The following is a 55,489-nucleotide window of genomic DNA, read 5'->3' as shown; positions in this document are numbered from 1 at the left end:
CGCGGACATCTTGTCCCGTGGTCAGCAGAAGTTGGTGGTGTGCGCGCTGCGTATCGCCCAGGGGCATCTGGTTAGCCAGGCCCGACGCGGACAGTGTATTTATCTGGTGGATGACTTGCCGTCGGAACTCGACGAGCAACACCGCCGCGCGCTATGCCGCTTGTTGGAAGAATTACGCTGCCAGGTGTTTATCACCTGTGTAGACCACGAATTATTGAGGGAAGGCTGGCAGACGGAAACGCCAGTCGCTTTGTTCCACGTGGAACAAGGCCGTATCACCCAGACCCACGACCATCGGGAGTGAAGGCATGAGCGAAGAAAACACGTACGACTCGACCAGCATTAAAGTGCTTAAAGGTTTGGATGCCGTACGCAAACGTCCCGGTATGTACATTGGCGACACTGATGACGGTAGCGGTCTGCACCACATGGTGTTCGAGGTGGTCGACAACTCCATCGACGAAGCTCTGGCCGGTCACTGCGACGACATCAGCATCATCATCCACCCGGATGAGTCGATTACCGTGCGCGACAACGGTCGCGGCATTCCGGTAGACGTGCATAAAGAAGAAGGCGTTTCGGCGGCAGAGGTCATCATGACCGTGCTCCACGCCGGCGGTAAGTTCGATGACAACTCCTATAAAGTTTCCGGCGGTTTGCACGGTGTGGGCGTTTCGGTAGTGAACGCACTGTCCGAAGAGCTGATCCTGACCGTGCGCCGTAGCGGCAAGATCTGGGAACAGACCTACATCCACGGTGTTCCGAAAGAGCCGATGAAAATCGTCGGTGACAGCGAAACCACCGGTACACAGATCCACTTCAAGCCATCGGCTGAAACCTTCAAGAATATCCACTTCAGCTGGGACATCCTGGCCAAGCGGATTCGCGAACTGTCCTTCCTCAACTCCGGTGTCGGTATCGTCCTCAAGGACGAGCGCAGCGGCAAGGAAGAGCTGTTCAAGTACGAAGGCGGCCTGCGTGCGTTCGTTGAATACCTGAACACCAACAAGACTGCGGTCAACCAGGTGTTCCACTTCAACATCCAGCGTGAAGACGGCATCGGCGTGGAAATCGCCCTGCAGTGGAACGACAGCTTCAACGAGAACCTGTTGTGCTTTACCAACAACATTCCTCAGCGCGACGGTGGTACTCACCTGGTGGGGTTCCGTTCCGCACTGACGCGTAACTTGAACACCTACATCGAAGCCGAAGGCTTGGCCAAGAAGCACAAAGTTGCCACCACCGGTGACGATGCGCGTGAAGGCCTGACCGCTATTATCTCGGTGAAAGTGCCGGATCCGAAGTTCAGCTCCCAGACGAAAGACAAGCTGGTGTCTTCCGAGGTGAAGACCGCCGTGGAACAGGAGATGGGCAAGTACTTCTCCGACTTCCTGCTGGAGAACCCGAACGAAGCCAAGCTGGTCGTCGGCAAGATGATCGACGCTGCCCGTGCCCGTGAAGCCGCGCGTAAAGCCCGCGAGATGACTCGCCGTAAAGGCGCGCTGGATATCGCCGGCTTGCCAGGCAAACTGGCGGACTGCCAGGAGAAGGACCCTGCCCTCTCCGAACTGTACCTGGTGGAAGGTGACTCTGCTGGCGGTTCCGCCAAGCAGGGTCGTAACCGTCGCACCCAGGCCATCCTGCCGTTGAAGGGTAAGATCCTCAACGTCGAGAAGGCCCGTTTCGACAAGATGATTTCCTCCCAGGAAGTCGGCACCTTGATCACGGCGTTGGGCTGCGGTATTGGCCGTGACGAATACAACATCGACAAGCTGCGCTACCACAACATCATCATCATGACCGATGCTGACGTCGACGGTTCGCACATCCGTACCCTGCTGCTGACCTTCTTCTTCCGTCAGTTGCCGGAGCTGATCGAGCGTGGCTACATCTACATCGCTCAGCCGCCGTTGTACAAAGTGAAAAAGGGCAAGCAAGAGCAATACATCAAAGACGACGACGCCATGGAAGAGTACATGACGCAGTCGGCCCTTGAAGATGCCAGCTTGCACTTGAATGACGAAGCACCGGGCATTTCCGGTGAGTCGCTGGAACGTCTGGTAAACGACTTCCGCATGGTGATGAAGACCCTCAAGCGTCTGTCGCGCCTGTACCCTCAGGAGTTGACCGAGCACTTCATCTACCTGCCGGCCGTCAGCCTGGAACAGTTGGGTGATCATGCAGCGATGCAGGATTGGCTGGCTCAGTACGAAGTGCGCCTGCGTACTGTCGAGAAGTCTGGCCTGGTGTACAAAGCCAGCCTGCGTGAAGACCGTGAACGTAACGTGTGGTTGCCAGAGGTCGAACTGATCTCCCACGGCCTGTCGAACTACGTCACCTTCAACCGCGATTTCTTCGGCAGCAATGACTACAAGACCGTGGTTACCTTGGGCGCTCAATTGAGCACCCTGTTGGACGACGGCGCTTATATTCAGCGTGGCGAACGCAAGAAGCAGGTCAAGGAATTCAAGGAAGCCCTCGACTGGCTGATGGCGGAAAGCACCAAGCGCCACACCATCCAGCGATACAAAGGTCTGGGTGAAATGAACCCGGATCAGCTGTGGGAAACCACCATGGACCCAGCCCAGCGTCGTATGCTGCGCGTGACCATCGAAGACGCCATTGGCGCGGACCAGATCTTCAACACCCTGATGGGTGATGCGGTTGAGCCTCGTCGTGACTTCATCGAAAGCAATGCCCTGGCGGTTTCCAACCTGGACTTCTGATCCCGGTAAGCCTGCCAAACTAAAAAGGCCAACGCTTAGCGTTGGCCTTTTTTATTGGGTGAAAATCAGCGAATTTGAAAATGCTCCACGTGGAACATCAGCGTAATCAGCCTTGAGAAGCTGCCGTCACACTCTCCAATCGATACCCATACCCATAGATCTTCAGCAACTGCCAACCCCGATCCGCCGTCAGCCCCAGCTTGTTTCGTAACCGGTAGATATGCGTATCCAGCGGCCGTGACGACACCATTTCTTCATGGGTCCAGAACCGCTCGTAGAGGTACTCGCGAGACAGTGGTCGGGCCAAGTTAGCGAACAGACAGCTGGCCAGACGGTACTCACGTTCCGTGAGGTTGATCGGTTTGCCCGCGCGGGTAACCGTCAACTCAGCGTCATCAAAGGTCAGGTCATTGAAGCTCTGCACTTCATGGGTGGCAGACTTCTGCAGGCCATGCCGACGCAGAACCGCCGTGACCCGTGCTTTCAATTCATTAGGACGGAAAGGTTTGCTGACGTAATCATCGGCGCCACTGTTGAGCGCGGTGACGATGTCGCTCTCGGCATCACGGCTGGTGAGCATGATGACGGCAGGTGGCGACTCCATGTGTTCGCGGGTCCAGCGCAGCAACGCGATGCCGGTGATGTCCGGCAATTGCCAGTCGAGTATCAGCAGGTCGAAGGTTTCCCGGCGCAGTTGGCGTAACAGGTCTTCACCGCGTTCGAAGCAATGCAGGGACCAAGGCTGTTCGGCGGTGCTGGGGATTTGTCGCAGTGTCTGTTCCACCCGGCGCAGTTCGGCGGGTTCGTCATCCAGTATTGCGACACGCATGGGTGGGTCCTTTCATTTGAAGAGTGCGACAGCCGTCGGCCGGTTTTTGAATCTGAAGAATTGTGCGCAGATTCATCGACCCCTCGGATCTCTCTATACGCTGGGATCAATGAGCGGTTAACCCATTGAAAGTCCTCGATACCAATGTGGGAAAGATACCGGCTCCTGAACCTAAGGAAAAGGATCAGCCGACGCATGCGCTGCCGTAAACTCCTGTGCGCTGATGTCTGTTGCCCTCTGGAACCCTGACTTGTATGAGCGCCATGTTTCTTTCTCTTAATTGCCTGCGCTGCGCCCTTCCCTCTTTGTTGATCATGATGGTGGGCTCGGCGGGCGCTGCTACAAAGGTTCGTGCGCCATACATCGACGATGACTTCCTGTGCCGGGTCCAGCCTCTGCCTGCCGTAGTCCAGCATCTCACCGGCGAAGCCTGGAAGCTCAATACCCGGGGCAAGATGATTCCCCTGCTCGAAGGCATGTCTATTGATGAACAGGAAGGTGTGAAGACCTCGGCGTCGGCGTTCGTCAGCCTGTTGCTGGGTGATGGATCCCGCGTGGTGTTGCCCTCTGATTCCCAGGTGCGGCTCCACTTGGAGAAGAAGCTGTCGATTCCCCGAGTGGTACTCGAACAAGGCCAGGCCGAGGCGTATGTGATCAAGCGTGCCAGCGATCATGATCGCTTCCAGATCGTGACGCCTGTAGGGGTGCTGGGGGTGCGAGGTACGCACTTTCGGGTGCGCAATGACGCTGAGCGATCGCTGTTGGAGGTGTTGGACGGTCAAGTCGCCGCCAACCGGGATCGGACAGGCGAGATCAAAGTGGCTGCACGCCAAGGCCTGCTCTTCAAGAAACAGGGCGACCTCAATCCTGTAGAACTGCTGGCCGCACCGAAGCTGATCGGCCAAGACGGCCAGAAAGGCGACGCGCCGGTCTGGAGCTTATACCTTCGGCCATTGCCCGGCGCCCAGCGCTACCGTGCACAGGTCGCCACTGACAAAACCTTTATGAACATCAAGCAGGAAAACTTTTCCAGCACGCCGAAAATGAGCTTCACTGGGCTCAAAGCCTCGTTCTATCACGTGCGCTTGTCGGCTTACGACGAAAACGGCCTGGAGGGAGAAACCGGGGTCTATGACATCTTCTACTACCCGCCCACTGCCCAGGTACGTTGACCAATGATGCTCTGGGGCAAGGCCGAGAAACGTCAACCCACCCATGCCCAGCGCCTGTTCCACGGCCTGGTGCGTGAATGGTTGTGGATAGGTTTGCTGCTGCTGCCCATCACCGCCTATCTGTCGCTGAGCCCGGGCCTGGCCTTGAACAATCCGTTAGACGACAGCCTGCGTCGCCTCACACCACTACCTGTCGATCCCCGCATCCTGCTGGTGACGATCGATGATTCCAGCCTTAAGAAGCTAGGCCGATGGCCTTGGCCACGCAGCCTGCACGCCGACTTGATCGACCGCCTGAGCGCCGCGCAACCGTCGGCCATTCTGTTCGATGTGATCTTCAGTGAGCCCGGCGACCCCGCCAATGACAAACGCCTGGCTGAGTCGGTCTGCAACGCTGGCAATGTCTTGCTACCCCTGGTGCGTGAAGGTGCTGCGAACTACAGCCAACCGGACACGCAGATGATGCCGCTGCTCAAATGCGCCAAAGGGGTTGGCCACATCAATGTGGAAGCGGACAGCGATGGTGTGGTCCGCAGCCTCTACCTGCGTGAAGGCCCGCCCGATGCCACGGCACCGCAATTGGCCTGGCTGGCCTATGAGATGAGTGGCGGGTTGTCTGACATGCCGGGCGAGCCTCTGCAATCGCTCACTCAGCACTGGCATCGGGAGCACGCTATCCGTATCCCGTTCATTGCCCCTCATACGCATTTTCCCAGCGTGTCCTACGCGAGCGTATTGCGCGGTGAAGTGGCTCCCGAGCAACTGCGTGGTCGCCTGATCCTGGTGGGGTCGACAGCCTCCGGGATGGGCGATCGTTTCGTCACACCTGTGTCTTCGACGGTGGGCACCACGGCAGGTGTGGAGATCCAGGCCAACCTGCTCAATGGCTTGCTGCAAGGCCGCAGCATCGTTGATCTGCCAGGCTGGCTTGCGGCCTTGATGGCGACCTCATTGGTGGCATTGTTATTGGGCCTGCTGCTCTATCGTCCGCGCTATGCGTTGTGGATGACCCTGGGCTGCATGGGCGCCGCGTTACTCGGTTCCCTGGCCCTGTTGCGCCTAGGGCATTGGTGGTCGCCTGCGGCCTGTCTGATTGGTTTGCTGCTCAGCTACCTGATCTGGAACTGGCGCCGCCTCAGTGTGATCCTCGCCTATTTCGGCTGGGAACTGGCACGCCTGGACAACGAACCCAAAGTCCTGCCCGAACGCCGCCGTGCACCTGCCAGCAAAGGCGATGTGTTGCAGGCACGTATCTTTGCCCTGGAACAGGCCGTAAGCCGCACACGCGACACACGGCGCTTTATGGCCGATGGCCTGGAGTGCCTGCCGGTGGCGACCCTGATCACAGATCCCAAGGGCAATATCCTGCTGGCCAACCGCATTTCCCGGCAAGTGTTCGGCAATGATCTGGTTAACGAAAACTTGTTGGAGCAACTGGCGGATTTGGGCTACCCGCCGCTGCACAATGGCGTGCGCCCTGCCCTGTCGGCGCTGGAGCTTGTGGAGTTCCGGGACATCCACCAACGCAGCCTGCGCATGGAGCTTGCGCCCTTGCTGCCGGCTGAAGGCGATGTCGCCCTTGGTTGGCTGCTGAGCCTGACGGATCTGAGCAAGGAGCGCGAAGCCCAGCAACACCGCGAGACCATGTTGCGGTTCCTCTCTCACGACCTGCGCGCACCCCATTCAGCGATCCTTGCACTGCTGGATGTGCATAACGGCGAGTCCCCAGTCTTTGCCCAGATTGAACAACAAGTTCGCCGTGCCTTGGGCCTCACTGAATCCTTCGTGCAACTGGCGAAAGCCGAGGCTGACGGTTACCAGTTCCAGCCGACGCTGTTCGCCATGTTGGTCATGGATGCATTTGACCAAGTGGCGCTGATCGCCCAGCTCAAGGGGATTCATCTGGTTCACGACTTGGACGAGGCCGATGAAGGCATGGTGTCGGCTGACCAATCATTGCTAACCCGCGCGTTGTTCAACGTGCTGGAGAACGCCATCAAGTATTCGCCTTCCGGGACGACCGTGAGGTTGAGGCACAGCAGCGCAGAAGGCTGGTTGGAGTGCCGTATCAGCGACCAGGGTCCAGGGATTGCCGCACAGGACCTGCCGGAGCTGTTCAGCCAATACCGCCGCTTCGATTCGTCCCAAGGCAGCGAAGGCCTGGGGTTGGGACTGACCATGGTCAAGGCTGTGGTAGAGCGTCACGGGGGGCGTATTAGTTGCGAAAGCGTGGTGGGCAAAGGCACCACATTCAGCCTTCAACTGCCGCTGCTGGAAGACTGAAAAACGTACTTTTCTGCTGTGCATAAAAAACCGGTCACAAGGACCGGTTTTTTATGCGGAAAAAACTTATGCACCTTTTCCGTGATTTTATGAGCTTGAGAAATATGTAAGTAAAACAGTCTCTTAAAAGACAAAAAAGGCGATTCGCCAACAAACCGTACACAGGTTATCCACAGATGATCAGATGACCGGCGTGTCGACTACAACCGGCTCTGGTGGCAGCGACCCCATGGCCCGTTGCTGCGCTTCATTCCACGCCTGGGCGCGGTCATTCAGCGCGGCGATGGCACGAGGTCCTTCACCTTCGGCGTACATCGGTTCGCCGATCACCACAGTGATGGTGCCTGCGCGTTTAGCCCAGCCGGTCTTTGGCCAGAACTTGCCGGCGTTATGCGCAATCGGCAGCACCGGCAGATGTGCATTGACCGCCAAAGCCGTGCCGCCGCGTGAGAACTTGCCTACCGTGCCGTAGGGCACACGTGTGCCTTCGGGGAAGATCAGCACCCAAACACCGTCCTTGAGCAGCTCATCGCCTTTCTTGGCCACATGCTTGAGCGCGGCCTTGGGGTTGTCACGGTCGATGGCGATCGGGCGCAGCATGGCCATGGCCCAGCCGAAGAACGGCACGTACAACAGCTCGCGCTTGAGTACCTGGCTCAACGGCGAGAAGTACGCCGACAGGAAGAACGTCTCCCAGGTGCTCTGGTGGTTCGACAGAATCACGCAGGGCTGGTCCGGGACGTTTTCCGCGCCCTTGACCTCGAATCGGATGTTCAGGAACACCTTGGACAGCCACAACGCGCAGCGGCACCAATAGACGTTGATAAAGCGATAGCGCGCCTTGAATGGCAAAAAGGGCGCAATAAAAAAGCTCAGGGTGCACCAGAGGAACGAACTGGTGCCCAGCAGCAGGTAAAAGAAAAAGGTTCTGATGGCCTGCAAAATCGACATGGCGGCATTTACCGTTGCGGGACGCGGCCCGCCTGCTAAAAGCGCACTCCCGAGCAATCCTTGTTCAGGAAGTCGAGGGTGGCTAGTTGTTGATAAGTTCTGCGGCAACGGCCGCCAGATCGTCAAAAATCAAGGTGCCTACCGGCAGGTTTTTCGCCTGGGTCTTTTCGCCTTTCCCGGTCTTAACCAAAACTGGCTGAGAGTCGACGGCTTTGGCCGCCTCCAGGTCACCGAGGCTGTCCCCGACGAACCATATCCCAGCTAACGGCACCTTGTAATGTTCTGCAATGGTTTTCAACATGCCAGGCTTGGGTTTGCGACAATCGCAGCCCTCATCCGGCCCGTGGGGGCAGTACACCACCAACCCCACCTCACCGCCCTGCTCGGCCACCAACGTGCGCAAGCGCGCGTGCATGGCGTCCAGGGTGGCGATGTCGTAGTAACCACGGGCGATGCCGGACTGGTTGGTGGCGATGGCCACCGTCCAGCCGGCTTTGCTCAACTGCGCGATGGCCTCGATCGAGCCGGGCAGTGGAATCCATTCCGCCACCGACTTGATGTAAGCGTCGGAGTCGACATTGATCACCCCGTCCCGATCGAGAATCAGCAGTTTCAACATGGTCAGCTCAGCGTCGAAATGTCAGCAATGTTGACGAACAGACCGCGCAGGCGCGCCAGCATGGCGTAGCGGTTTTTGCGTACGCCGGCATCGTCGGCATTGATCATCACGGCTTCGAAGAACGCATCCACCGGGTCACGCAACGTGGCCAGGCGCGCGAGCGCTTCGGCGTAGTTGCGCTCGGCGATCAGCGGTTTCACGGCCGTCTCCGCTTTGGCGATGGCCGAGTTCAGCGAGAACTCCTTGGCATCGGCAAACAGGCCTGGGTCGACGTCAGCATTGCCCAGGCCTTCGGCCTTGCTCAGCAGGTTCGACACACGTTTGTTCACAGCGGCCAGGGCGTCGGCTTCCGGCAGTTTGCGGAAGGCCTGCACGGCTTGTACGCGCTGGTCGAAGTCCAGCGCCGAACCCGGTTGCAGGGCACGTACCGCCAGGTACACCGACACGTCCACACCTTCGTCTTCGTAACGCGCACGCAGGCGGTCGAACACGAACTCCAGCACTTGCTCGGCCAGGCCGGCTTGCTTGACCTTGGCACCGAACTGGCCGACGGCAAACACCACGGCCTGGGTCAGGTCGAGGTCCAGCTTCTTGTCGATCAGGATACGCAGCACGCCCAGGGCCGCACGGCGCAGGGCATACGGGTCTTTGCTGCCGGTTGGCAGCATGCCGATACCAAAGATACCCACAAGGGTATCCAGCTTGTCGGCGATGGCCACCGCAGCGCCGGTCAAGGTGCTTGGCAGTTCAGCACCGGCACCGCGCGGCATGTACTGCTCGTTCAGGGCCAGGGCCACATCGTCCGGCTCGCCGTCGTTGAGGGCGTAGTAGTAGCCAGCAACGCCTTGCATCTCCGGGAACTCGCCGACCATCTCGGTGGCCAGGTCGCACTTGGACAGCAGGCCTGCACGCGCAGCCCAGGCGGAATCGCCACCAATGCGTGGCGCAATGTAGGCGGCCAGCTTGGAAACGCGCACGGCCTTGTCGTAGACGCTGCCGAGTTTTTCCTGGAACACCACGTTCTGCAGGCGCAGGTTGAAGTCTTCCAGCTTCTGCTTCTTGTCTTGCTTGAAGAAGAACTCGGCGTCAGTCAGGCGCGGGCGAACGACTTTTTCGTTACCGGCGATGATCTGCTGCGGGTCCTTGCTTTCGATATTGGCCACGGTGATGAAGCGCGGCAGCAACTTGCCGTCCACGTCCAGCAGGCAGAAATACTTCTGGTTGTCCTGCATGGTGGTGATCAGCGCTTCTTGCGGCACGTCGAGGAAACGTTCTTCGAACGAGCACACCAGCGGCACCGGCCATTCAACCAGCGCGGTCACCTCGTCGAGCAGGCTTGGCGGCACGATGGCGGTGCCTTCCTGCAGGCGGGCCAGCTCTTCGGTACGCTTGCTGATCAGCTCGCGACGCTCGTTGGCGTCGGCCAGCACGTAAGCGGCACGCAGGTCGGCGGCGTAGTTGGCCGGCGAGGTGATGCGTACAGCTTCAGGGTGATGGAAGCGGTGACCACGGGAATCACGACCGGCTTTCTGGGCAAGGAGGGTGCAATCGATGACTTGGTCACCGAGCAGCATCACCAGCCACTGGGTCGGACGTACGAACTCTTCCTTGCGAGCGCCCCAGCGCATGCGCTTGGGGATTGGCAGGTCGTTCAGCGAGTCTTCAACGATGGTCGGCAACAGGCTGGCGGTCGGCTTGCCGGTGATGACCTGGCTGAAACGCAGTTTCGGGCCGCTCTGGTCGATCTCGCTCAGCTCCACGCCGCACTTCTTGGCAAAACCAAGGGCGGCTTGAGTTGGGTTGCCTTCGGCGTCGAAAGCCGCCTGGCGCGGTGGGCCGTCGAGGTTGATGCTGCGGTCCGGCTGCTGGGTTTCCAGCGCGGTCAGCAACACGGCCAGGCGACGTGGCGCGGCGTAGACTTTCTTCGCGGCGAATTTAAGACCCGCGGTCTGCAGGCCTTTTTCGATCCCGGCCAGGAACGCGTCGGCCAGGGTGTTCAGTGCCTTGGGTGGCAGCTCTTCGGTGCCCAGTTCAACCAGGAAATCTTGAGCACTCATTGTGCAGCCTCCAGCTTAGCCAACACTTCATCACGCAGGTCCGGGGTTGCCATCGGGAAGCCCAGCTTGGCGCGAGCCAGCAGGTAGGCTTGGGCGACGGAACGCGCCAGGGTGCGTACACGCAGGATGTATTGCTGGCGCGCGGTGACCGAGATGGCACGGCGGGCATCCAGCAGGTTGAAGGTATGGGAGGCCTTCAACACCATTTCATAGCTTGGCAACGGCAGCGGCTGGTCGAGCTCGATCAGGCGCTTGGCTTCGCTTTCATAGAAATCGAACAGTTCGAACAGTTTGTCGACGTTGGCGTGTTCGAAGTTGTAAGTGGATTGCTCCACCTCGTTCTGGTGGAACACGTCGCCGTAGGTCACTTTGCCGAACGGGCCGTCAGCCCACACCAGGTCGTAGACCGAGTCCACGCCTTGCAGGTACATGGCCAGGCGCTCAAGGCCGTAGGTGATTTCGCCGGTCACCGGGTAGCATTCGATGCCGCCCGCTTGCTGGAAGTAAGTGAACTGCGTCACTTCCATGCCGTTGAGCCAGACTTCCCAGCCCAGGCCCCAGGCGCCCAGGGTCGGCGATTCCCAGTTGTCTTCGACAAAACGGATATCGTGGACCAGTGGGTCCAGGCCCACGTGCTTGAGCGAGCCCAGGTACAGTTCCTGGAAGTTGTCCGGGTTCGGCTTCAATACCACCTGGAACTGGTAGTAGTGCTGCAGACGGTTCGGGTTTTCGCCGTAGCGGCCGTCAGTCGGGCGACGACTGGGCTGCACATAAGCGGCGTTCCAGGTTTCCGGGCCGATGGCCCGCAGGAATGTAGCGGTGTGGAAAGTGCCGGCGCCTACTTCCATATCGTAGGGCTGAAGTACCACACAACCTTGCTCGGCCCAGTATTGCTGGAGGGCGAGGATCAAGTCTTGGAAGGTACGCACGGCTGGCGTAGGCTGGCTCACGAAATTCACCTGTTACTTGGGCTGCGATTTAAAGAGCGGGAGTATACCCGATTCGGCCGCGCCACCATCCCCTGGAGCCTTATGCCACGCTGCTTTTGGTGTTCTGAAGATCCGCTGTACATGGCTTATCACGATCAGGAGTGGGGAACGCCGCTGCGCGATGCGCAGGGTTTGTTCGAGTTACTTTTACTCGAAGGGTTCCAGGCGGGCCTTTCCTGGATCACCGTTTTACGCAAACGCGAGCATTATCGAAAGGTCTTGTTTGGCTTTGATGCGCAGCGGTTGACGCGGTTGACTGATGACGAGATCGAAGCGCTGATGCAGGATCCAGGCATCGTGCGCAATCGCCTGAAGCTCAACGCCACCCGCCGCAATGCCACTGCCTGGCTGGCGCTGGAGGACCCGGTGGGGCTGCTCTGGTCCTTTGTTGGTGGCCATCCCAAGGTCAATCACTTCAAGGACCGCAGCGAAGTGCCAGCGATTACACCCGAGGCTGAAGCCATGAGCAAAGCCTTGAAAAAAGCCGGTTTCACCTTCGTCGGGCCGACCATTTGCTACGCGTTCATGCAGGCCTCAGGCATGGTCATGGACCACACTCAGGACTGCGACCGTTACGCGGACTTGGCCAACGCCGGTTAGAATGCCGGCTTTGCGCACCACACACGATCAGGAGTGACCTGTGGAAAAGTTGAAAGGCGCCTTGCTGGTAGGCGCTCTCCGGTTGTTTGCCCTGCTGCCCTGGCGCGCTGTCCAGGCCGTCGGCACGGCGATTGGCTGGATCATGTGGAAAACCCCCAACCGCTCCCGCGACACGGTGCGGATCAACCTGTCCAAATGCTTCCCGGACATGGACCCCGTCGAGCGTGAAGCTTTAGTCGGCCGCAGCCTGATGGACATCGGCAAGTCCCTGACCGAAAGCGCCTGCGCTTGGATCTGGCCGGCCCAGCGTTCCATCGACCTGGTGCGTGAAGTCGAAGGCCTGGAGGTGCTGCACGAAGCCCTGGCCTCGGGCAAAGGCGTGGTCGGCATCACCAGCCACTTGGGCAATTGGGAAGTGCTGAACCATTTCTATTGCAGCCAGTGCAAACCGATCATTTTCTACCGCCCGCCCAAGCTCAAGGCGGTGGATGAGTTGCTGCGCAAGCAGCGCGTGCAACTGGGCAACCGCGTGGCGGCGTCGACCAAGGAAGGCATCCTCAGCGTGATCAAGGAAGTGCGCAAAGGCGGCCAGGTGGGCATTCCGGCGGATCCTGAGCCGGCAGAATCCGCGGGGATCTTCGTGCCGTTCTTTGCCACCCAGGCGCTGACCAGCAAGTTCGTGCCGAACATGCTCGCCGGTCACAAGGCCGTCGGCGTATTCCTGCATGCCCTGCGGCTGCCGGACGGTTCGGGTTACAAAGTGATTCTGGAAGCGGCGCCTGAAGACATGTATAGCACCGACACTGCTACGTCCTGTGCGGCGATGAGCAAGGTGGTAGAGCGGTATGTCGGCGCTTATCCGAGCCAGTACATGTGGAGCATGAAGCGCTTCAAGAAGCGCCCGCCGGGCGAAGAGCGCTGGTATTGATGCCGGCTTGACACTTGTAGTGAGCGAGCTTGCCTCGCGCGGGGCAAGCCCGCTCACTACAAAAGCACGCGTTTACACGCGGTCGAGTTTCTTCAGGAACACCGCCATTTCTTTTTCGGCCTGTTTGTCGCCATGGGCCTGGGCCGCTTCGATGCCCTTCTCCCACGCCAGCCGCGCCGCCGCACGATCTTCCAGCCCCAACTGCGCCTTACCCAACAACTTCCACGCCGCCGAATACTTGGGGTCGAACTCCACGCATTTGTGCAGATGCTCGGCCGCCTTGGCGTTGTCCTTCAGGTCCAGATAACCCTTGCCCAAACCAAAACGCAGCAGGGAATTATCCACACCCTTGGCGAGCATTTTTTCCAGGGATTCGAGCATGCAGGCGTACTCCGTTGTGTCAGAAAAAGCTCAGGCCCACGTGGAACAGTTTCTCCACATCGCGGATATGTTTCTTGTCCACCAGGAACAGAATCACATGGTCCCCGGTTTCGATCACCGTATCGTCGTGGGCAATGATCACCTCTTCATCACGGATGATCGCGCCAATGGTGGTGCCCGGCGGCAAGCCGATATCGCGGATGGCCTTGCCGATCACTTTGCTCGACTTCGAGTCGCCATGGGCAATCGCCTCGATAGCCTCCGCCGCACCCCGGCGCAGGGAGTGTACGCTGACGATATCGCCACGACGCACGTGGGCCAGCAAGGTGCCGATGGTCGCCAACTGCGGGCTGATGGCGATGTCGATATCGCCACCCTGGATCAGGTCCACATAAGCCGGGTTGTTGATGATGGTCATCACCTTCTTCGCGCCCAGCCGCTTGGCCAGCAGCGATGACATGATGTTGGCTTCGTCATCGTTGGTCAGGGCCAGGAAGATATCCGCATCGGCGATGTTCTCTTCCATCAGCAGGTCGCGGTCCGAGGCACTGCCTTGCAGTACGACGGTGCTGTCGAGGGTGTCGGATAAATGCCGGCAACGTGCCGGACTCATCTCGATGATCTTCACCTGGTAGCGGCTTTCGATGGCTTCGGCCAAACGCTCGCCGATCTGCCCGCCGCCTGCGATGACGATGCGTTTATAGGTCTCGTCGAGGCGGCGCATTTCGCTCATGACGGCACGAATGTTCGCCTTGGCGGCGATGAAAAACACTTCGTCGTCGGCCTCGATCACCGTGTCGCCCTGGGGCAGGATCGGGCGGTCGCGTCGGAAAATCGCCGCGACGCGGGTTTCCACATTCGGCATGTGCTCGCGCAACTGGCGCAGTTGCTGGCCCACCAACGGGCCGCCGTAGTAGGCCTTTACGGCGACCAGTTGCGCCTTGCCGCCGGCGAAGTCGATCACCTGCAAGGCGCCCGGAATCTCGATCAGGCGCTTGATGTAGTGGGTCACCACCTGTTCAGGGCTGATCAGCACGTCGACCGGAATCGCGTCGTTGTCGAACAGCCCGGCGCGGGTCAGGTAGGCCGCCTCGCGTACACGGGCGATTTTGGTCGGGGTGTGGAACAGGGTATGGGCGACCTGGCAGGCGACCATGTTGGTTTCGTCGCTGTTGGTCACGGCCACCAGCATGTCGGCATCGTCGGCTCCGGCCTGGCGCAGCACCGTCGGGAACGATGCGCGGCCTTGCACGGTACGGATGTCGAGGCGGTCGCCCAGGTTGCGCAGACGCTCGCTGTCGGTGTCGACCACCGTGATGTCGTTGGCTTCGCTGGCCAAATGTTCGGCCAGCGTGCCGCCGACCTGCCCTGCCCCAAGGATGATGATTTTCATCCAGTCACTCCCTTAAAACCATTCAGCCGCGCGCGGCGGCGATCTTGATCAGTTTGGCGTAGTAGAAGCCATCGTGTCCGCCTTCTTGCGCGAGCAACTGGCGGCCGTGGGGCTGCTTGATACCGGCCGTGGTGGCGAGGTCCAGCTCCCGGGCGCCGCTGGTGCGGGCGAGGAAGGCTTCGATCACCTCGGTGTTTTCCGTCGGCAAGGTGGAACAGGTGGCGTAGAGCAGGATGCCGCCGACTTCCAGGGTCGGCCACATTGCGTCGAGCAGTTCGCCTTGCAGCAAGGCCAGGGCGGCGATGTCGTCGGGTTGGCGGGTGAGCTTGATGTCCGGGTGGCGGCGGATCACTCCGGTGGCCGAACACGGCGCATCGAGCAGGATGCGCTGGAAGGGTTTGCCGTCCCACCAGGTGGCGGTGTCACGGCCGTCGGCGGCGATCAGTTCGGCGCTGAGGCCCAGGCGCGCGAGGTTTTCGCGTACGCGCACCAGACGCTTGGCTTCCAGGTCGACAGCGACCACACCGGCCAGGTCCTTTTCGACTTCCAGAATGTGACAGGTCTTACCGCCTGGCGCGCAGCACGCGTCGAGCACGCGTTGACCGGGTGCCAGGTCGAGCAGGTCGGCAGCCAGTTGTGCGGCTTCATCCTGCACGCTGATCCAGCCTTCGGCAAAGCCCGGCAGGCTGCGCACGTCAGTGGCGGCTTCGAGCACGATGCCGTCGACGCTGTACACGCACGGCGTGGCGTTGATACCGGCCTCTGTGAGCAATTGCAGGTAGGCGTCACGGCTGTGATGGCGACGATTGACCCGCAGGATCATCGGCGGGTGCGCATTGTTCGCCGCGCAAATAGCTTCCCATTGCTCCGGCCAGAAGGCTTTCAGGGACTTTTGCAGCCAGCGGGGGTGGGCGGTGCGCACCACCGGGTCATGTTCCAGCTCGGCCAGCAGCGCTTCACTTTCGCGCTGGGCACGGCGCAGCACGGCGTTGAGCAGGGCCTTGGCCCAAGGTTTTTTCAGCTTGTCGGCGCAACCGACGGTTTCACCGATAGCGGCGTGGGCCGGTACGCGGGTGTAGAGCAGTTGATAGAGGCCCACCAGCAGCAGCGCTTCCACATCTGCATCGGCCGCCTTGAACGGCTTTTGCAGCAACTTGGTTGCCAACGCCGACAAGCGTGGCTGCCAGCGGGCCGTGCCAAAGGCCAGGTCCTGGGTGAAACCGCGATCGCGATCTTCGACCTTGTCCAGTTGGGTCGGCAACGAACTGTTCAGCGAAGCCTTGCCTTGGAGGACGGCAGCGAGAGCCTTGGCGGCGGCCAGACGTGGGTTCATTGCGCTGCCCCGAGGAGAGTACCCACGGCAAATTTCTCACGACGGCTGTTGAACAAATCGCTGAAATTAAGCGCCTTGCCACCGGGCAATTGCAGACGAGTCAGACACAACGCCTGTTCGCCGCAGGCGACCAGCAGGCCGTCCTTGCTGGCGCCGATGATCTCACCGTGAGCGCCTTTGCCCTCGGCCAAGGTGGCGGCCAACACTTTCAAGGCTTCGCCGTTGAGGGTGCTGTGGCAGATCGGCCACGGGTTGAACGCACGCACCAGACGCTCCAGCTCCACGGCCGGGCGGCTCCAGTCGATGCGCGCTTCGTCTTTGTTCAGCTTGTGGGCGTAAGTGGCCAGGCTGTCGTCCTGCACTTCACCTTCCAGGGTGCCGGCGGCCAGGCCGGCGATGGCCTGGATTACTGCGGGCGGGCCCAACTCGGCAAGGCGGTCGTGCAGGCTGCCGCCGGTGTCTTCGCCGGTGATCGGCGTAGTGACCTTGAGCAGCATCGGGCCGGTGTCCAGGCCGGCTTCCATGCGCATCACGGTCACGCCGCTTTCGCTGTCACCGGCTTCCACGGCGCGCTGGATCGGCGCCGCACCGCGCCAGCGAGGCAGCAACGAGGCATGGCTGTTGATGCAGCCCAGGCGTGGGATATCCAGCACCACTTGCGGCAGGATCAAGCCGTAGGCCACCACCACCAACAGGTCCGGCTTCAGCGCCGCCAGTTCGGCCTGGGCCTCGGCGTTGCGCAGGGTCGGCGGTTGCAGCACGGGGATGTTGTGCTCCAGCGCCAGCTGCTTGACCGGGCTCGGCATCAGTTTTTGCCCACGACCGGCCGGGCGATCCGGCTGGGTGTACACCGCGACGATGTCATAAGGGCTGGCAAGCAGGGCCTTGAGGTGTTCGGCGGCAAATTCAGGCGTGCCGGCAAAAACAATGCGCAGTGGCTCGGTCATGGGAGGTCTCGGTTAAAAGCAGTCACAAAAGAAAAAGGCTTGCCGCAGCAAGCCTTTGGAAGGGGGCATCAAGCTTGCTGGCGATGCTTTTTTTCCAGCTTCTTCTTGATCCGGTCGCGCTTGAGCGTGGACAGGTAATCGACAAACAGCTTGCCGTTGAGGTGGTCGCATTCGTGCTGGATGCACACTGCCAGCAGGCCTTCGGCAATCAGCTCGAACGGCTTGCCGTCGCGGTCCAGGGCCTTGATCTTCACGCGCAGCGGGCGCTCGACGTTCTCGTAGAACTCCGGCACGGAGAGGCAGCCTTCCTGGTATTCGCCCATCTCGTCGGTCAGCGGTTCGAACTCCGGGTTGATGTACACCATCGGTTCGCTGCGATCTTCCGACAGGTCCATGACCACGACGCGCTGATGCACGTTGACCTGGGTCGCGGCGAGGCCGATACCCGGGGCTTCATACATTGTTTCAAACATGTCATCGACCAACTGACGAACCTTGTCGTCCACTACGGCCACCGGTTTGGCGATCGTGCGCAGGCGCGAGTCGGGGAATTCGAGGATGTTCAAAATAGCCATAAGCGTAATTGCTGCACATGTGAGGTAGAGGCAAATCGGCGTTGGGATGGACCCACACGACCGGTGTGAAACCCTTAAAAGCCGCGAAGGCCAAGGCATTTCACGCGAACGCACATAATAAAGGAGATTCACCCCATGAGGAAATCGCTACTCGTCTTGCTGCTGTGGGCCCCGTTTTCCATGGCCCTGCTGCCCCCGCCCGTCCAGCGTCTGGAACAACCGACGCAACAGGCTATCCAGCGCTTCCTGTTGCATAACCGCATCCTTGATACACCCCAGGACCTGGACAATGCGCCGTACATCGTTGCTGCCGAGGCTGGTCGCGTGCTCGGCGCCAATGGCGAGCGGGTGTATGCCAGGGGCAACCTGGACCCTTCCCAACCCAATTACGGCATATTCCGACGCGGCAAGGTCCACACCGACCCTCAGACCCGAGAGCTGTTGGGCATCAACGCCGACGATATCGGTACCGCCCGTTTTGTCACGGCTGGCGACCTCACCACCCTGGCTGTGCAGCGTGTCACCCAGGAGGTACGCCCCGGTGACCGCTTGCTGCGTGCGCAAACACCCGTCGACCCGGCCGCTCTTGCTGTCACGCCAACGGCCGCCTTTATCGAAGGGCAGATCATCGATATTCCCAAGGGCGTGACCCAGATCGGCGTGCTGGATGCCGTAACGCTGAACAAAGGCCGTCGTGACGGCCTGGTCGAAGGCCAACTCCTCAGCGTGATCAAGACCGGCGCCACGGTGCGCGAGCGCCTGACCGGCGCGCCGACGAAACTGCCCGACGAGCGCGCCGGCACCCTGCTGGTGTTTCGCACCTACGAAAAGCTCAGTTACGGCCTGGTGCTCAATGCCTCACGACCGCTGGCGGTGATGGACCGTTTCGAGACTGCTCATCAAACACAATGAATAGCCTGCTAAATAAGTTACCAACAGAGTTATCCACAGCTTGTTACGGTCAAGGATGATCAGATGTTTCCGACAAATAGCCATGAAATTTCCCCATCAGAACTGGAAGCCCGACTACGCTTGCACAGGTTGCCGGAATTGGGTCAGAAACGTTTTCGCTTGTTGATCGAAGCGTTCGGCTCTGCCTCAAAAGCCATCAGTGCGCCTGCCAGCGCCTGGCGTTCACTCGGGCTGCCGGCCATCAGCGCCGATGCCCGGCGCAGTCATGAAATTCGCGATGCTGCCAGCGAGGCTTTGGCCTGGCTGGCCTGTCCGGCCCAGCATTTGCTGATGTGGGACCAGCCGGACTACCCTGCACTGCTTGCCCAGATTGATGATGCGCCGCCGCTGTTATTCGTCGCCGGTGACCCTGCAATCCTGGAAAAACCGCAACTGGCGATAGTCGGCAGCCGCCGTGCATCGCGTCCCGGCATGGACACGGCTGCGGCGTTTTCGCGCAGTTTGGCGAGCGCCGGTTTTGTCATCACCAGTGGCCTTGCGTTAGGCATTGACGGTGCAGCGCATCAGGCGGCATTGGATGTGGGCGGCCAGACAATCGGCGTGCTCGGCACCGGGCTGGAAAATTTTTATCCACAGCGCCACCGACGGCTGGCAGCGGCGATGATTGACCAAGGCAGCGCGGTGGTTTCCGAGTTCCCCCTGGATGCGCCGCCCCAGGCGGGTAACTTTCCCCGACGCAATCGAATCATCAGTGGCTTGTCCCTGGGCGTGCTGGTGGTGGAAGCCAGCATGGCCAGCGGTTCGCTGATCACGGCGAAACTGGCGGCCGAGCAGGGGCGCGAGGTGTATGCGATTCCGGGCTCCATCCATCATCCCGGCGCCAAGGGCTGTCATCAGTTGATCCGCGAGGGCGCGGTGCTGGTGGAGACCATCGAACACATCCTGGAAGGTTTGCGTGGTTGGCAGGCGTTGTCACGCCCTACCCCGATGCCGGTTGTCCATCCGTTGGTGGCACTGCTGCACGCGGCACCCCACACCAGTGAAGCCCTGGCGATTGCCAGTGGGCGGTCGTTGTCCCAGGTGCTGGCGAGCCTTACGGAGCTTGAGCTCGAAGGCCAGGTCATCTGCGAAAGCGGGCGCTGGCTTGCACGCTGCTAGGTTTTGTAAAGAAGATCGGTAAACTGCGCAGAGCTTTAGTCTGGAGAGTGAACAATGGTCAACCGGTGGCGTGTGCTGGAAACCGCACGAGAAATTCGCGCAGGCGCGGTGATTGCCTATCCAACCGAAGCGGTTTGGGGCCTGGGCTGCGATCCGTGGAACGAAGAAGCAGTAGACCGTTTGCTCGCCATCAAGAACCGTTCGGTGGACAAGGGCCTGATCCTGGTGGCGGACAATATCCGTCAGTTCGACTTTCTGTTCGAAGACTTCCCGCAGGACTGGATCGACCGCATGGCCAGCACTTGGCCAGGGCCGAACACCTGGCTGGTGCCCCATCAGGATTTGTTGCCGGAGTGGGTGACGGGTGTGCACGACACCGTTGCCCTACGGGTGACTGACCATCCGCTGGTGCGGGATTTGTGCTCGCTGGTAGGGCCGTTGATTTCTACTTCGGCCAACCCGCAAGGGCGCCCGGCGGCGCGCACGCGGATTCGCGTGGAGCAATACTTCCGTGGCCAGGTGGATCTGGTGTTGGGGGGCGCCTTGGGTGGGCGCAAGAACCCGAGCTTGATTCGTGATTTGGTGACTGGCGAGGTTGTGCGGCCTTCCTGAGACCGAGGTGCGGCCTTCGCGAGCAAGCCCGCTCCCACATTTTGATCGAGTTCCAACTGAAGGAGTGCGGTCAAAATGTGGGAGCGGGCTTGCTCGCGAAGAGGTCCTTAAAGTCGCCGAAAATCTATAGCCTTACGGCAACAAAATAGTCGACCCAGTCGTCCTGCGCCCCGACAACTCCGTCTGCGCCTTCGCCGCCTCCGCCAGCGCATACCGCTGGTTGATATCAATGCGCACCTTGCCGCTCTGGATCATCGAAAACAGGTCATCCGCCATCGCCTGCAGGTTTTGCGGGTTGTTGGCATAGGTCGCCAGGGTCGGCCGGGTGACGTACAGCGAGCCCTTGGCCGACAGAATCCCCAAGTTCACCCCATCCACCGCGCCGGACGCATTGCCGAAACTCACCACCAGCCCACGTGGCGCGACGCTGTCCAGCGAGGTCAGCCAGGTGTCCTTGCCGACGCCGTCGTACACCACCGGCACTTTTTTGCCGTCGGTCAATTCCAACACGCGCTGTGCGACGTCTTCCTTGCTGTAGTCGATGGTTTCCCAGGCACCGAGGGATTTGGCCAGGGCGGCTTTTTCCGGCGAACTCACAGTACCGATCAGCTTTACACCCAGAGCCTTGGCCCATTGGCAGGCCAGGGAGCCGACGCCACCGGCAGCGGCGTGGAACAGGATGGTTTCGCCGCCCTTCAGTTCATAGGTCTGGCGCAGCAGGTACTGCACGGTCAGGCCTTTGAGCATGGCGCCGGCGGCTTGTTCGAAGCTGATGTCATCCGGCAGGTGCACCAGGTTGGCGGCGGGCAGCACATGCAGTTGGCTGTAGGCGCCCAGCGGGCCGCTGCCGTAGGCTACACGGTCACCGACCTTGAACTGGGTGACTTCGCTGCCGACCGCGTCGACCACACCGGCGCCTTCCGCGCCCAACCCCGATGGCAATGCGGGCGGTGCGTACAGGCCACTGCGGAAATAGGTGTCGATGAAGTTCAGGCCAATCGCCTCGTTACGCACGCGAACCTGCTGCGGGCCGGGCTCTGCCGGCGTGTAGTCCACATACTCAAGCACTTCGGGGCCGCCATGGGCGCTGAACTGGATACGTTTGGCCATCTGCACTTCTCCTGGGTTCGAATCGCGTAGCCCCCTATCGGACTCCTAAGCTTGATCTTCGTCAACTGCGGCGCAACCGGGTGCAGTGGTATCCTGTGCGCCCATTTGCCGCCGACGCCCAATGGCCTCGCGTAGCTTTGCCCGATTCAAGGTGATGCCATGACTACCCGCACCGAGGCTGTAAAGGCCTACCTGCTTGACCTGCAAGACCGCATTTGCAGCGCCCTGGAAACCTTCGAGACGGACACTCGCTTTATCGAAGACGCCTGGACCCGGCCTGCCGGCGGCGGCGGACGCACCCGTGTGATCGAAAACGGTTCGGTGATCGAAAAAGGCGGCGTCAACTTTTCCCACGTGTTTGGCAGCGGTCTCCCACCATCTGCCAGCGCGCATCGTCCTGAATTGGCCGGTCGCGGCTTTGAAGCCCTGGGTGTGTCGTTGGTGATTCATCCGCACAACCCACACGTACCGACTTCCCACGCCAATGTGCGCTTTTTCATCGCTGAAAAAGAAGGCGAAGAGCCGGTGTGGTGGTTCGGCGGCGGTTTCGACCTCACGCCTTACTACGGCAATGAAGAAGACTGCATCCACTGGCACCGCGTGGCCGAGCAGGCCTGTGCGCCGTTCGGTCCAGACGTGTACTCGCGCTACAAAGCCTGGTGCGACACCTACTTCCACATCAAGCACCGCAACGAACCGCGCGGCATCGGCGGCCTGTTCTTCGATGACCTGAATGAGTGGGACTTCGACACCTGCTTCGCCTTCATCCGCGCCATCGGCGATGCCTACATCGACGCCTACCTGCCGATCGTGCAGCGCCGCAAGGCCACCGCCTACACCGAGCAGCAGCGCGAATTCCAGGAGTTCCGTCGTGGTCGCTACGTTGAATTCAACCTGGTCTACGACCGTGGCACCTTGTTTGGCCTGCAATCGGGCGGACGCACCGAGTCGATCCTGATGTCGCTGCCGCCGCAGGTGCGCTGGAGCTACGACTGGAAGGCCGAGGCCGGCAGCGAAGAAGCGCGCCTCACCGACTACTTCCTGCAAGACCGCGACTGGCTGGGCCTTACCGCGCCCAAGGCGGCCGTCTGATGGACCGCTATGTCGTGTTCGGCAACCCCATCGGCCACAGCAAGTCGCCGCTGATCCATCGCATGTTCGCCGAGCAGACCGGCGAGCAACTGGACTACAGCACCTTGCTGGCGCCGCTGGAGGATTTCACTGGCTGTGCCCGTGAGTTTTTTCTACAAGGTCGGGGTGCCAACGTCACCGTACCGTTCAAGGAGGATGCCTACCGCTTGGCCAACACCTTGACCGAACGCGCCCAGCGCGCGGGCGCTGTGAACACCCTGAGCAAACTGGCCGACGGCAGCCTGTTGGGCGACAACACCGACGGTGCGGGCTTGGTGCGTGATCTCACGGTTAACGCCGGGTTGAGCCTGCAAGGCAAACGCATCTTGTTGCTGGGCGCTGGTGGCGCGGTACGCGGCGCGTTGGAGCCGTTGCTGGCCGAACAGCCTGCTTCGCTGATCATCGCCAACCGCACGGTGGAAAAGGCCGAAATGCTGGCTGAGTTGTTCGACGACCTGGGCCCGGTGTCCGCCAGTGGTTTCGATTGGTTGCGTGAGCCGGTGGACGTGATCATCAACGCCACCTCCGCCAGCCTGTCAGGCGATGTACCGCCGATTGCGGGCAGCCTGATCGAACCGGGCAAGACCTTTTGCTACGACATGATGTACGCCAAGGAACCGACCGCGTTTTGCCGCTGGGCCACCGAACAAGGCGCAGCCGTGGCGATGGATGGCCTGGGCATGCTGGTGGAACAGGCGGCGGAAGCCTTCTTCCTGTGGCGCGGCGTGCGCCCGGACTCGGCGCCCGTACTGGCAGAGCTACGCCGCCAGTTGGCGCTGTAATCACTCCTGGAACTGGATGGGGCATTGGTCGGCCCCTTCCAGCTTTTTCAACTCTTCTACTACCTGCGGCCTGGCCCGACGCAATGTCAGGCTGCGCCCCAACCCGCGCAAGCGCCGCGCTTCCTGGTGCAGCATCTCCACCCCGGAATAGTCGATAAAGTTGATCTGCTGCGCCTCGATCACCACCCGTTCGCCCTGCAGGCTTTGCAGGCGTACTTGCAGGTAGTGGCTGGCGCCGAAAAAGATCGAGCCGCCCACCCGCAGCACATCTTCATCGCCATCGCGCCATTGCTGTACCCGTGGCTGCGAGGTGCGCTTGAGGTAGAAAAACAGCGACGCCAGCACCCCGGCGTAAATCGCTGTTTGCAACTCCAACAGCAAGGTGGCGACGCAGGTCAGGCTCATCACCACGAACTCGGCGCGACTGACGCGGAATAACGCGCGAATGCCGCGACGGTCCACCAAACCCCAACTGATCAGCAAGATGCTCGCGGCCATGCTCGGGATCGGAATATGGGCGATCAATGCCGCGCCAAACAGCGCAAACAGTGCCACCCATAACGCGGAAAACACGCCCGCCAACGGCGAACAGGCGCCCGCCTCGTAGCTGAGGCCGGAGCGTGTGAACGAACCGGCTGACAAATACCCGGAGAAAAATCCGCCAACGATGTTGGATAAACCCTGCGCTCGCACTTCCTGGTTGGCATCGAGCAATTGCTGCGAACGCGCCGACAGCGAGCGGGCAATCGACAAGCTGGTCACCAGCCCCAGCATGCCCACCGCCACGGCGCTCGGCAGCAGGCGCAGGATCACGTCCAGGTCCATGGGCAACGGGCTGAACGGCGGCAGTTTGCCGATAAACGAACTGACCAGCGCCACATGCCCGAACATCGCCGGCCACAGCCACGCCACCAGGCTGCCCAGCGCCAAGGCGATCAACAGGGTCGGCCAGCGCGGTACGAGGTATTTGAGCAGTGCCCCCACCAGCAAGGTACCGAGCCCGAGTATGAGTGAAGCGTGATCCCATTCGCCGCTATGGTGGATCAGTGCCAGCAGGCTATTGATCGCCGTGGCCTGGCTCGGTAAATCCAGCCCCAGCAGATTGGGCAGCTGCCCGAGCGCAATCACCACGGCGGCACCCAGGGTGAAACCGAGCACCACTGAATGAGAGACAAAATTCACCAGCGCGCCAAAGCGCAGCATGCCCAGCAGCCACTGGAAAACCCCGGCGAGGAAGGTGAGCAACAGGATCAGGGTGATGTAGTCCTGCGAGCCCGGCACGGCCAGCGGGCTGACGCTGGCGTAGAGCACAATGGAAATCGCCGCCGTGGGGCCGCAGATCAGATGCCAGGAGGAACCCCAGAGGCAGGCGATCAGCACCGGGATGATTGCGGCGTACAAGCCGTATTCGGGTGGGAGACCGGCGATCAGCGCGTAGGCAATTGACTGTGGCAAGGCGAGAACCGCGCCACTGAGGCCCACCATCGCATCCCGGCCGACGCTGGCGCGGGTCTGACGCGGGAGCCAGGCGAGGAAGGGGAAGAGTGTGTGGCGGTTGGGCCGGGGCATCGCGGACTCGGTTTGAAAGGTTTGACTGAGATTATCAGGCCCAACCGTTTAGATGATGTCGGGTACCTTGTGGCGAGCGGGCTTGCCCCGCGTTGGGCTGCGTAGCAGCCCACTGTTCGGTTGACACGATCTTACTGAAAAGACCGCGTTCCCAGGTTTTGGGGCTGCTGCGCAGCCCAACGCGGGGCAAGCCCGCTCGCCACAATAGGGCGCCTCCCAAGAAGGAGTGTTGGGCCTTTAGAGTTTGGCTTTTACAGCAGCCAGCGCATCCTTGCCATCTACGGTCTTCACGCCCTCCAGCCATTTATCCAATACCGCCGGGTTGGCCTTGATCCACGCCTTCGCCGCATCGGCATTGCTGACCTTGTTGTTGGCCACCTCGGCCATGATGCTGTTTTCCATGTCCTGGGTAAAACTCAGGTTGGTCAGCAGTTTTCCTACGTTCGGGCAGGCCTGCGCATACCCTTTGCGGGTCAAGGTATACACGCTGCCGGTGTCACCAAAATATTTCTCGCCGCCCTTGAGGTAGTGCATTTTCAACTGCACGTTCATCGGGTGCGGGGTCCAGCCGAGGAAGGTCACGAATTTCTGCTTCTTAACCGCCCGCGACACTTCGGCGAGCATCGCCTGTTCGCTGGACTCCACCAGCTTCCACTGGCCGAGCGCAAAGTCGTTCTTCTTGATGATTTCCTGCAACGAAATATTCGCCGGTGCGCCGGAGCCGATGCCGTAGATCTTTTTGTCGAACTTGTCGGCAAATTTGTTCAGGTCGGCAAAGTCATGCACCCCGGCGTCCCACACATAATCGGGCACGGCGAGGGTGAACTCGGTGCCGTCGAGGTTTTTCGCCAGTTGCACCACGTCGCCATTGGCCACGAACTTGTCATAGAAGCCCTGCTGGGCCGGCATCCAGTTGCCCAGGAACACATCCACCTGGCCGTCCTTGAGCCCGCCAAAGGTGATCGGCACCGCCAGGGTGTCGACCTTGGGTTTGTAGCCCATGCCCGTCAGCAGAAAACCGGTGATGGCATTGGTGGCCGCAATATCGCTCCAGCCCGGATCGGCCATCTTTACCGTTTCACAACTGGCGTCTGCGTAAACATTGGCGCTTCCCAGCGCCAGGAGCCCCAGCATCACAGTTAACTTTTGCATGGCCTTCCCTCAGTGTTATTGGTTTTGGCAGGGTTGTGGATAACGTGCCTTGCGCTCCAGGTCGTCGAGGTCGATATGGTTGCGCATGTATTGCTGACTGGCGTCCACCAGTGGCTGGTGATCCCAGCTCTTCAGCTTGCCCTGGGTCAGTGCTTCAAACACCAGACGGCGGCGGCGTTGGCTGGCGAGCACCTGTTGGTGGATCGCCGGGATGTCCCATTTGGCCCGCGCCTCGTCCAGGAAGGCTGCAAACAGTGCCCGGTGTTGCGGCGACTGGCTGAGGTCTTCCTGCTCCCGTGGGTCGTTGTGTACATCGAACAGTAGACAAGGGTCGTCTTCGCTGTAGATGAATTTGTAGGCGCCCCGCCGAATCATCATCAGCGGGCTGATGGTGCCTTCGGCCATGTACTCGCCAAACACTTCGTCATGCCCGCCCTGCCCTTGCAAGTGCGGGACCAGCGAGCGGCCGTCCAGCGGCAGGCGCGGGTCCAGCTCGCCGCCGGCCAGTTCCACCAGAGTCGGCAGCAGGTCGGCGGTGGACACGGCTTTGCTCACGCGGCCTGCCGCGAACTGTCCCGGCGCACTGACCAGCAGCGGCACGCGGGCGGCCATTTCAAACCAGTGCATTTTGTACCAAAGGCCGCGTTCGCCGAGCATGTCGCCGTGGTCGCCGGAGAAGATGATGATGGTGTCGTCGGCCAGGCCGGTGTCTTCCAGGGTTTGCAGCAGCTTGCCGACGTTGCTGTCGATATAGCTGCACGCGCCGAAGTAGGCACGCCGTGCATCGCGGATCTTATCCACAGGCAGCGGCTTGTCCCACAGGTCGTAGACCTTGAGCAAGCGCTGGGAATGCGGGTCGAGATCGCTTTGCGCGGGCGTTGTAGGCAACGGGATGTCGGCATCGTCGTACAGGTCCCAGAACGGTTTGGGAATGGTGTACGGGTCGTGAGGGTGAGTCATCGATACCGTCAGGCAGAACGGCTGGTCGCCGTCTTCGCGGATATGGTCGAACAGGTATTGCTGCGCCTTGAACACCACCTCTTCGTCGAAATCCAGCTGGTTGGTGCGCACGCACGGCCCGGCTTGCAGCACCGACGACATGTTGTGATACCAGGTGGGGCGCACGTCCGGCTCGTCCCAGTTCACCGCCCAGCCATAGTCGGCGGGGTAGATGTCGCTGGTCAGGCGTTCTTCGTAGCCATGCAACTGGTCGGGACCGCAGAAGTGCATCTTGCCCGACAAAGCGGTGCGATAGCCGAGGCGACGCAGGTAGTGGGCGTAGGTCGGCACATCGGCGGGGAAGTCGGCGGCGTTGTCGTAGGCGCCAATCTTGCTCGGCAACTGGCCGCTCACCAGGGTGAAACGCGATGGCGCGCACAACGGGCTGTTGCAATAGGCGGCATCGAACACCACACCCTGCTCGGCGAGGCGACTCAGGTTGGGCAACTTGATAGGCGAAGAACCGTAGAACGGAAGCAACGGGGCGGCCATTTGATCGGCCATGATGAAAAGAATGTTCTTGCGCTTCATGATCTATCGGCATTCCATAGGCGGTGTTTATGCCAATGAGCATGCAGCCCACGAAAAGTGGGGTAAAGCCCATGAAAAGCAATGTCTAGGATAAGCACAGCTTATGTATGAAGCCCTCGGTGACCTGTCCCTCGATTTGCTGCGCGCCTTCGAAGCCGCCGCACGCCATCGCAGTTTTACCGCCGCCGCGATGGAACTGGGCACCACCCAACCGGCCATCAGCCAGCAGATCAAGCGCCTGGAAGAACAGTTGGCGATTCGCCTGTTTGATCGCATCTACCGAGGTATCGAGCTGACTGACGCTGGCGCCCTGTTGTTCGAGCATGTGCAAGGCGGTTTGCAGGGCATCAACCAGGGCTTGAGCCTGATCACCCAACAGGACCAGCATGAAGTGCTGCAAGTCGCCACCGACTTCGCCTTCGCCGCCTATTGGCTGATGCCGCGCCTGCATCGCTTTCACCAGGCCAACCCTCATGTCGATGTGAGCCTGGTGACCAGCGAGCGCAACCACGCCACTTTGCGCAGCGATATCGACGTGGCGGTGTTGTTTGGCGACGGCCGTTTCAAGCAGGGCGACAGCCTGTGGCTGTTCAACGAGGAAGTGTTCCCGGTGTGCAGCCCGCAGTGGCTCAAGGAACAGGCGACACCGCTGACTGTGCAAAATTTGCACGATGTCCCCTTGCTGCACCTGCGCCAGGAAAACAACAGCCAGTGGTTCGACTGGAGCGGTGTGTTTCGCGAATTGGGCATCGCCAGCGCACCGACGCCCGGCCAATTGCGTTTCGACAATTACACCCTGTTGATCCAGGCGGCGATTGCCGGCCAGGGCGTGGCTATCGGCTGGCGGCACCTGGTGGATAACCTGCTGGAGCAGGGCTGGTTGTGCCGACCGGTGAGCGACACCGTCATCTCGCGCTTTGGCTATTACGTGGTGCAGCCCCAGCGCAAACGCCGAGGGCAGTTGGTCGAGCGCTTCGTCGACTGGCTGGTGGCAGAACAAGCCAGCAGCGCGCAGTCGCTGACCGGGCTGGCCCTGCCGTCCATTGCGGTCTAGCATCTGGCGCCTATTGGATCCGGAGTCCGCCATGCAATGTATCAAGGGCTACCACGCCCATATCTACTTCGACGCCAGCACCATCGAACAGGCGCGCACCCTGTGCGAAGACGCCGCCAAACTCTTCCCGCTGCGCATGGGGCGTGTGCACGAACGACCGGTGGGCCCGCACCCGGATTGGAGCTGCCAACTGGCGTTCGATCCCGAATACATCGGCGTGGTGCTGCCATGGTTGATGATCCATCGCAACGGGCTGGTGGTGTTCCTGCACCCCGAGACCGGCGATGACTTGAAGGACCACACCGACTATGCGGTGTGGATGGGGGCGATGCGGGAACTGAACTTGTCAGCCTTTTCCTGAATAAAATCCCTAAATATGGGATTGATATTTATATATTGAGACTTGCGCCCGCGTAGGTTTATATTCGCTGCATCCGCTCAGAACTCAGGTGAAGCGATGCAGGCGCAATTGATCGCGCTCGATTGGGGGACCAGCTCCCTTCGTGCTTACAAACTCGGCCCCGCAGGCACCGTGCTGGAACAGCGCTCGCTGGCGTGGGGCATCATGCATTTGCCCGCCGAACCCCGGGACATTGCCGGTGTGCGTTGCAGCAACGGCTTCGAGTTGGCGTTTGATGCGGCCTGCGGGGATTGGCTCGACGCCGAACCGGGTTTGCCGGTGATTGCCTGTGGCATGGTCGGCAGCGCCCAAGGCTGGAGCGAAGCGGCCTATCGCAATACCCCGGTCGACGTCGCCAGCCTCGGCCAGGCGCTGCACCAGGTGCACAGCCTGCGCGGCGTGGACGTGCACATCGTGCCAGGCGTGATTGAGCAGGTCGGCTTGCCCAACGTAATGCGCGGCGAAGAAACCCAAGTGCTGGGCGTGCTGCAAGGGCTGGGCGCCGATGGGTTGATCGGCCTGCCGGGCAGCCATTCCAAGTGGGTCGAGGTGGTCGACGGCTGCATCACGCACTTCGATACCTTCATGACCGGCGAGCTGTTTGCAGTGTTGAGCAAACACAGCATCCTCGGGCGTACCCAGCAACCCAGCGAGCGATTCCAGGCCGAAGCCTTCGACCGAGGCGTGCACGTGGCGCTTTCCGAAGACGGCCAGCGCGGCGTGCTGTCCACCTTGTTCAGTGCCCGCACCCTCGGGCTCACCGGCGAACTCGCGCCTGACCAGCAGCCCGATTACCTCTCCGGCTTGCTTATCGGCCATGAACTCGCCGGTCTGCCCGACAGCGCCAAACACAAGCCGATCATCCTGGTCGGCGCCGCGCCACTTTGCACCCGTTATCAACGCGCCCTCGCCCTTTGCGGCTTTGCCCACGTCAGCCTGGCGCAGGAAGCCACCGAGCGCGGCCTGTGGCAACTGGCCGTGGCGGCCGGGCTCACTCAACCTGTATTGGAGGCCTGACATGCTCAAGCAAGCACTCGCGCAAAACGGTTTGATCGCCATCCTGCGCGGCATCCGCCCGGACGAAGCCCAGGCTGTCGGCCAGGTGCTGTACCAGGCGGGGTTTCGGGTGATCGAAGTCCCGCTGAATTCGCCCGACCCTTACACCAGTATCCGCACCCTGCGCGACAGCTTGCCCGCCGATTGCCTGATCGGTGCCGGCACGGTGTTGACGCCGGAGCAGGTCGAGCACGTGAAGGCGGCCGGCGGCCAGGTGATCGTCATGCCCCACAGCGATGCCAAGGTGTTGCGTGCTGCGAAAGCCGCAGGCCTGTTTCTGTCGCCGGGCGTGGCCACGCCGACCGAAGCCTTCGCCGCACTGGCCGAAGGCGCCGACGTGTTGAAGCTGTTCCCCGCCGAGCAAATGGGCCCTTCGGTGATCAAGGCGTGGCTGGCTGTCTTGCCGGCCGGCACCTTGTTGTTGCCGGTAGGCGGTATCACCCCGGACAACATGCAGGTGTTTGTCGACGCCGGCGCCAAAGGCTTCGGGCTGGGTTCCGGGTTGTTCAAACCGGGTATGACCGTGGATCAGGTAGCGAGCCGCGCCCAGGCTTATGTCGCCGCCTGGAAAGCCCTCAGCTGAATCAAGTTTCGCGCCTACCGGCGCCGCATCTATAAGAGAGATAACAGATGAAAATCACGAAATTGACGACCTTTATCGTCCCGCCGCGCTGGTGCTTCCTCAAGGTCGAGACCGACCAGGGTGTGACCGGCTGGGGTGAGCCCGTGGTCGAGGGCCGCGCCCACACCGTGGCAGCGGCTGTCGAAGAACTGTCCGACTACCTGATCGGCAAAGACCCCCGCAATATCGAAGACATCTGGACCGTGCTCTATCGCGGCGGCTTCTACCGCGGCGGCGCGGTGCACATGAGCGCCCTCGCCGGCATCGACCAGGCGCTGTGGGACATCAAGGGCAAGGCCCTCGGTGTGTCGGTCAGCGATCTGCTCGGCGGCCAGGTGCGTGACAAGATCCGCGTGTATTCCTGGATCGGCGGCGATCGCCCGGCCGACACCGCCCGCGCTGCCAAAGAGGCGGTGGCCCGTGGTTTCACGGCGGTGAAGATGAACGGCACCGAAGAACTGCAGTTCGTCGACAGCTTCGAAAAAGTCGACCTGGCCCTGGCCAACGTCGCCGCCGTGCGTGACGCGGTGGGCCCCAACGTCGGCATCGGCGTCGACTTCCATGGCCGGGTGCACAAGCCCATGGCCAAGGTGCTGATGAAGGAACTCGACCCGTACAAGCTGATGTTCATCGAAGAGCCGGTGCTCAGCGAGAACTACGAAGCGCTCAAAGAGCTGGCGCCGCTGACCAGCACGCCGATTGCCCTGGGCGAGCGCCTGTTCTCGCGTTGGGATTTCAAGCGTGTGCTCAGCGAAGGCTATGTCGACATCATCCAGCCGGATGCGTCCCATGCCGGTGGCATCACCGAAACCCGCAAGATCGCCAACATGGCCGAAGCCTACGACGTGGCCCTGGCCCTGCACTGCCCGTTGGGCCCGATTGCCCTGGCGGCGTGCCTGCAATTGGACGCGGTCTGCTACAACGCGTTTATCCAGGAGCAAAGCCTGGGCATTCACTACAACGAGAGCAATGACCTGCTCGACTACGTGCGCGATCCGGGCGTATTCGACTATGACCAGGGCTTTGTGAAGATCCCCAACGGGCCGGGTCTGGGCATCGAGATCAACGAGGAATACGTGATCGAACGCGCGGCCATCGGCCATCGCTGGCGTAACCCTATATGGCGCCACGCCGACGGCAGCTTCGCCGAGTGGTAAGCACCCTGTAGGAGCCGGGCTGCCGGCTCCTGCAAGCCCTCAATAAACATAAGAAGAGGCAACCCCCCATGCACCCTGAATCCTTCACCGGGCAGGCTTCTTTAGTCACGCCTACCCGAAAGCGCTTCTTCATCATGGTGCTGCTGTTTATCACCGTGGTCATCAACTACCTCGACCGCAGCAACCTGTCCATCGCCGCCCCGGCCCTGACCAGTGAGTTGGGGATCGACCCGGTGCACGTCGGGCTGATTTTCTCCGCGTTCGGCTGGACCTACGCCGCCATGCAGATCCCCGGCGGCTGGCTGGTGGACCGCGTGCCGCCGCGCATCCTCTACACGGCGGCCCTGCTGTTGTGGTCCATCGCCACGGTCATGCTCGGCTTCGCCGCCAGCTTTATCGCGCTGTTCGTGTTGCGCATGGCGGTGGGCGCGTTGGAAGCGCCGGCCTACCCGATCAACAGCCGTGTGGTTACCACCTGGTTCCCCGAGCGTGAGCGCGCCACGGCGATTGGCGTTTATACCTCCGGGCAATTTGTCGGGCTGGCATTCCTCACGCCGGTACTGGCCTGGCTGCAACATGCCTTTGGCTGGCACATGGTGTTTGTCGCGACCGGTGGCGTGGGCATTGTCTGGGCGGTGATCTGGTACGCGGTGTACCGCGAACCGAAGGATTTCAAAGGCGCGAATGCCGCTGAAATCGACCTGATCCGTGAAGGTGGCGGCTTGGTAGATATGCAGGAAAAAGCCGCCAAGGCGCCGTTCAGTTGGGTCGACCTGGGCATCGTGTTGAGCAAGCGCAAACTCTGGGGGATCTACCTGGGGCAGTTCTGCCTCAACTCCACGCTGTGGTTCTTCCTGACCTGGTTCCCGACCTACCTGGTGAAATATCGCGGTATGGACTTCATCAAGTCCGGCCTGCTGGCGTCATTGCCATTCCTGGCGGCGTTTGTCGGCGTACTGTGTTCGGGGATCTTTTCCGACTGGCTGATTCGTCGCGGCGCGTCGGTGGGGTTCGCGCGCAAGTTGCCGATCATCGGCGGGCTGCTGATCTCCACGGCGATCATCGGTGCCAACTATGTGGATTCGACGGCGTGGGTGATTGCGTTCCTGGCGGTGGCGTTCTTTGGTAATGGGTTGGCGTCGATTACCTGGTCGCTGGTGTCGACCCTGGCACCGGCCCGCCTGTTGGGGCTGACCGGTGGGGTGTTCAACTTCATCGGCAACCTGTCGGCGATTGCCACGCCGATCGTGATTGGCTTTCTGGCCAGTGGCGATTCGTTTGCGCCAGCAATAACCTATATTGCGGTGCTGGCGTTGCTTGGGGCGCTCTCCTACATATTGTTGGTGGGCAAGGTCGAGCGGATCGAGTTAGATGAAAGCCCTAGTTGAGCACACCGTCCAGAATCTCATAAACGATGCCCGTACCCACGGCGATCAACACCACATCCGGCCCCGAACGGCGCCATTCATAGCCGGGATACACCGGCAGGCGCGCCAGGGCCCGGTTATCGAGACGTTCGCCGTAATAGCCGCGCGGCAGCGGCTGGCCCCGCACCAGGCGTACATTCGGCGGTGGCGGTGCGCCACGGGCGAACTGGCCGTGGTTGTCGTGGATGATCTGGCGGACCGGGCCGAAGTCTTGGGGCGGGCCGCCGCGACGGTTGTCCTGCGGGCCGCGATGGTCGTCGCCGCGTTGTTCGTGCTGGCCCTGCGGGCCGCCACGGTCAGGGCCGCCTTGGTCATAAGGCGCAGCCTGCACCAGGGCGCTGGCGCCAAGCACCAGCACGCCAAGGCCGGCAATCACGGTTTTGGGCATTTTCATCGGGTATTCCTCAGGGCACGCAAACAAAAAAGGGATTTCGAACGAGGTTCGAAATCCCTTGGTCTTGCTGTTTAGGCCGTGCCCGGGCGGGTTGATTCCTCTGTATCAGGAACTTTACCTACTGCTTACGGGGCCCTTACTTACGAGCGTTACGCACGCCTTCCGACAATGCCGCACACAGGCTCAGTACACCGTCGATGGCTTGCTGGTCATTCTTGGCGTTGGCGATGTGGTCGATCAGCGCCGAACCTACGACGACACCATCAGCCAAGCGGGCGATGGCCGCCGCTTGTTCCGGCGTGCGGATACCAAAACCGATGCTGATCGGCAGGTCGGTATGGCGACGCAGGCGGGTCACGGCTTCTTCGACGTGCTCCAGGGTCGCGGCGCCAGCACCGGTCACACCGGCCACCGACACGTAGTACACAAAGCCGGAGCTGCCATTCAGAACCGTCGGCAGGCGCACATCATCGGTGGTTGGCGTGGTCAGGCGGATGAAGTCGATACCCGCCGCCTGGGCCGGGTCACACAGTTCGCCGTTATGCTCGGGCGGCATGTCGACCACGATCAGGCCGTCCACGCCGGCTGCCTTGGCGTCGGCAATAAACTGCGGCACGCCGTATTTGTGGATCGGGTTGAAGTAGCCCATCAACACCAGCGGCGTGTCGTTGTTGTCCTGGCGGAACTCGCGGACCATCTGCAGGGTTTTCACCAGGTTCTGCTTGGCGTTCAACGCGCGGATGTTGGCCAGTTGAATGGCCGGGCCGTCGGCCATCGGGTCGGTGAAGGGCATGCCCAACTCGATCACGTCGGCGCCGGCGGCTGGCAAGCCTTTGAGGATCGCCAGCGAGGTGTCGTAGCCAGGGTCGCCGGCCGTGACGAAGGTCACCAGGGCGGCGCGATTCTGTTCTTTGAGCTGGGCGAAGCGGGTTTGCAGGCGGCTCATTAGTGTTTCTCCTGCTGAGACTGTTCCATGTGGTGCATCACGGTCTGCATGTCTTTGTCGCCACGGCCGGACAGATTGACCACCATCAGGTGATCCTTCGGCAGGGTCGGCGCGCGTTTGAACACTTCGGCCAGGGCGTGGGCGCTTTCCAGGGCAGGAATGATCCCTTCCAGGCGGCAGCATTTGTGGAAGGCATCTAGGGCTTCATCGTCGGTCACCGAGGTGTACTGGACGCGACCGATGTCGTGCAACCACGCGTGTTCCGGGCCGATGCCGGGGTAATCCAGCCCTGCGGAGATCGAGTGGGCGTCGATGATCTGGCCGTCGTCGTCCTGCAACAGGAAGGTGCGGTTGCCGTGCAGCACGCCCGGTACGCCACCGTTGAGGCTGGCGGCGTGCTTGCCGGTTTCGATGCCGTGGCCGGCCGCTTCAACGCCGATGATCTCGACGCTGGTGTCGTCCAGGAACGGGTGGAACAGGCCCATGGCATTGGAACCGCCGCCGATGCACGCCACCAGGCTGTCCGGCAGGCGGCCTTCCTGGGCTTGCAGCTGGTCGCGGGTTTCCTTGCCGATCACGGCCTGGAAGTCGCGCACCATTGCAGGGTAAGGGTGCGGGCCGGCCACGGTGCCGATCAGGTAGAAGGTGCTGTCGACGTTGGTCACCCAGTCACGCAGGGCTTCGTTCATCGCGTCTTTCAGGGTGCCGGTGCCAGCCACCACTGGGATCACTTCGGCGCCCAGCAGCTTCATGCGGAACACGTTGGCTTGCTGGCGCTCGATGTCAGTGGTGCCCATATAGATCACGCATTGCAGGCCGAAGCGCGCGGCCACGGTGGCAGTGGCCACGCCGTGCATGCCGGCGCCGGTCTCGGCGATGATGCGTTTTTTACCCATGCGCCGTGCCAGCAGGATCTGGCCGATGCAGTTGTTGATCTTGTGCGCGCCGGTGTGGTTCAGCTCTTCGCGCTTGAGGTAGATCTTGGCGCCGCCGCAGAATTCGGTCAGGCGTTCGGCGAAGTACAGCGGGCTTGGACGACCGACGTAGTCACGTTGGAAGTAGGCCAACTCCTCTTTGAATGCAGGATCTTCCTTGGCCGCTTCGTATTCGCGGGCCAGGTCGAGGATCAACGGCATTAAGGTTTCAGCGACGTAACGGCCGCCGAACGCGCCAAACAGGCCGTTGGCGTCTGGGCCGTTGCGTAGATCGGTCTGGGACTGAGTCATGGGACGCTCCAGGAAAGAAGGGGTGTGGGAAGCAATGAGGGCCACTCTACCCCTGACGTTCTACGCTGAAAACCGATAAGATCGCCGTAACCTGTCAGGAAAACTCACAGATGAGTCGAGACCTTCCGCCCCTCAATGCCCTGCGTGCCTTTGAAGCGACTGCGCGCTTGAACAGCGTCAGTCAGGCCGCTGAGCAATTGCATGTGACCCACGGTGCCGTTAGCCGCCAGTTGAAGGTGCTGGAGGAGCATTTGGGTATCAGCCTGTTCGTCAAGGAAGGTCGCGGCCTTAAACTCACAGATGCGGGCGTTCGGCTGCGGGATGCCAGCGCCGAGGCCTTCGAGCGGTTGAGGGATGTATGTGCCGAGTTAACCCAGGCCAGTGCCGACGCGCCTTTCGTGCTCGGCTGTTCGGGCAGCCTGCTGGCGCGCTGGTTGATCCCGCGCCTGGGCCGCTTGAACGCAGACTTGCCGGACCTGCGCCTGCACCTGTCGGCGGGTGATGGGGATCTGGACCCGCGCCGCCCAGGCTTGGACGCACTGTTGGTGTTCGCTGAGCCGCCATGGCCGGCGGATATGCAGGTGTATGAGCTGGCCAGTGAACGCATCGGCCCGGTGATGAGCCCGCGCTTTGCCGGCTATGAACGTTTGCGCGAGGCACCCGCCGAGGCCTTGTGTGGTGAAAAGCTGTTGCACACCACGTCACGCCCGCAAGCCTGGCCCAGTTGGGCGGCGCAGCACGGCATCGAGCCCGGCGCGTTGAAACATGGCCAGGGGTTTGAGCATTTGTATTATTTACTGGAGGCGGCAGTGGCAGGATTGGGTGTAGCCATCGCCCCGCAGCCGCTGGTGGCCGAGGACTTGCGTGCGGGTCGCCTGGTGGCGCCGTGGGGTTTCAGTGAAACCCCGGCGCACCTGGCGCTGTGGCTGCCCAAGCGCGCCGCCGATGGGCGCGCCGGGCAACTGGCGCAGTGGCTCAAGGCTGAGCTACGGCGCGAACCGGTTTAGTCGCCGCGTTTGCACAGCAGATAAGCCGCGAGCAGGCCCAGTGCACCGACGGCGACGCCGGCTGTGGTCCATGGGTGCTCTTGTGCGTAGTCCCGGGTTGCAACACCGGTTTCGCGGATTTTGACTTTGCTTTCTTCGTAGGCATCGCTGATCAAGTGGCGGGAGTGCTTGAGGGCATTCTCGGCATTGCTTTTCAGGGCCTTCAAGGTTTTGCGCGACTCGTCGGATGCATCGTCCTTGAGGCTTTCCAAAGACTTGAGCAGGCTCGAAATCTCGGCTTCCATGCTTTCCAGCGACGCTTTGCGTAAAGAAGTGTTGGCCATGTGGACTCTCCTGAAGTGATTGAGTGGCGTGTGTAGATACCGACTGCGGCCGTTTCAGAAAGTGCAGTAAATCTGAACTTTCGGGTACGAACAGTCGCCAGAAGCAGTACGAACATTGACTGCTACGCTTGCTTAACGACCCTTAGGAGAACTGCCATGAGTGATCATCACACCTACAAGAAAGTTGAACTGGTGGGCTCGTCTACCTCCAGCATCGAAGACGCCATCAACAATGCGCTGGCCGAGGCCAACAAGAGCATCAAGCATCTGGAATGGTTCGAGGTGACTGAAACCCGTGGTCACATCAAGGACGGCAAGGCCGCGCACTTCCAGGTCACCCTCAAGGTGGGGTTCCGAATTGCCAGTAGTTGATCGCATCGGTTGAACTTGCTGACTGGCCGATTGCCATAACCTGCGCTACAACCAATGGGTGCCGATGCCACAAGCGTCGGCACGCTCTTTTCGATCAGCGCAAGGAAAGTAACGGATGAAGAAGTTCCTGTTAGCGGTAGGTTTGTTGAGCATTGCAGGCACGGCCCTGGCGGCGGGCAAGCCTTGTGAAGAGCTCAAAAGCGAAATTGCAGCGAAAATCGACGCCAAGGGCGCTTCGGGTTATTCGCTGGAAGTGGTGGATAAAGGCGCTGCGCCGAGCGATCACACAGTGGTCGGCACCTGCGAGGGTGGCACCAAGGAAATTGCCTACAAGCGCGGTTAATCCCGTGTTGCAGACATAAAAAACCGACGCGCTGCGTCGGTTTTTTTCGTCTGAAGGTTTTAGCCCTTCATCACCTGCGCCAGCAGCTCGTAGGAATGAATCCGGTCGGCGTGTTCGTACAGGTCGCTGGTGAAAATCAGCTCGTCGGCGCCGGTCTGCTCGATCAACACCTCCAACTTGGCGCGGATCTTCGCCGGGCCGCCGACCATTGCCAGGCCCAGGAAGCTGCCGACCGCGTCTTTTTCATGGGGCAACCACAAGCCGTCCATGGTTTTTACGGGTGGACGCTGCACCAGGCTTTGCCCGCGCATCAGCGCAAGGATGCGTTGGTAGACGGAGGTAGCCAGGTAGTCCGCTTGCTCGTCGGTATCTGCCGCGACCAGGGGAATGCCGAGCATCACGTAGGGTTTATCCAGCACGGCTGACGGTTTGAAGTGATTGCGGTACACGCGAATCGCCTCATGCATCAGGCGGGGTGCGAAATGCGAGGCGAAGGCGTAGGGCAAACCGCGTTCGCCTGCCAGCTGTGCACTGAACAAGCTGGAGCCGAGCAGCCACACCGGTACGTTAGTGCCGGTGCCAGGCACGGCGATGATCCGTTGGTCGGGAGTGCGAGGGCCCAGGTAGGCCATCAGCTCAGCCACGTCTTCCGGGAATTCATCCGCGCTGCCGGAGCGCTCACGGCGCAGGGCACGGGCGGTCATCTGGTCGGAGCCGGGCGCGCGGCCCAGACCCAGGTCGATACGGCCGGGGTAGAGGCTTTCCAGGGTGCCGAACTGTTCGGCGATCACCAGCGGCGCGTGGTTGGGCAACATCACGCCGCCGGAACCGACGCGAATGGTCGAGGTACCACCGGCCAGGTAGCCCAGCAGCACCGAAGTGGCCGAACTGGCGATACCGTCCATATTGTGGTGCTCGGCCACCCAGAAACGGTTGTAGCCGAATTTTTCCACGTGCTGGGCCAGGTCCAGGGAATTGCGCAGCGACTGCGCGATGCTGCCATTGGCGCGTACGGGCACCAGGTCGAGGGTGGAAAATTTTACGTCGGACAGCGATTTCATAAGCCTGCTTCTCCAATGGGGGCGCAGGCTTCTTAGACGAACCAAAACCTGCCGCTTCATGTGCATGTCTATGCAATGAGGGCATATACCCGAGATTCAATAGCGACTCAGGAAATTTCCTACTTGATTGCTAGGTTTCTCTCACAAGATGAACTTTGCCAGTCCGACTATCCTCAGAACCCTTACTGACGCAAAACCACCGTTCGAGGAGACCGCTATGAGTATTGTGAAAAAAGCATCCGCGCATTGGGAAGGTGACCTGAAGACAGGCCTGGGGTCCATTTCCACGGAAACCGGCGTGCTACGTGAAGCGCCCTACGGCTTCAAGGCGCGTTTCGAGGGTGGCAAGGGCACCAACCCCGAAGAACTGATCGGAGCGGCCCACGCCGGCTGTTTCTCCATGGCCTTTTCCATGATTCTCGGCGATGCCGGGCTCAAGGCCGACAGCATCGACACCCAGGCTGAAGTAACCCTGGACCAGGTCGACGGTGGTTTTGCGATCACCGACGTGCACCTGATCCTCAAGGCCAAGATTCCGGGTGCAAGCCAGGCGCAGTTCGATGAATTGAGCAAGAAGGCCAAGGAAGGGTGCCCAGTGTCCAAGGTGCTGAATGCGAAAATCAGCCTGGATGCCACGCTGGTCGGCTAATCCCTCTACTTCAGGAGCGAGCAGGCTCGCTCCTGAAGCCTCAAATATGATCGAATAGCCTGCAGCCTAAGCGCACATCCGTGCGCAGTGCATTCAGGGAGCTTCACACATGAAACGTTTTGCCTTGGCAATCATCTGCGGTGTATTGGCCACTTCGGCCGTGGCCGCGCCAAAAGATTGTGAAGAGCTCAGGAAAGAGATTGAAGTGAAGATCCAGGCCAAGGCGATTCCTTCGTACACCCTGGAAATCATCACCGCCGAAGAAGCCAAGAATCACGACAGTGCGATGATTGTCGGTTCGTGCGAAAACGGCACCAAGCGCATCATCTACCAGAAAAACAACGACTGATCAGATGCAGTTGACGCTGCGTTCCTCCGCGAGCAACTGACGCGCCGAGTCATACAGCCGGATATTCGGCGTGAAGGCCAGCGAGCGCCCTTCCAGCACGTAACGCTGGCCGGCCTGGAAGTGGTCGTATTCCAGGGTCATGAAGCAGGTGCGATACATCATCTGGCTGAGCCCACCCAAACCGCCGCCGGCCGGGACTTCAAAGTCGAAGCGCACCATCAGTTCGTGATGGCCGGGCGGGAATTGGAAGAAACGCCCATCCTCCAGGTTCTTGCCATCCAGGCGCTGCGCCATCACCAGCTTGGAACCCGGTGTCGGCGTGGTGAAGTCGACCCACGCTTGCTGTGGATCCGCCGGTGGCACGGGCGTGGTGGTGCAGGCACCGAGGAACAGGGCGGCAACGGGAAGCAAGAGCTGGCGCATGGCAGGCACTCAATGGGAAGGAAGTAGTGAGCCTGGCGCCGATGGCAGCAGACTCCCTATGAGTATAAACACGTCATGCCATGGAAAAATTCCGCACAGGCGCGATAGTCTGGCGAGCAAATTACCCAGGAGCGGTCGGGGCATGGTCAGGCGTTTTCTTCCAGGGGTGATGGTCTTGCTGCTCAGCGGCTGCTCCAGCGTGAGTTATTACAGCCAGTTGGCCAGCGGCCAATGGCAATTGCTGCGGGCCCGAGAGTCGGTGGAGCAGGTCTTGGCCGACCCGTCTCGCCCACCGCTGTTGCGCGAACACCTGGCGCAATCACAAAAAGCACGCACGTTCGCCAGTGAGCATTTGCACCTGCCGGACAACCAGAGCTACAGGTTGTATGCCGATATCGGTCGACCCTATGTGGTCTGGAATGTGTTTGCCACGCAGGAGTTTTCCCTGTCCCCCGAAACCCATTGCTTCCCCATTGCCGGTTGTGTGGCCTATCGCGGCTACTACAACCAGGGTGCGGCGCGCGGTGAGGCGGCGTTGTTGAAACAGCGCGGCATGGATGTGTCGATCGGTGGCGTCGAGGCCTATTCCACCTTGGGTTGGTTCAACGACCCGATCATGAATTCGATGATGAGCTGGGGCGATGAGCGCCTGGCCACGTTGATTTTCCATGAGCTGGCGCACCAACGTTTCTATGTGAAGGACGACACCGAGTTCAACGAGTCGTTTGCCAATTTCGTCGAGCAAGAAGGCACGCGGCAATGGCGTGCTGCGCGGGGGTTGCCGCCGCAGAGCCTGTCGACGTCGAAGCAGCGTGACCAGTTTATCCAGCTGGTCCTCGACACCCGGCAACGCTTGGAAAAACTCTATGCCCAACCGCTGGCCGCTGATGCGATGCGTCAGGCCAAGGCGGCCGAGTTCGAGCGTTTGCGCAGCGAGTACCGGCAACTGCGCGACAGCCAGTGGGGCGGGGATAAGCGTTATGACGCGTGGATCAACCAGCCGATGAACAACGCGCGGTTGTTGCCGTTCGGGCTGTATGACCAGTGGGTGCCGGCGTTTGCGGCGTTGTTTGCGCGGGAAGGTGGGGATTGGGTGAGGTTTTATAAGGCGGTGGAGAAGATCGGTGGGATGCCGATTGACCAGCGCAAAGCAGCGTTGAGGCAGTTGCAAGGTGATGGCCTTTAGGGCCTCTTCGCGAGCAAGCCCGCTCCCACATTCGGCCCCGTTCCTACCGAATAAATGCGGTCGAATGTGGGAGCGGGCTTGCTCGCGAAGGCGGTCTCAAGGCCGCTGTAGGAACGCCTGATGCATCTCACCCAATGTTTCAAAATGCCAAGTCGGCGCCTCGGCATTCAGCTCTTCGAAACTGCCAAACCCATACCCCACCGCTGCCGAATCCAACCCGTTGCTGCGCGCGCCGATCAGGTCATGCTTGCGGTCACCAATCATCAGGGTGGTGGCCGGGTCCAGGCCTTCCTCGCTCATCAAGTGGGCGATCAGTTCGACCTTGTTGGTGCGCGTACCGTCCAGTTCGCTGCCGTAGATCACCTTGAAGTGCTTGGCGAAATCGAAGTGCCGCGCGATCTCGCGGGCGAATACCCAAGGCTTGGAGGTGGCGACGTAGAGTTGGCGCCCCTGGCCGCTCAAGTCCTCCAGCAACGGCATCACACCGTCGAACACGCGGTTCTCATACAGGCCGGTCACCTTGAAGCGCTCGCGGTAGAAATTCACCGCCTCCCAGGCCTTGGCTTCATCAAAACCGTAGAACTGCATGAACGCTTGCAGCAACGGCGGGCCGATGAAGTGCTCCAGCTTGGTCAGATCCGGCTCGTCGATCCCCAGTTTGCCGAGGGCATATTGGATCGAGCGGGTAATGCCTTCGCGCGGGTCAGTGAGGGTGCCGTCCAGGTCGAACAGCACGGTTTGGTAGTGCAGGGTCATCGGTCGAATCCTTCAGCCAGGTGCAGGTCTTTGAGCTTCACGTAGTTCGCGGCGCTGTAGGTGAAAAAGGCGCGCTCCTTGTCAGTCAGCGGGCGGACTTGTTTAACCGGGCTGCCCACGTACAGGAACCCGCTTTCGAGTTTCTTGCCTGGCGGCACCAGGCTGCCGGCGCCGATGATCACGTCGTCTTCCACCACCGCGCCGTCCATGACGATGCTGCCCATGCCGATCAGGATGCGGCTGCCCACGGTGCAGCCATGCAGCATGACTTTGTGGGCGATGGTCACGTCGTCGCCGATCAGCAACGGGAAGCCCTCCGGATTGAAGGGCCCTGCGTGGGTGATGTGCAGCACGCAGCCATCCTGCACGCTGGTGCGCGCACCGATGCGGATGCGGTGCATGTCGCCGCGGATCACGGTCAGCGGCCAGACCGAGCTGTCGGCGCCGATTTCGACATCGCCGATCACCACCGCCGAAATATCGACAAAAGCCCCGGCGCCCAGGGCCGGCGTGTGGTTCTGATAGGTGCGAAGGGTCACGATAGCCTCTCTCTCTTCTGCTGATAGCTGCGGTGGGCGTTGATTGTAATTAAGATGGCCCCATCTTTGTTCTTACATGTTTCTTCAGCCAAGGTGCCAACCGTGAGCGCGAACAACCCGCTTCTGCAGTCCTACGACCTGCCGCCGTTCTCGGCGATCCGTGCCGAGCACGTCCAGCCGGCCATCGAACAGATCCTCGCCGACAACCGTGTCGCCATCGAAGGCATCCTGCAAAGTCAGGGGAAAAATCCGACGTGGGCCGGTCTGGTCCTGGCCATGGACGAACTGAATGACCGCCTGGGCGCCGCCTGGAGCCCGGTCAGCCACCTCAACGCCGTGTGCAACAGCGCCGAACTGCGCGAAGCCTACGAAGGCTGCCTGCCGGCGTTGAGCGCCTACTCTACCGAGATGGGCCAGAACCGTGCACTGTTCCAGGCCTTCGAAGCCCTGGCCAACAGCCCGGAAGCCGCCGGTTTCGACGTGGCGCAAAAAACCATCCTGGAACACTCCCTGCGTGACTTCCGTCTGTCGGGTATCGATCTGCCGCCGGAGCAGCAAAAACGCTACGCCGAAGTGCAGAGCAAGCTATCCGAGCTGGGCAGCAAATTTTCCAACCAATTGCTGGATGCCACCCAGGCCTGGACCAAACACGTCACCGACGAAGCCACCCTCGCCGGCCTGACCGATTCGGCCAAGGCGCAAATGGCCGCCGCCGCCCAGGCCAAAAGCCTCGACGGCTGGTTGATCACCCTGGAATTCCCAAGCTACTACGCGGTGATGACCTACGCCCAAGACCGCGCCCTGCGTGAAGAAGTCTACGCGGCCTACTGCACCCGTGCGTCGGACCAAGGCCCGAATGCCGGTCAGAACGATAACGGCCCGGTGATGGAACAGATCCTCGACCTGCGTCAGGAGCTGGCCAAGCTGCTGGGTTATGCGTCGTTCTCCGAATTGAGCCTGGCCACCAAAATGGCCGAGTCCAGCGACCAGGTGCTGAGCTTCCTGCGCGACCTGGCCAAGCGCAGCAAGCCGTTTGCCGCCCAGGACCTGCAGCAGCTCAAGGCCTACGCCGCCGAACAAGGCTGCGCCGACCTGCAAAGCTGGGACAGCGGTTTCTACGGCGAAAAACTCCGCGAGCAACGCTACAGCGTGTCCCAGGAAGCCCTACGCGCCTACTTCCCGATCGACAAAGTGTTGAGCGGCCTGTTTGCCATCGTGCAACGCCTGTATGGCATCGAGATCGCCGAGCAAAAAGGCTTCGACACCTGGCACCCGGATGTCCGCCTGTTTGAAATCAAGGAAAACGGCCAGCACGTCGGCCGTTTCTTCTTCGACTTGTACGCCCGCGCCAACAAGCGTGGCGGCGCCTGGATGGACGGCGCGCGCGACCGTCGCCGCAAAATCGACGGCGTACTGCAAAGCCCGGTGGCCAATCTGGTGTGCAACTTCACCCCGGCCGACCGCGGCAAGCCTGCCCTGCTGACCCACGATGAAGTCACTACCCTGTTCCACGAATTCGGCCACGGCCTGCATCACCTGCTGACCCGTGTTGAACATGCTGGCGTATCCGGCATCAACGGCGTGGCCTGGGATGCGGTGGAGTTGCCGAGCCAGTTCATGGAGAACTGGTGCTGGGAGCCGGAAGGCCTGGCGTTGATCTCCGGTCACTACGAGAGCGGCGAACCACTGCCCCAGGACTTGCTGGAAAAAATGCTCGCCGCCAAAAACTTCCAATCCGGCTTGATGATGGTGCGTCAGCTGGAGTTTTCGCTGTTCGACTTCGAACTGCATGCCACCCACGGTGATGGCCGCAGCGTGGCCCAGGTGCTCGAAGGCGTGCGCGATGAGGTGTCGGTGATGCGTCCGCCGGCCTACAACCGCTTCCCCAACAGCTTCGCGCACATTTTCGCTGGCGGTTATGCGGCGGGTTACTACAGCTACAAGTGGGCTGAAGTGTTGTCGGCGGATGCCTTCTCCAAGTTTGAAGAAGAGGGCGTACTCAACGCTGAGACCGGCCGCGCCTTCCGCGAGGCGATCCTGGCGCGTGGCGGTTCCCAGGAACCGATGGTGCTGTTCGTCGACTTCCGCGGACGTGCGCCGTCGATTGACGCACTCTTGCGCCACAGCGGCCTGAGTGAGGACGCGGCAGCATGAGTGAAGGGCCTGTGATCACCAAAAAGCAATTTATCGCCGGGGCGGTCTGCCCGGCGTGCAGCGAGCCGGACAAGTTGAAGATGTGGACCGAAGACAACGTGCCCCATCGCGAGTGCGTGGCTTGCGGCTATACCGACACGCTGAATGACCAGGGGCTGTCGGTGCCCAAGGAATTGGGCACGCGGGTGAATACGTCTGCGTTGAAAGCCCCAGCGGACCCCAAGGTGCAGGCGGTGCAGTTCTTTCCTAATCCGAAGCTGAAAAAAGACTGACAACGTTGATGTCTTCGCCCTGAAACAAAAACTTCAGGGCGAAGAGCGTTAAGCATTTACACCCTTCTCTGCTGTGGCGTGTTCCAGGATGACAACTCCCTGTTGTTGTCTTCAAGGAAGCACCATGCCCGACCCCAATCCCTTGTTGCAGGATTATCACCTGCCGCCTTTCTCGGCTATTCGTGCCGAACACCTCGTGCCAGCTGTCGATGCGATCGTGCTGCACAGTCGCAACGAAGTCGCCCGCATCACCGCCAGCCAGCGGCACTATCCAAACTGGGATGATCTGGTGCTGGCGATGGAAGCCGTTACCTCTCGTATCGACGAGGTGTTAGTTGTGATCTCCCTCCTCGACAGCGTAAACACCGATCAGCAGTGGATGGAAGCCAGCGCGCAAGCCACTTTTCGGGCCGTAGAGTTCGTGAGAGAACTGACGAGTCATCGTGGGCTGTTCGACTGCTACAAAATGTTGGTTGAGAGCTCACCAGCAGCTCTGTTCGATGCGTCCCGTCAGAGTTTGCTGAGGCGCACCCTGAGTAGGTTTCGGCTAGCGGGTATCGAGTTGGAGCCCGCTGCGCAAAAAAGACTGGCGACGCTCGACCGTGAAATTGCCGGTCTCCAGCAATCGTTCCTGACTCGGTTGGAACAGGCCAACAGCGCGTGGCGCAAGCACATCACCGATGAATCAGTGCTGCAGGGACTTTCTTCGGCGCTCAAAGCGCGTATGGCACGCAATGCCCGTGCGGTTAACCTGCAAGGTTGGCTGATGACATTGAATGAGGAGAGTTACCGCGACTGCATGGCTTACGCGCAGAATCGAATATTGCGAGAGGAGATTTTCACCGCCTACAACACGCGTGCTTCTGACCTGGGTCCGCACGCCGGGCAGTTCGACAATGGTCCGTTGTTGCAGAGGCTGATGGTCAGCCGTAATCAAAAAGCCAAGCTATTGGGTTACACCAACTTTGTTCAATTGGCACTCGAATTCCAAATTTTGGATACCGATGATCAAGTGCTGGCTTTTATTCGTGACCAGATTTCGGTATCACGCACAGTCTTCGCCCATGACAAGCAGGCGATCACGGCATTGGGTCAAGAGCTTGGGCTGGCAGACCTGCAACCCTGGGACCACGCCTTTCTGGCGCAAATCATTCGGCAAAGAACCAGTGGTATTGCCGAAGAGGAACTGCGCGTCTATTTTCCCCTCGATACCACCTTATCTCGGTTGTTTGCGCTAGTGGGGCGTCTGTTCGACATCCAAATTATCGAACTGTATGGCTTCGACTCCTGGGCACCCGGGGTTCGCCTCTTTCAGCTACTGGATCAGGGTGAAGTGCTGGGTCAGATCTATTTCGTACCCTATCGGCAAAATGCCGCAGACTTCCCCTACGCATTATCGTTGAGAAACCGCTGGACTACGGCTGAAAGTCGCAGAGTGCAACCGATGGTCGTGCTCTTTAGCCAGTTTGAAGGGGCTCCTGATGAGCCTTGTTTGCTCGGGCATCGGCAGCTCAAGATCCTTTTTCATGAGTTCGGTCACTGCTTCCAGCACATGATGATGGGCTTAGGCTATCGCACCAAAATGGGCGTCGATGATGTGGGTATGGACAGTGCGGAATTTTGCGGTCAATTCTTTGAACGCTGGTGTGATTCACCTGAATGCCTTGTCTGGCTTTCCAGTCATCACGAAACGAGCGCGAATTTGCCTGAGACGTTAGCCCGGCAGCAAGTGGCGTATGCCAACACCCAGACCTCTTGGGCGCGTGCAGAGTCATTGACCATGGCGTTGTTTGATATCGAAGTGCACCGCACTCAAGGCGATGGCCGCACTATTGAGCAGATATTCGCGAGTGCCAACCGTGAAGTCGGGCACCTTCCGGCGCTGGACGCTGTGCGTTACGCCAATGGCTTCAGCCACATGGTGTCGGGATATGAAAGCGGATTTTATGCCTACCAATGGTCTGAAGTGCTGGCACGTGCAGCCTTCAAAAGGTTTGAGCAAGAGGGTGTGTTCAACCCGCAGACGGGTCGTGCGTTTCGCGAGCTCGTGCTTGCTCCCGGTCACTCTCGATCGTTGGTTGAATCGGTTCGGTTATTTTTAGACGTTACACCCGGCAACGCAGTTTGAATTCAGGAGCCAGTGTTGGCAGTGTTCATCCAACTCTTCATCGAACACAGGGCGAAGGCACTGGTGCTGCATTCTCCATTGAGTAACGCATGGCGTAACTTGGCGACATCGGCCCTCATCATGTAGCGAACACCGTCTTTGAAGCCATTGCTGGTGCCGAAGCCGCCCAAGGTCATCTCGTTCAACGCTTCCTCCTTGCTCCACCCCTGAATCACCACCCGATACATTGCCGCCATCAGGCCGGTACGGTCAGAGCCGTGCTTGCAATGCATCAGCACCGGGCCGTTGGTTTCGGCTTCCTGGATGGCTCTCAGCGCCGCCAGCACGTCGGAATCATCCACATGGTTGGTGCGATAAGTCAGCTGTACCTGGCGGATATCGGGGGATTTGAGCCAGTCGGCATCGGATTCCGGCAGGAAATTGATCACGGTGCCGATCTTGAGCTTTTCCAGCAGGGGCGCTGCGTTACTGTCCGGTAGCGCGCTGCGATAAAGCGTGGGTGTCATCTGGTGAAGGTTGTATTGGCTGCCCACTGGTTGTGCCCACTCGGGGGAACGGATGGAGATCGGCTCGTCGGCTTGAACGAAGGCACTGGAAAACAGCGCGATGAACGCGAGGCCGAAGGCCGGTAGCCATTGATTCTTGAGCATGGGTGACATGACCGAGCAGGAGATAGGTGAATGCCGCTCAGGTTGGTCCAAGGGGGGTCAATGATGTGTGAGGACGCCGTCAAAGAACCGTGAATCCTCAGTCTTTAGTCGCTGAAGCGCTTCTCTCGATGCATAGCCTGCTATCATTTGTAACCATTGATTGCCGAAAAAAGCCAAGCCGCTCACCAGAAGCCGGCTGATAAACCCGTGACCACATGATGAGGTGCCACCATGTCTGATCAAGATCAAGACAACCCCCGGCGTGACTTTCTGCGCAAATCCTTGACCTTGATCCCGGTGGTCACGGTTGCCAGCACCGGCCTTGGCGGCTCGATGCTGATGGCCACGCCTGAGCCGGCCCAGGCCGCGCCGGCCAAGCCTAAAGCCAGCGAAAAGGCCTACGAGCCCACGTATTTCACCGCCGAGGAATGGGCGTTTATCAACGCCGCTGTCGCGCAGCTGATTCCCGCCGATGCCCAAGGCCCAGGTGCCCTGGAAGCGGGTGCGCCGGAATACATTGACCGCCAGATGAACACGCCATACGCCAGCGGTGCCCTGTGGTTCATGCAAGGTCCGTTCAACGCGGATGCGCCGCCGGAGATGGGCTGGCAGAGCAAATTGGTGCCCAAGGAGATCTATCGTTTGGGCATTGCCGCGACGGATGCTTGGTCGAAAGCCTTCAACGGCAAAGTTTTTGCTGCGCAAGACAGCGCTACCCGAGACGATATGTTGCGCCGTCTGGAGGCTGGCGGCGGTGAGGTGACAGCGCATTTCGAGGCGGTGCCGCCCAAGATGTTTTTCAACCTGTTGTTGCAAAACACCAAGGAAGGCTTCTTCTGCGACCCGATCCACGGTGGCAACAAAGGCATGGTCGGCTGGACCATGATCGGCTTCCCCGGCGCTCGCGCCGACTTCATGGACTGGGTTGAACGCAACGAGCAATACCCTTTCCCGGCAGTTTCCATCCGCGGCGAGAGGGCATAAACGTGGCGACCATCATGAAGAAAGTCGATGCAGTGATCGTAGGCTTCGGCTGGACCGGCGCTATCATGGCCAAGGAGCTGACGGAAGCAGGCCTGAACGTGGTAGCGCTGGAGCGCGGCCCGATGCAGGACACTTACCCGGACGGCAACTATCCCCAGGTCATCGACGAATTGACCTACAGCGTGCGTAAAAAACTCTTCCAGGACATTTCTAAAGAGACGGTGACCATTCGCCATAGCGTGAATGATGTCGCCCTGCCCAACCGTCAGTTGGGTGCGTTCCTGCCGGGCAATGGTGTGGGCGGTGCGGGTCTGCATTGGTCGGGTGTGCACTTTCGGGTCGATCCGATCGAGCTGCGCATGCGCAGCCATTACGAAGAGCGTTACGGTAAAAACTTCATTCCCAAGGACATGACCATCCAGGACTTCGGCGTGAGTTACGAAGAGCTGGAGCCGTTCTTCGACTACGCAGAAAAAGTCTTCGGCACTTCCGGCCAAGCCTGGACAGTGAAAGGCCAACTGGTTGGCGAAGGCCGTGGCGGCAACCCGTACGCGCCCGACCGTTCCAACCCGTTCCCGCTGGAATCGCAGAAGAACACCGTCTCTGCACAGCTGTTTCAGAAAGCGGCTAGCGATGTGGGTTACAAACCCTACAACCTGCCATCAGCCAATACGTCGGGGCCTTACACCAACCCCTACGGCGCCCAGATGGGGCCGTGCAACTTCTGCGGTTTTTGCAGCGGCTACGTCTGCTACATGTACTCCAAGGCGTCGCCGAACGTGAACATCCTGCCGGCGTTGCGCCAGGTGCCGAATTTTGAACTGCGGCCCAATTCCCACGTGCTCAAGGTCAATCTTGACAGCACCAAGAGCAAGGCCACGGGTGTGACGTACATCGACGCCCAGGGCCGGGAATGCGAGCAACCGGCGGACCTGGTGATCCTCGGCGCGTTCCAGTTCCACAACGTGCGCTTGATGCTGCTCTCCGGTATCGGCAAGCCCTACGACCCGATCACCAACGAGGGCGTGGTGGGCAGGAACTTCGCCTACCAGAACATGGCGACCATCAAGGCGTTCTTCGACAAGGACACCTACACCAACAACTTCATCGGCGCGGGAGGCAATGGCGTGGCCATCGATGACTTCAACGCCGACAACTTCGACCACGGGCCCCATGGCTTTGTGGGCGGTTCGCCGATGTGGGTCAACCAGGCCGGTAGCCGGCCGATTGCCGGTACGTCCAACCCGCCGGGCACCCCCGCCTGGGGCAGCGCGTGGAAGCGTGCCACCGCCGATTACTACACTCACCAGGTGTCGATGGATGCCCACGGTGCCCATCAATCCTACCGGGGTAACTACCTGGATCTGGACCCGGTGTACCGCGATGCCTACGGCCAGCCGTTGCTGCGGATGACATTCGACTGGCAGGAAAACGACATCAAAATGAACCGTTTCATGGTCGAAAAAATGGGCAAGGTCGCTGAGGCGATGAACCCCAAGGCCATTGCCGTGCTCGGTAAAAAAGTCGGCGAGCACTTCAACACAGCGTCGTACCAGACCACCCATTTGAACGGTGGCGCGATCATGGGCACCGACCCGAAAACCAGTGCGTTGAATCGCTACCTGCAGTGCTGGGATGTACACAACGTGTTTGTCCCAGGCGCATCCGCTTTCCCACAAGGCTTGGGCTACAACCCTACAGGGCTGGTGGCGGCGTTGACCTATTGGTCGGCGCGGGCCATCCGCGAGCAGTACCTGAAAAACCCCGGCCCGCTGGTTCAGGCATAAGGAGCGATGACCATGAAAGCACTTGTTATCGCGACGTTTGCCCTATTGAGCAGTTGCTCGATCAGCGCGGCTGAAACCGACTTGGTCAAGCAGGGGGAATACTTGGCCCGCGCGGGTGACTGCGTGGCCTGCCATACCGCCAAGGGCGGTAAGCCATTCGCCGGCGGCCTGCCGATGGAAACCCCCATCGGCGTGATCTATTCCACCAACATCACCCCGGACAAGACCGGCCTGGGCGACTACAGCTTCGAAGACTTCGATAAGGCCGTGCGCCATGGTGTCGCCAAAAGCGGTAGTACGCTTTACCCGGCGATGCCCTACCCGTCTTATGCGCGTGTCAGCGAAAGCGATATGCAGGCGCTGTATGCGTATTTCATGAAGGGTGTTGAACCGGTCGCCCAGGAGAACAAGGACAGCGATATTCCCTGGCCACTGAGCATGCGCTGGCCGTTGGCGGCGTGGCGCTGGATGTTTGCGCCCGAGGTGGCCGACTACCAGGCGCCGGCTAACGCTGACCCTGTGATCAGCCGCGGTGCTTACTTGGTGGAAGGCCTTGGTCACTGCGGCGCGTGCCATACGCCACGGGCGTTGACCATGCAGGAAAAAGCCCTGAGTGCCGCTGACGGCAACGCCTTCTTGTCCGGCAGCGCGCCGCTGGAAGGTTGGATCGCCAAAAGCCTGCGCGGTGACCACAAGGATGGCCTCGGCAGCTGGAGCGAGGAGCAACTGGTGCAGTTCCTCAAGACCGGCCGCAGTGACCGCAGCGCGGTATTTGGTGGCATGAGCGACGTTGTCGTCCACAGCATGCAGTACATGTCGGAAAATGACCTGACGGCTATCGCCCGTTACCTCAAGAGCCTGCCGGCGGTGGATCCCAAGGATCAGCCGCACCAGTACGACAAGCAAGTGGCCGAGGCATTGTGGAAAGGCGATGACAGCCAGCGCGGCGCCTCGGTGTATATCGACAACTGCGCGGCCTGCCACCGTACCGATGGCCATGGCTACACGCGGGTGTTCCCGGCGCTGGCGGGCAACCCGGTGTTGCAGACGGCGGATGCCACGTCGTTGATCAACATCGTGTTGAACGGCGGCACCTTGCCGGCGACCCACACGGCACCGTCGACCTTCACCATGCCGGCGTTCGCCTGGCGGTTGTCGGACCAGGAAGTGGCGGATGTGGTCAGTTTCATCCGTGGCAGCTGGGGCAATCAGGGCGCGCCGGTGAAGGCCAGCGATGTGAAGGACCTGCGCCACAACGACATGCGCACTACCTCCGGTGATGACCTGGGGCAAGTGACGCAGAAGCACTGAGGCTTGCCTGACCGCCAAACGGCACTGGTCAGAACCCTTGCGCCTCGATACTGTATATAAAAACAGTATCGAGGCGCTTTCATGTCTACTCCGCTGCCGCCCCGTGGTCGGGGCACGGCCACCAACCTGCATAACCGCTTTGCGCCTACGGTGAGCGTGGCCGAGGACGATGGCTGGTTTCAGGAAGTGCCACCGACCCAGGGCACCGAAGTGCGTATCGAGACGGCCAAGAGCATCATCACCCGCAATAACTCGCCGGACTTGCCGTTCGATCGCTCCATCAATCCCTACCGTGGCTGTGAGCATGGCTGTATCTATTCTGCGATAAGACACTGACCAGATTTAAGGATCCCTTTGACCTTGCTCTGGTTAGGTAAAAGCTTGAGAATAAGGCAAATCGCCACCAAGCAAGGAGTGCGTTCGGATGTACGCTAATCGAAAGAGTAAAGTTAAAGCCTGCTACGCTGCCAAAGTTTATACTTGCCAATTTATTAAGGGATAAGAATATGGGCGGTATTGTAGGTGGAATACTGGCATTTTATATACTCTGTAAGCCTCTTGAATGGGGTTTATTAAAAAGATTTTTTAATGGATATAATGCAATTGTGCTATGCAGTTCGGCCATAGTATTTTTCTCTATCCTTATTCTATGGTATTTCAATAGAAGCGCATCATATGCCTTTCATCCTTCTTTGTTTTTTGACTATTTTTTGGCGGCGATAATACTTCCTTTAGTGCGTATTTTTTTACATAAGCGCAAGGCGAAAAAACTCGCTCAAATGGAAAGTCAAGCAAAAGGATAGGTGAGGGTTATGGGAGACTTTGAAAGAACGTTTGGTGCTGGCGCGAATCTTGACTCTATAATAGATGGATATAATAGAGACTACCGCCGAGAACAGAGAAGCTCTGGCGGATTTTCAAAATCAAGAATTGATGATAAAGCTACTAAAACTTTTCCATCATTTCAAGAAGCTATGAGCTGGGCAAAGGCTAATCCAGGACAAGTTATCACCCGAATTCCTGGGCAGGAAGGGTTTATGGTTAAATCCCGCTAAGTGAAATTTCCAATAATAGCTTTTTGCTCGGTTATGACTAACTCCGATAGTTGAATTTTGCATCCCCAAACCCTCTAATCAGAGGGGAATTTAATATAGCTGTATCTATTAGTCGATAAGACACTCATGCAATTGGCAAGGGTTTCGCACCACCTCTGAACCTCGAAAATCATACATCCAGTGCCAAACACAAGAGGGAAATGATACCTTTTGGCAAAGACAAGGGAGGGTTGATTAGCTATGAAAAAGTGGATATATGAAAAATCACTAGCAATATGTTTGGGGGCATTGGCGCTTTTCATTCTTATATGGTGCACGGTCTCGTATATTGGGGTTCAAGTAACTTATGTATTAGGTCCAATAATTTTATTTTTTGGTCTAACAGCATATTTTTCTGCTCCATCTGAATAAGAACAAAATGAGGAATAATGGAAATGAAACAGGGCATGGAGGATGAGGATAATCAAATTAGCGATGATGAATGGTTCGACATTATTAAAGCAGGTGAAATTGACCAAGTTGAAAGAGGAAAATCGAGAGTTTCAATACTCAATAATCCTGATGCTATGGATTGCACTGTATTTAGGTTAAGTCAAAATCAATCCGTGGAAGAGTATTTAGACGTTGGGGATGCAAAAATTGTTTTTTTAGGAAAATACCTTGTCCCGGATGATTTGGATGAGGAAGAACTAAAGGATTATGAGAATTTAAACTTGGACTGTTTGTTTGAAGTGCTATTAGAGTTCAAGGAAGATAAGCTCAAAAAAACATCGGTAGATATTTGGGATGTAATAACCGTCTTCCCAGGAAACGGCTTGGTGTTAGGGTGGGAGCTTTTTAATTTTTCGGAAAGTGAAAGTGGGCTGAAATGTATTATTCATAGGTTTAGAGAGGTTGATAGCGTAGCGAATCTACCTTGAAGATCATAAGATGTGTATCTATTACGCGATAAGCTCCCCGCCCAAGCGACGCATAGTCGCGGGCGCACTATCCGGGCAGGTTTAGCCCAGTTTGACCGTCAGGACCCTTTAGGGGACGTTACAGACGGTCAATAGACAGGTATGAACCAACAGGAAGGGATAGCAAAATAGCTTTTAATGCTTCTCTGCTTCTCTGCCTTTACAAAAAAACAAAGTAAATAACGGCAGTATCTGCCGCAAACGAAAACAACTAGTTAAGAATTTTTCGATTTAAGAAGAATTTAAAAATAAATGCTACTGTTTAGTTAAAGCACTTTTATCTCCAATCTGCATAGTAAATTACCCCTCTCTTAAAGGTCTTAATAAAGTCTTACATCTTAAGAACCTCTCAACACCAATAAAATCAATGCTTGCAAGAAATAAAAGTTGATAATCTAATCAACCGAAGTTGATTTTTTAATCAACTGCAAGTTGACGGGTTTATCAACCAGAGTTGACGATTTAATCAACTGTTAAAAATGCTATTTCACCAGAAAATAAAGCTTTTGAGATGGTTTTCTCAAAAAAAACAACTATTTCTCACTTGCATCTACTTTTTATCAATTCAAATGCTACTCTATTTATATAAACATAATATAGGTGCATTAATGAATGATTCAATGAACGGTTTAGAAATAGAAAATGATGATGGACGCATCGGCGCTTTACAAAGAGAGTGTTTAAAGAAAGAGTTGAATGATAAAACATTAGAAGCTGTGGATGATTTATTGGGTGATAAAAAATCTGACATTAATGTTAACGTAAATGTAAAACGAGATAAGCCGAAAGTAATACTGGGTCAGTTCTTTATCGGCTTTGCAGAAAATCTTTTACAGCTTGATTTAAAACCTACCGAATTTAAAGTTGTTATATATATATTGAAAATGATGGACTATGGAAATTTAGTGAGTCTTAAACAGTCAACAATTGCAAAAGATTTAAAGCTTGATAAAAGTGCGGTTAATAGAGCTTGGAAAGAACTAATTACAAAGAAGGTTTTAGTTGATAACAACGGTCATATCTTTTTTAATTCCAATTTTTGTGCCAAAGGCTTATCAAGCTCATTAGATAAAGAAAGAATTGAGAATCTAAAGCGCAGTAATGTTTCTGACGGCGGCCGCAAAAACTGAGTGCAACACCTCACCCTCCGGTAAGGTGCC

56 protein-coding genes and 1 pseudogene (1 of these 57 cut by a window edge) are annotated in these 55,489 nt (G+C 59.4%); 34 read left to right on the top strand and 23 right to left on the bottom strand.

Annotated features, from left to right (window positions below; genetic code table 11):
• Together recF and gyrB are read left to right on the top strand one after the other, a co-directional pair.
• On the top strand, positions 1–304 hold the 3' portion of the coding sequence (recF, locus tag H096_RS17800) for a DNA replication/repair protein RecF (RefSeq protein ID WP_033900481.1). Its footprint begins 800 nt before the window's first position; 304 of the gene's 1,104 nt are visible here — the last part of the coding sequence; its start codon lies beyond the left edge, outside the window; its stop codon occupies positions 302–304.
• A gap of 4 nt (positions 305–308) precedes the next feature.
• On the top strand, positions 309–2,726 hold the full coding sequence (gene gyrB, locus H096_RS17795) for a DNA topoisomerase (ATP-hydrolyzing) subunit B (RefSeq protein ID WP_016978723.1): 2,418 nt from the start codon (positions 309–311) through the stop codon (positions 2,724–2,726).
• Positions 2,727–2,832: 106 nt separating this feature from the next.
• Here the strand turns inward: gyrB and H096_RS17790 are convergent, their stop codons facing one another.
• A complete protein-coding gene (locus tag H096_RS17790; protein WP_033900478.1) occupies positions 2,833–3,555 on the bottom strand; it encodes a response regulator transcription factor in 723 nt (240 codons plus the stop codon).
• Between the two features lie 314 nt (positions 3,556–3,869).
• On the opposite strand from H096_RS17790, the gene H096_RS17785 reads away from it, so the two are divergent.
• Both H096_RS17785 and H096_RS17780 read left to right on the top strand, forming a co-directional pair.
• Complete coding sequence (locus tag H096_RS17785; protein WP_241495516.1) at positions 3,870–4,727, top strand: FecR domain-containing protein; 858 nt, start codon at positions 3,870–3,872, stop codon at positions 4,725–4,727.
• Between the two features lie 3 nt (positions 4,728–4,730).
• The gene (locus H096_RS17780) at positions 4,731–7,010 is read left to right on the top strand and encodes a CHASE2 domain-containing protein (RefSeq protein ID WP_033900476.1); all 2,280 of its coding nucleotides are present in this window, start codon (positions 4,731–4,733) and stop codon (positions 7,008–7,010) included.
• Between the two features lie 180 nt (positions 7,011–7,190).
• Here H096_RS17780 and H096_RS17775 read toward each other — a convergent pair whose 3' ends face one another.
• The 4 genes from H096_RS17775 to glyQ form a co-directional block, all read right to left on the bottom strand.
• Positions 7,191–7,961, bottom strand: coding sequence for a lysophospholipid acyltransferase family protein (locus H096_RS17775; protein WP_033900474.1), 771 nt, complete (start codon positions 7,959–7,961; stop codon positions 7,191–7,193).
• 82 nt (positions 7,962–8,043) lie between these two features.
• Positions 8,044–8,580 carry a D-glycero-beta-D-manno-heptose 1,7-bisphosphate 7-phosphatase gene (gene gmhB, locus H096_RS17770; RefSeq protein WP_161630242.1) on the bottom strand — a complete coding sequence of 179 codons (537 nt, stop codon included), beginning with the start codon at positions 8,578–8,580 and terminating at the stop codon, positions 8,044–8,046.
• Positions 8,581–8,582: 2 nt separating this feature from the next.
• Complete coding sequence (glyS, locus tag H096_RS17765) at positions 8,583–10,637, bottom strand: glycine--tRNA ligase subunit beta (RefSeq protein ID WP_033900472.1); 2,055 nt, start codon at positions 10,635–10,637, stop codon at positions 8,583–8,585.
• Positions 10,634–11,587 (bottom strand): glycine--tRNA ligase subunit alpha, encoded by a 954-nt coding sequence (gene glyQ / locus H096_RS17760; RefSeq protein ID WP_003187265.1) that lies wholly within the window; start codon positions 11,585–11,587, stop codon positions 10,634–10,636. Before glyQ ends, glyS begins: the two co-directional genes overlap by 4 nt.
• A gap of 81 nt (positions 11,588–11,668) precedes the next feature.
• Here glyQ and tag point away from each other — a divergent pair, with 81 nt between their 5' ends.
• Together tag and H096_RS17750 are read left to right on the top strand one after the other, a co-directional pair.
• The gene (gene tag, locus H096_RS17755) at positions 11,669–12,226 is read left to right on the top strand and encodes a DNA-3-methyladenine glycosylase I (protein ID WP_033900471.1); all 558 of its coding nucleotides are present in this window, start codon (positions 11,669–11,671) and stop codon (positions 12,224–12,226) included.
• 40 nt (positions 12,227–12,266) lie between these two features.
• On the top strand, positions 12,267–13,154 hold the full coding sequence (locus tag H096_RS17750) for a lysophospholipid acyltransferase (protein ID WP_033900470.1): 888 nt from the start codon (positions 12,267–12,269) through the stop codon (positions 13,152–13,154).
• 72 nt (positions 13,155–13,226) lie between these two features.
• On the opposite strand, the gene H096_RS17745 is transcribed toward H096_RS17750, so the two are convergent.
• The 5 genes from H096_RS17745 to def all read right to left on the bottom strand — a co-directional run bounded on the left by H096_RS17745 (position 13,227) and on the right by def (position 17,783).
• On the bottom strand, positions 13,227–13,535 hold the full coding sequence (locus H096_RS17745; protein ID WP_033900467.1) for a hypothetical protein: 309 nt from the start codon (positions 13,533–13,535) through the stop codon (positions 13,227–13,229).
• Positions 13,536–13,554: 19 nt separating this feature from the next.
• A complete protein-coding gene (gene trkA / locus H096_RS17740) occupies positions 13,555–14,928 on the bottom strand; it encodes a Trk system potassium transporter TrkA (protein ID WP_010207735.1) in 1,374 nt (457 codons plus the stop codon).
• Between the two features lie 22 nt (positions 14,929–14,950).
• Positions 14,951–16,261 (bottom strand): 16S rRNA (cytosine(967)-C(5))-methyltransferase RsmB, encoded by a 1,311-nt coding sequence (gene rsmB, locus H096_RS17735; RefSeq protein ID WP_033900465.1) that lies wholly within the window; start codon positions 16,259–16,261, stop codon positions 14,951–14,953.
• Complete coding sequence (fmt, locus tag H096_RS17730) at positions 16,258–17,208, bottom strand: methionyl-tRNA formyltransferase (RefSeq protein WP_033900458.1); 951 nt, start codon at positions 17,206–17,208, stop codon at positions 16,258–16,260. Before fmt ends, rsmB begins: the two co-directional genes overlap by 4 nt.
• A 68-nt stretch (positions 17,209–17,276) precedes the next feature.
• Complete coding sequence (gene def, locus H096_RS17725; RefSeq protein WP_016978734.1) at positions 17,277–17,783, bottom strand: peptide deformylase; 507 nt, start codon at positions 17,781–17,783, stop codon at positions 17,277–17,279.
• A 135-nt stretch (positions 17,784–17,918) separates the two neighbouring features.
• Here def and H096_RS17720 point away from each other — a divergent pair, with 135 nt between their 5' ends.
• From H096_RS17720 to H096_RS17710, 3 genes are all read left to right on the top strand, one after another.
• Positions 17,919–18,695, top strand: a complete 777-nt coding sequence (locus tag H096_RS17720; protein WP_033900457.1) for a hypothetical protein — start codon at positions 17,919–17,921, stop codon at positions 18,693–18,695.
• Positions 18,696–18,758: 63 nt separating this feature from the next.
• Positions 18,759–19,853 carry a DNA-processing protein DprA gene (gene dprA, locus H096_RS17715; RefSeq protein WP_033900455.1) on the top strand — a complete coding sequence of 365 codons (1,095 nt, stop codon included), beginning with the start codon at positions 18,759–18,761 and terminating at the stop codon, positions 19,851–19,853.
• Between the two features lie 54 nt (positions 19,854–19,907).
• The gene (locus H096_RS17710) at positions 19,908–20,465 is read left to right on the top strand and encodes an L-threonylcarbamoyladenylate synthase (RefSeq protein WP_003170728.1); all 558 of its coding nucleotides are present in this window, start codon (positions 19,908–19,910) and stop codon (positions 20,463–20,465) included.
• A 132-nt stretch (positions 20,466–20,597) separates the two neighbouring features.
• Here H096_RS17710 and H096_RS17705 read toward each other — a convergent pair whose 3' ends face one another.
• Positions 20,598–21,575, bottom strand: a complete 978-nt coding sequence (locus tag H096_RS17705) for a quinone oxidoreductase (protein ID WP_033900454.1) — start codon at positions 21,573–21,575, stop codon at positions 20,598–20,600.
• A 159-nt stretch (positions 21,576–21,734) separates the two neighbouring features.
• On the opposite strand from H096_RS17705, the gene hemF reads away from it, so the two are divergent.
• Both hemF and aroE read left to right on the top strand, forming a co-directional pair.
• Entirely contained in the window at positions 21,735–22,667 is a 933-nt protein-coding gene (gene hemF / locus H096_RS17700) for an oxygen-dependent coproporphyrinogen oxidase (protein WP_033900452.1), read from the top strand.
• On the top strand, positions 22,667–23,488 hold the full coding sequence (aroE, locus tag H096_RS17695; protein ID WP_033900450.1) for a shikimate dehydrogenase: 822 nt from the start codon (positions 22,667–22,669) through the stop codon (positions 23,486–23,488). Before hemF ends, aroE begins: the two co-directional genes overlap by 1 nt.
• Here aroE and H096_RS17690 read toward each other — a convergent pair whose 3' ends face one another.
• The 3 genes from H096_RS17690 to betC form a co-directional block, all read right to left on the bottom strand.
• Positions 23,489–25,057 carry a SulP family inorganic anion transporter gene (locus H096_RS17690; RefSeq protein ID WP_033900448.1) on the bottom strand — a complete coding sequence of 523 codons (1,569 nt, stop codon included), beginning with the start codon at positions 25,055–25,057 and terminating at the stop codon, positions 23,489–23,491.
• A 237-nt stretch (positions 25,058–25,294) separates the two neighbouring features.
• The gene (choX, locus tag H096_RS17685) at positions 25,295–26,209 is read right to left on the bottom strand and encodes a choline ABC transporter substrate-binding protein (protein ID WP_033900446.1); all 915 of its coding nucleotides are present in this window, start codon (positions 26,207–26,209) and stop codon (positions 25,295–25,297) included.
• Between the two features lie 15 nt (positions 26,210–26,224).
• Positions 26,225–27,739, bottom strand: coding sequence for a choline-sulfatase (betC, locus tag H096_RS17680; protein ID WP_033900445.1), 1,515 nt, complete (start codon positions 27,737–27,739; stop codon positions 26,225–26,227).
• A 103-nt stretch (positions 27,740–27,842) separates the two neighbouring features.
• On the opposite strand from betC, the gene H096_RS17675 reads away from it, so the two are divergent.
• The 6 genes from H096_RS17675 (at position 27,843) to H096_RS17650 (ending at position 33,416) form a co-directional block, all read left to right on the top strand.
• A complete protein-coding gene (locus tag H096_RS17675; protein ID WP_033900443.1) occupies positions 27,843–28,793 on the top strand; it encodes a LysR family transcriptional regulator in 951 nt (316 codons plus the stop codon).
• 31 nt (positions 28,794–28,824) lie between these two features.
• Complete coding sequence (locus H096_RS17670) at positions 28,825–29,154, top strand: DOPA 4,5-dioxygenase family protein (protein ID WP_033900441.1); 330 nt, start codon at positions 28,825–28,827, stop codon at positions 29,152–29,154.
• A gap of 96 nt (positions 29,155–29,250) precedes the next feature.
• Positions 29,251–30,210 (top strand): 2-dehydro-3-deoxygalactonokinase, encoded by a 960-nt coding sequence (locus H096_RS17665; RefSeq protein WP_033900439.1) that lies wholly within the window; start codon positions 29,251–29,253, stop codon positions 30,208–30,210.
• A 1-nt stretch (position 30,211) separates the two neighbouring features.
• On the top strand, positions 30,212–30,832 hold the full coding sequence (locus H096_RS17660) for a 2-dehydro-3-deoxy-6-phosphogalactonate aldolase (protein WP_033900437.1): 621 nt from the start codon (positions 30,212–30,214) through the stop codon (positions 30,830–30,832).
• A 47-nt stretch (positions 30,833–30,879) separates the two neighbouring features.
• Positions 30,880–32,028 (top strand): galactonate dehydratase, encoded by a 1,149-nt coding sequence (gene dgoD / locus H096_RS17655; protein WP_003170741.1) that lies wholly within the window; start codon positions 30,880–30,882, stop codon positions 32,026–32,028.
• 68 nt (positions 32,029–32,096) lie between these two features.
• The gene (locus H096_RS17650) at positions 32,097–33,416 is read left to right on the top strand and encodes an MFS transporter (protein WP_033900436.1); all 1,320 of its coding nucleotides are present in this window, start codon (positions 32,097–32,099) and stop codon (positions 33,414–33,416) included.
• Here H096_RS17650 and H096_RS17645 read toward each other — a convergent pair.
• From H096_RS17645 to trpB, 3 genes are all read right to left on the bottom strand, one after another.
• On the bottom strand, positions 33,409–33,849 hold the full coding sequence (locus H096_RS17645; protein WP_033900434.1) for an anti-virulence regulator CigR family protein: 441 nt from the start codon (positions 33,847–33,849) through the stop codon (positions 33,409–33,411). The genes H096_RS17650 and H096_RS17645 overlap by 8 nt on opposite strands.
• A gap of 136 nt (positions 33,850–33,985) precedes the next feature.
• Positions 33,986–34,795 (bottom strand): tryptophan synthase subunit alpha, encoded by an 810-nt coding sequence (gene trpA / locus H096_RS17640; RefSeq protein ID WP_033900432.1) that lies wholly within the window; start codon positions 34,793–34,795, stop codon positions 33,986–33,988.
• The gene (trpB, locus tag H096_RS17635; RefSeq protein WP_033900430.1) at positions 34,795–36,021 is read right to left on the bottom strand and encodes a tryptophan synthase subunit beta; all 1,227 of its coding nucleotides are present in this window, start codon (positions 36,019–36,021) and stop codon (positions 34,795–34,797) included. The genes trpA and trpB overlap by 1 nt, the downstream gene beginning before the upstream one ends.
• 110 nt (positions 36,022–36,131) lie before the next feature.
• Between trpB and H096_RS17630 the strand changes: the two genes are divergently transcribed.
• Positions 36,132–37,028 carry a LysR family transcriptional regulator gene (locus H096_RS17630; RefSeq protein WP_033900427.1) on the top strand — a complete coding sequence of 299 codons (897 nt, stop codon included), beginning with the start codon at positions 36,132–36,134 and terminating at the stop codon, positions 37,026–37,028.
• Here H096_RS17630 and H096_RS17625 read toward each other — a convergent pair.
• Positions 37,025–37,351 (bottom strand): DUF883 family protein, encoded by a 327-nt coding sequence (locus tag H096_RS17625; protein ID WP_003170746.1) that lies wholly within the window; start codon positions 37,349–37,351, stop codon positions 37,025–37,027. The genes H096_RS17630 and H096_RS17625 overlap by 4 nt on opposite strands.
• Positions 37,352–37,507: 156 nt before the next feature.
• On the opposite strand from H096_RS17625, the gene H096_RS17620 reads away from it, so the two are divergent.
• Together H096_RS17620 and H096_RS17615 are read left to right on the top strand one after the other, a co-directional pair.
• On the top strand, positions 37,508–37,723 hold the full coding sequence (locus H096_RS17620; RefSeq protein WP_007953919.1) for a dodecin: 216 nt from the start codon (positions 37,508–37,510) through the stop codon (positions 37,721–37,723).
• Between the two features lie 115 nt (positions 37,724–37,838).
• Complete coding sequence (locus tag H096_RS17615; protein WP_028618619.1) at positions 37,839–38,066, top strand: DUF1161 domain-containing protein; 228 nt, start codon at positions 37,839–37,841, stop codon at positions 38,064–38,066.
• A 59-nt stretch (positions 38,067–38,125) separates the two neighbouring features.
• On the opposite strand, the gene H096_RS17610 is transcribed toward H096_RS17615, so the two are convergent.
• Entirely contained in the window at positions 38,126–39,127 is a 1,002-nt protein-coding gene (locus tag H096_RS17610) for an LLM class flavin-dependent oxidoreductase (RefSeq protein WP_033900424.1), read from the bottom strand.
• 217 nt (positions 39,128–39,344) lie between these two features.
• Between H096_RS17610 and H096_RS17605 the strand changes: the two genes are divergently transcribed.
• On the top strand, positions 39,345–39,776 hold the full coding sequence (locus H096_RS17605) for an OsmC family protein (RefSeq protein ID WP_033900422.1): 432 nt from the start codon (positions 39,345–39,347) through the stop codon (positions 39,774–39,776).
• 109 nt (positions 39,777–39,885) lie between these two features.
• Positions 39,886–40,125: a DUF1161 domain-containing protein gene (locus tag H096_RS17600; RefSeq protein WP_016969660.1), complete on the top strand. Its 240-nt coding sequence runs from the start codon at positions 39,886–39,888 to the stop codon at positions 40,123–40,125.
• Here H096_RS17600 and H096_RS17595 read toward each other — a convergent pair whose 3' ends face one another.
• Positions 40,126–40,548, bottom strand: a complete 423-nt coding sequence (locus tag H096_RS17595; RefSeq protein ID WP_033900419.1) for a hypothetical protein — start codon at positions 40,546–40,548, stop codon at positions 40,126–40,128. It lies immediately after the preceding gene.
• A gap of 142 nt (positions 40,549–40,690) precedes the next feature.
• Here H096_RS17595 and H096_RS17590 point away from each other — a divergent pair, with 142 nt between their 5' ends.
• Positions 40,691–41,734 carry an aminopeptidase gene (locus H096_RS17590; protein ID WP_033900417.1) on the top strand — a complete coding sequence of 348 codons (1,044 nt, stop codon included), beginning with the start codon at positions 40,691–40,693 and terminating at the stop codon, positions 41,732–41,734.
• 96 nt (positions 41,735–41,830) lie between these two features.
• Here H096_RS17590 and H096_RS17585 read toward each other — a convergent pair whose 3' ends face one another.
• The gene (locus H096_RS17585; protein ID WP_033900415.1) at positions 41,831–42,490 is read right to left on the bottom strand and encodes an HAD family hydrolase; all 660 of its coding nucleotides are present in this window, start codon (positions 42,488–42,490) and stop codon (positions 41,831–41,833) included.
• Positions 42,487–43,029, bottom strand: a complete 543-nt coding sequence (locus H096_RS17580; RefSeq protein WP_033900414.1) for a gamma carbonic anhydrase family protein — start codon at positions 43,027–43,029, stop codon at positions 42,487–42,489. The genes H096_RS17585 and H096_RS17580 overlap by 4 nt, the downstream gene beginning before the upstream one ends.
• A 102-nt stretch (positions 43,030–43,131) precedes the next feature.
• Between H096_RS17580 and prlC the strand changes: the two genes are divergently transcribed.
• The 3 genes from prlC (at position 43,132) to H096_RS17565 (ending at position 47,583) form a co-directional block, all read left to right on the top strand.
• Positions 43,132–45,183 (top strand): oligopeptidase A, encoded by a 2,052-nt coding sequence (prlC, locus tag H096_RS17575; RefSeq protein ID WP_033900413.1) that lies wholly within the window; start codon positions 43,132–43,134, stop codon positions 45,181–45,183.
• Complete coding sequence (locus tag H096_RS17570; protein ID WP_010207776.1) at positions 45,180–45,455, top strand: YheV family putative zinc ribbon protein; 276 nt, start codon at positions 45,180–45,182, stop codon at positions 45,453–45,455. Before prlC ends, H096_RS17570 begins: the two co-directional genes overlap by 4 nt.
• A gap of 124 nt (positions 45,456–45,579) precedes the next feature.
• Positions 45,580–47,583, top strand: a complete 2,004-nt coding sequence (locus H096_RS17565) for a M3 family metallopeptidase (protein ID WP_033900411.1) — start codon at positions 45,580–45,582, stop codon at positions 47,581–47,583.
• Positions 47,584–47,585: 2 nt separating this feature from the next.
• Here the strand turns inward: H096_RS17565 and H096_RS17560 are convergent, their stop codons facing one another.
• Positions 47,586–48,233 carry a tyrosine-protein phosphatase gene (locus tag H096_RS17560; RefSeq protein ID WP_033900504.1) on the bottom strand — a complete coding sequence of 216 codons (648 nt, stop codon included), beginning with the start codon at positions 48,231–48,233 and terminating at the stop codon, positions 47,586–47,588.
• A gap of 231 nt (positions 48,234–48,464) precedes the next feature.
• Here H096_RS17560 and H096_RS17555 point away from each other — a divergent pair, with 231 nt between their 5' ends.
• The 8 genes and pseudogenes from H096_RS17555 to H096_RS17530 all read left to right on the top strand — a co-directional run bounded on the left by H096_RS17555 (position 48,465) and on the right by H096_RS17530 (position 55,459).
• Positions 48,465–49,217: a gluconate 2-dehydrogenase subunit 3 family protein gene (locus tag H096_RS17555; protein WP_033900409.1), complete on the top strand. Its 753-nt coding sequence runs from the start codon at positions 48,465–48,467 to the stop codon at positions 49,215–49,217.
• A gap of 2 nt (positions 49,218–49,219) precedes the next feature.
• Complete coding sequence (locus H096_RS17550; RefSeq protein WP_033900403.1) at positions 49,220–51,004, top strand: GMC family oxidoreductase; 1,785 nt, start codon at positions 49,220–49,222, stop codon at positions 51,002–51,004.
• Positions 51,005–51,016: 12 nt separating this feature from the next.
• Positions 51,017–52,315, top strand: coding sequence for a cytochrome c (locus tag H096_RS17545; RefSeq protein WP_033900401.1), 1,299 nt, complete (start codon positions 51,017–51,019; stop codon positions 52,313–52,315).
• 81 nt (positions 52,316–52,396) lie between these two features.
• A pseudogene (locus H096_RS17540) lies at positions 52,397–52,633 on the top strand (radical SAM protein); the annotation flags it as partial.
• Between the two features lie 188 nt (positions 52,634–52,821).
• Positions 52,822–53,118, top strand: coding sequence for a hypothetical protein (locus H096_RS33970; protein ID WP_156717498.1), 297 nt, complete (start codon positions 52,822–52,824; stop codon positions 53,116–53,118).
• Positions 53,119–53,127: 9 nt separating this feature from the next.
• Positions 53,128–53,370: a hypothetical protein gene (locus tag H096_RS33965; protein ID WP_156717497.1), complete on the top strand. Its 243-nt coding sequence runs from the start codon at positions 53,128–53,130 to the stop codon at positions 53,368–53,370.
• 428 nt (positions 53,371–53,798) lie between these two features.
• On the top strand, positions 53,799–54,290 hold the full coding sequence (locus tag H096_RS17535; protein ID WP_051422093.1) for a hypothetical protein: 492 nt from the start codon (positions 53,799–53,801) through the stop codon (positions 54,288–54,290).
• 647 nt (positions 54,291–54,937) lie between these two features.
• Entirely contained in the window at positions 54,938–55,459 is a 522-nt protein-coding gene (locus H096_RS17530) for a helix-turn-helix domain-containing protein (RefSeq protein ID WP_162240122.1), read from the top strand.
• The last annotated feature ends 30 nt before the right edge of the window (positions 55,460–55,489 follow it).

This window comes from Pseudomonas sp. FH1 (genome assembly GCF_000510895.2).
In the GTDB taxonomy this organism is placed as follows: Bacteria; Pseudomonadota; Gammaproteobacteria; order Pseudomonadales; family Pseudomonadaceae; genus Aquipseudomonas; species Aquipseudomonas azotoformans_A.
The sequence above is the reverse complement of the archived record's forward strand: the minus strand, read 5'-3'. Positions and strand labels throughout refer to the sequence as shown.

What these genes read in the sequence shown, in the direction of transcription:
- H096_RS17585 (WP_033900415.1), bottom strand. Translation starts at nt 42,490, where the DNA reads ATGACCCTGCACTACCAAACCGTGCTGTTCGACCTGGACGGCACCCTC.
- H096_RS17605 (WP_033900422.1), top strand. Translation starts at nt 39,345, where the DNA reads ATGAGTATTGTGAAAAAAGCATCCGCGCATTGGGAAGGTGACCTGAAG.
- H096_RS17625 (WP_003170746.1), bottom strand. Translation starts at nt 37,351, where the DNA reads ATGGCCAACACTTCTTTACGCAAAGCGTCGCTGGAAAGCATGGAAGCC.
- H096_RS17535 (WP_051422093.1), top strand. Translation starts at nt 53,799, where the DNA reads ATGGAAATGAAACAGGGCATGGAGGATGAGGATAATCAAATTAGCGAT.
- H096_RS17565 (WP_033900411.1), top strand. Translation starts at nt 45,580, where the DNA reads ATGCCCGACCCCAATCCCTTGTTGCAGGATTATCACCTGCCGCCTTTC.
- H096_RS17660 (WP_033900437.1), top strand. Translation starts at nt 30,212, where the DNA reads ATGCTCAAGCAAGCACTCGCGCAAAACGGTTTGATCGCCATCCTGCGC.
- tag (WP_033900471.1), top strand. Translation starts at nt 11,669, where the DNA reads ATGCCACGCTGCTTTTGGTGTTCTGAAGATCCGCTGTACATGGCTTAT.
- H096_RS17710 (WP_003170728.1), top strand. Translation starts at nt 19,908, where the DNA reads ATGGTCAACCGGTGGCGTGTGCTGGAAACCGCACGAGAAATTCGCGCA.
- H096_RS17780 (WP_033900476.1), top strand. Translation starts at nt 4,731, where the DNA reads ATGATGCTCTGGGGCAAGGCCGAGAAACGTCAACCCACCCATGCCCAG.
- gyrB (WP_016978723.1), top strand. Translation starts at nt 309, where the DNA reads ATGAGCGAAGAAAACACGTACGACTCGACCAGCATTAAAGTGCTTAAA.
- H096_RS17630 (WP_033900427.1), top strand. Translation starts at nt 36,132, where the DNA reads ATGAGTCGAGACCTTCCGCCCCTCAATGCCCTGCGTGCCTTTGAAGCG.
- H096_RS17610 (WP_033900424.1), bottom strand. Translation starts at nt 39,127, where the DNA reads ATGAAATCGCTGTCCGACGTAAAATTTTCCACCCTCGACCTGGTGCCC.
- H096_RS17560 (WP_033900504.1), bottom strand. Translation starts at nt 48,233, where the DNA reads ATGCTCAAGAATCAATGGCTACCGGCCTTCGGCCTCGCGTTCATCGCG.
- rsmB (WP_033900465.1), bottom strand. Translation starts at nt 16,261, where the DNA reads ATGAACCCACGTCTGGCCGCCGCCAAGGCTCTCGCTGCCGTCCTCCAA.
- dgoD (WP_003170741.1), top strand. Translation starts at nt 30,880, where the DNA reads ATGAAAATCACGAAATTGACGACCTTTATCGTCCCGCCGCGCTGGTGC.
- H096_RS17790 (WP_033900478.1), bottom strand. Translation starts at nt 3,555, where the DNA reads ATGCGTGTCGCAATACTGGATGACGAACCCGCCGAACTGCGCCGGGTG.
- H096_RS17615 (WP_028618619.1), top strand. Translation starts at nt 37,839, where the DNA reads ATGAAGAAGTTCCTGTTAGCGGTAGGTTTGTTGAGCATTGCAGGCACG.
- H096_RS17745 (WP_033900467.1), bottom strand. Translation starts at nt 13,535, where the DNA reads ATGCTCGAATCCCTGGAAAAAATGCTCGCCAAGGGTGTGGATAATTCC.
- H096_RS17650 (WP_033900436.1), top strand. Translation starts at nt 32,097, where the DNA reads ATGCACCCTGAATCCTTCACCGGGCAGGCTTCTTTAGTCACGCCTACC.
- aroE (WP_033900450.1), top strand. Translation starts at nt 22,667, where the DNA reads ATGGACCGCTATGTCGTGTTCGGCAACCCCATCGGCCACAGCAAGTCG.
- trpB (WP_033900430.1), bottom strand. Translation starts at nt 36,021, where the DNA reads ATGACTCAGTCCCAGACCGATCTACGCAACGGCCCAGACGCCAACGGC.
- H096_RS33970 (WP_156717498.1), top strand. Translation starts at nt 52,822, where the DNA reads ATGGGCGGTATTGTAGGTGGAATACTGGCATTTTATATACTCTGTAAG.
- betC (WP_033900445.1), bottom strand. Translation starts at nt 27,739, where the DNA reads ATGAAGCGCAAGAACATTCTTTTCATCATGGCCGATCAAATGGCCGCC.
- H096_RS17620 (WP_007953919.1), top strand. Translation starts at nt 37,508, where the DNA reads ATGAGTGATCATCACACCTACAAGAAAGTTGAACTGGTGGGCTCGTCT.
- H096_RS17690 (WP_033900448.1), bottom strand. Translation starts at nt 25,057, where the DNA reads ATGCCCCGGCCCAACCGCCACACACTCTTCCCCTTCCTCGCCTGGCTC.
- H096_RS17675 (WP_033900443.1), top strand. Translation starts at nt 27,843, where the DNA reads ATGTATGAAGCCCTCGGTGACCTGTCCCTCGATTTGCTGCGCGCCTTC.
- H096_RS17545 (WP_033900401.1), top strand. Translation starts at nt 51,017, where the DNA reads ATGAAAGCACTTGTTATCGCGACGTTTGCCCTATTGAGCAGTTGCTCG.
- dprA (WP_033900455.1), top strand. Translation starts at nt 18,759, where the DNA reads ATGTTTCCGACAAATAGCCATGAAATTTCCCCATCAGAACTGGAAGCC.
- H096_RS17590 (WP_033900417.1), top strand. Translation starts at nt 40,691, where the DNA reads ATGGTCAGGCGTTTTCTTCCAGGGGTGATGGTCTTGCTGCTCAGCGGC.
- H096_RS17555 (WP_033900409.1), top strand. Translation starts at nt 48,465, where the DNA reads ATGTCTGATCAAGATCAAGACAACCCCCGGCGTGACTTTCTGCGCAAA.
- H096_RS17670 (WP_033900441.1), top strand. Translation starts at nt 28,825, where the DNA reads ATGCAATGTATCAAGGGCTACCACGCCCATATCTACTTCGACGCCAGC.
- choX (WP_033900446.1), bottom strand. Translation starts at nt 26,209, where the DNA reads ATGCAAAAGTTAACTGTGATGCTGGGGCTCCTGGCGCTGGGAAGCGCC.
- H096_RS17775 (WP_033900474.1), bottom strand. Translation starts at nt 7,961, where the DNA reads ATGTCGATTTTGCAGGCCATCAGAACCTTTTTCTTTTACCTGCTGCTG.
- H096_RS17645 (WP_033900434.1), bottom strand. Translation starts at nt 33,849, where the DNA reads ATGAAAATGCCCAAAACCGTGATTGCCGGCCTTGGCGTGCTGGTGCTT.
- H096_RS17600 (WP_016969660.1), top strand. Translation starts at nt 39,886, where the DNA reads ATGAAACGTTTTGCCTTGGCAATCATCTGCGGTGTATTGGCCACTTCG.
- H096_RS17705 (WP_033900454.1), bottom strand. Translation starts at nt 21,575, where the DNA reads ATGGCCAAACGTATCCAGTTCAGCGCCCATGGCGGCCCCGAAGTGCTT.
- fmt (WP_033900458.1), bottom strand. Translation starts at nt 17,208, where the DNA reads ATGACCGAGCCACTGCGCATTGTTTTTGCCGGCACGCCTGAATTTGCC.
- gmhB (WP_161630242.1), bottom strand. Translation starts at nt 8,580, where the DNA reads ATGTTGAAACTGCTGATTCTCGATCGGGACGGGGTGATCAATGTCGAC.
- H096_RS17785 (WP_241495516.1), top strand. Translation starts at nt 3,870, where the DNA reads ATGATGGTGGGCTCGGCGGGCGCTGCTACAAAGGTTCGTGCGCCATAC.
- def (WP_016978734.1), bottom strand. Translation starts at nt 17,783, where the DNA reads ATGGCTATTTTGAACATCCTCGAATTCCCCGACTCGCGCCTGCGCACG.
- H096_RS17665 (WP_033900439.1), top strand. Translation starts at nt 29,251, where the DNA reads ATGCAGGCGCAATTGATCGCGCTCGATTGGGGGACCAGCTCCCTTCGT.
- H096_RS17595 (WP_033900419.1), bottom strand. Translation starts at nt 40,548, where the DNA reads ATGCGCCAGCTCTTGCTTCCCGTTGCCGCCCTGTTCCTCGGTGCCTGC.
- glyS (WP_033900472.1), bottom strand. Translation starts at nt 10,637, where the DNA reads ATGAGTGCTCAAGATTTCCTGGTTGAACTGGGCACCGAAGAGCTGCCA.
- H096_RS17720 (WP_033900457.1), top strand. Translation starts at nt 17,919, where the DNA reads ATGAGGAAATCGCTACTCGTCTTGCTGCTGTGGGCCCCGTTTTCCATG.
- trpA (WP_033900432.1), bottom strand. Translation starts at nt 34,795, where the DNA reads ATGAGCCGCCTGCAAACCCGCTTCGCCCAGCTCAAAGAACAGAATCGC.
- H096_RS33965 (WP_156717497.1), top strand. Translation starts at nt 53,128, where the DNA reads ATGGGAGACTTTGAAAGAACGTTTGGTGCTGGCGCGAATCTTGACTCT.
- hemF (WP_033900452.1), top strand. Translation starts at nt 21,735, where the DNA reads ATGACTACCCGCACCGAGGCTGTAAAGGCCTACCTGCTTGACCTGCAA.
- H096_RS17570 (WP_010207776.1), top strand. Translation starts at nt 45,180, where the DNA reads ATGAGTGAAGGGCCTGTGATCACCAAAAAGCAATTTATCGCCGGGGCG.
- trkA (WP_010207735.1), bottom strand. Translation starts at nt 14,928, where the DNA reads ATGAAAATCATCATCCTTGGGGCAGGGCAGGTCGGCGGCACGCTGGCC.
- H096_RS17530 (WP_162240122.1), top strand. Translation starts at nt 54,938, where the DNA reads ATGAATGATTCAATGAACGGTTTAGAAATAGAAAATGATGATGGACGC.